This is a genomic window from Bifidobacterium longum subsp. longum JCM 1217 (assembly GCF_000196555.1).
Classification (GTDB): domain Bacteria; phylum Actinomycetota; class Actinomycetes; order Actinomycetales; family Bifidobacteriaceae; genus Bifidobacterium; species Bifidobacterium longum.
In genome coordinates, this window is sequence record NC_015067.1 from 1,723,999 (window position 1) to 1,781,669 (window position 57,671).

General features: G+C 59.1%; 44 protein-coding genes, 1 pseudogene and 1 riboswitch (2 of these 46 only partly in view). Of the genes and pseudogenes, 23 read left to right on the forward strand and 22 right to left on the reverse strand.

Features of this window, described 5'->3' with window-relative positions; genetic code table 11:
* The 9 genes from BLLJ_RS07495 to BLLJ_RS07540 all read left to right on the forward strand — a co-directional run.
* A protein-coding gene (locus BLLJ_RS07495; RefSeq protein ID WP_007053183.1) for an AAA family ATPase crosses the window boundary here: on the forward strand, positions 1–1,070 show its 3' portion. It extends 10 nt beyond the left edge of the window; 1,070 of the gene's 1,080 nt are visible here — the last part of the coding sequence; the start codon falls outside the window, past its left edge; its stop codon occupies positions 1,068–1,070.
* Positions 1,067–2,017: a DUF58 domain-containing protein gene (locus BLLJ_RS07500; protein WP_007053182.1), complete on the forward strand. Its 951-nt coding sequence runs from the start codon at positions 1,067–1,069 to the stop codon at positions 2,015–2,017. Before BLLJ_RS07495 ends, BLLJ_RS07500 begins: the two co-directional genes overlap by 4 nt.
* Positions 2,014–2,568 (forward strand): hypothetical protein, encoded by a 555-nt coding sequence (locus tag BLLJ_RS07505; protein WP_021975282.1) that lies wholly within the window; start codon positions 2,014–2,016, stop codon positions 2,566–2,568. The genes BLLJ_RS07500 and BLLJ_RS07505 overlap by 4 nt, the downstream gene beginning before the upstream one ends.
* Positions 2,565–3,623, forward strand: a complete 1,059-nt coding sequence (locus BLLJ_RS07510; RefSeq protein ID WP_007053180.1) for a vWA domain-containing protein — start codon at positions 2,565–2,567, stop codon at positions 3,621–3,623. Before BLLJ_RS07505 ends, BLLJ_RS07510 begins: the two co-directional genes overlap by 4 nt.
* Positions 3,620–4,651, forward strand: coding sequence for a vWA domain-containing protein (locus BLLJ_RS07515; RefSeq protein WP_013582861.1), 1,032 nt, complete (start codon positions 3,620–3,622; stop codon positions 4,649–4,651). Before BLLJ_RS07510 ends, BLLJ_RS07515 begins: the two co-directional genes overlap by 4 nt.
* Positions 4,652–4,752: 101 nt before the next feature.
* Positions 4,753–5,250, forward strand: a complete 498-nt coding sequence (locus BLLJ_RS07520) for a DUF6466 family protein (RefSeq protein ID WP_007055630.1) — start codon at positions 4,753–4,755, stop codon at positions 5,248–5,250.
* Positions 5,251–5,519: 269 nt separating this feature from the next.
* A complete protein-coding gene (locus BLLJ_RS07525; protein WP_007058571.1) occupies positions 5,520–5,840 on the forward strand; it encodes a hypothetical protein in 321 nt (106 codons plus the stop codon).
* Positions 5,837–7,441: an alpha/beta fold hydrolase gene (locus BLLJ_RS07530; RefSeq protein WP_008782718.1), complete on the forward strand. Its 1,605-nt coding sequence runs from the start codon at positions 5,837–5,839 to the stop codon at positions 7,439–7,441. The genes BLLJ_RS07525 and BLLJ_RS07530 overlap by 4 nt, the downstream gene beginning before the upstream one ends.
* Positions 7,442–7,707: 266 nt before the next feature.
* Entirely contained in the window at positions 7,708–8,073 is a 366-nt protein-coding gene (locus tag BLLJ_RS07540) for a hypothetical protein (RefSeq protein ID WP_007053174.1), read from the forward strand.
* A 135-nt stretch (positions 8,074–8,208) separates the two neighbouring features.
* Here the strand turns inward: BLLJ_RS07540 and BLLJ_RS07545 are convergent, their stop codons facing one another.
* On the reverse strand, positions 8,209–8,850 hold the full coding sequence (locus BLLJ_RS07545; protein ID WP_007053173.1) for an ECF transporter S component: 642 nt from the start codon (positions 8,848–8,850) through the stop codon (positions 8,209–8,211).
* 132 nt (positions 8,851–8,982) lie between these two features.
* Between BLLJ_RS07545 and purB the strand changes: the two genes are divergently transcribed.
* From purB to BLLJ_RS07560, 3 genes are all read left to right on the forward strand, one after another.
* Positions 8,983–10,419 carry an adenylosuccinate lyase gene (purB, locus tag BLLJ_RS07550; protein ID WP_007053172.1) on the forward strand — a complete coding sequence of 479 codons (1,437 nt, stop codon included), beginning with the start codon at positions 8,983–8,985 and terminating at the stop codon, positions 10,417–10,419.
* A 122-nt stretch (positions 10,420–10,541) separates the two neighbouring features.
* Positions 10,542–13,103, forward strand: a complete 2,562-nt coding sequence (locus BLLJ_RS07555; RefSeq protein ID WP_013582862.1) for a lysylphosphatidylglycerol synthase transmembrane domain-containing protein — start codon at positions 10,542–10,544, stop codon at positions 13,101–13,103.
* A gap of 145 nt (positions 13,104–13,248) precedes the next feature.
* On the forward strand, positions 13,249–13,530 hold the full coding sequence (locus BLLJ_RS07560; protein WP_007053170.1) for an HU family DNA-binding protein: 282 nt from the start codon (positions 13,249–13,251) through the stop codon (positions 13,528–13,530).
* A gap of 115 nt (positions 13,531–13,645) precedes the next feature.
* On the opposite strand, the gene pafA is transcribed toward BLLJ_RS07560, so the two are convergent.
* From pafA to BLLJ_RS07590, 6 genes and pseudogenes are all read right to left on the reverse strand, one after another.
* Complete coding sequence (gene pafA / locus BLLJ_RS07565) at positions 13,646–15,106, reverse strand: Pup--protein ligase (RefSeq protein WP_013582863.1); 1,461 nt, start codon at positions 15,104–15,106, stop codon at positions 13,646–13,648.
* Entirely contained in the window at positions 15,106–15,309 is a 204-nt protein-coding gene (locus BLLJ_RS07570; protein ID WP_007057184.1) for a ubiquitin-like protein Pup, read from the reverse strand. Before BLLJ_RS07570 ends, pafA begins: the two co-directional genes overlap by 1 nt.
* 98 nt (positions 15,310–15,407) lie before the next feature.
* Positions 15,408–16,304, reverse strand: a complete 897-nt coding sequence (locus tag BLLJ_RS07575) for an inositol monophosphatase family protein (protein WP_013582864.1) — start codon at positions 16,302–16,304, stop codon at positions 15,408–15,410.
* An 11-nt stretch (positions 16,305–16,315) separates the two neighbouring features.
* Positions 16,316–17,983: a depupylase/deamidase Dop gene (dop, locus tag BLLJ_RS07580; RefSeq protein ID WP_013582865.1), complete on the reverse strand. Its 1,668-nt coding sequence runs from the start codon at positions 17,981–17,983 to the stop codon at positions 16,316–16,318.
* A gap of 21 nt (positions 17,984–18,004) precedes the next feature.
* A pseudogene (gene arc / locus BLLJ_RS07585) lies at positions 18,005–19,569 on the reverse strand (proteasome ATPase).
* Positions 19,570–19,629: 60 nt separating this feature from the next.
* Positions 19,630–20,328, reverse strand: coding sequence for a DedA family protein (locus BLLJ_RS07590; RefSeq protein WP_013582868.1), 699 nt, complete (start codon positions 20,326–20,328; stop codon positions 19,630–19,632).
* A gap of 50 nt (positions 20,329–20,378) precedes the next feature.
* Here BLLJ_RS07590 and serB point away from each other — a divergent pair, with 50 nt between their 5' ends.
* The 4 genes from serB to fmt are packed head-to-tail and all read left to right on the forward strand — an operon-like array spanning position 20,379 to position 25,226.
* Positions 20,379–21,101: a phosphoserine phosphatase SerB gene (gene serB / locus BLLJ_RS07595; RefSeq protein WP_007057164.1), complete on the forward strand. Its 723-nt coding sequence runs from the start codon at positions 20,379–20,381 to the stop codon at positions 21,099–21,101.
* A gap of 39 nt (positions 21,102–21,140) precedes the next feature.
* Positions 21,141–23,453, forward strand: a complete 2,313-nt coding sequence (locus tag BLLJ_RS07600) for a primosomal protein N' (RefSeq protein WP_032740876.1) — start codon at positions 21,141–21,143, stop codon at positions 23,451–23,453.
* A 58-nt stretch (positions 23,454–23,511) separates the two neighbouring features.
* Positions 23,512–24,216, forward strand: a complete 705-nt coding sequence (locus BLLJ_RS07605; protein ID WP_007055594.1) for an HAD family hydrolase — start codon at positions 23,512–23,514, stop codon at positions 24,214–24,216.
* A gap of 23 nt (positions 24,217–24,239) precedes the next feature.
* Complete coding sequence (fmt, locus tag BLLJ_RS07610) at positions 24,240–25,226, forward strand: methionyl-tRNA formyltransferase (protein ID WP_013582870.1); 987 nt, start codon at positions 24,240–24,242, stop codon at positions 25,224–25,226.
* 90 nt (positions 25,227–25,316) lie between these two features.
* On the opposite strand, the gene ilvD is transcribed toward fmt, so the two are convergent.
* Complete coding sequence (gene ilvD / locus BLLJ_RS07615) at positions 25,317–27,179, reverse strand: dihydroxy-acid dehydratase (protein ID WP_023658517.1); 1,863 nt, start codon at positions 27,177–27,179, stop codon at positions 25,317–25,319.
* A 201-nt stretch (positions 27,180–27,380) separates the two neighbouring features.
* On the opposite strand from ilvD, the gene rpoZ reads away from it, so the two are divergent.
* From rpoZ to BLLJ_RS07635, 5 genes are all read left to right on the forward strand, one after another.
* Positions 27,381–27,665: a DNA-directed RNA polymerase subunit omega gene (gene rpoZ, locus BLLJ_RS07620; RefSeq protein WP_007053158.1), complete on the forward strand. Its 285-nt coding sequence runs from the start codon at positions 27,381–27,383 to the stop codon at positions 27,663–27,665.
* Between the two features lie 222 nt (positions 27,666–27,887).
* Positions 27,888–27,947: riboswitch (SAM riboswitch) on the forward strand.
* Entirely contained in the window at positions 27,943–29,163 is a 1,221-nt protein-coding gene (metK, locus tag BLLJ_RS07625; protein ID WP_013582871.1) for a methionine adenosyltransferase, read from the forward strand. (Overlaps the previous riboswitch by 5 nt.)
* 547 nt (positions 29,164–29,710) lie before the next feature.
* On the forward strand, positions 29,711–30,490 hold the full coding sequence (locus tag BLLJ_RS11460) for a restriction endonuclease subunit S (RefSeq protein ID WP_260457757.1): 780 nt from the start codon (positions 29,711–29,713) through the stop codon (positions 30,488–30,490).
* Positions 30,388–31,314, forward strand: a complete 927-nt coding sequence (gene xerA, locus BLLJ_RS07630; protein ID WP_242076213.1) for a site-specific tyrosine recombinase/integron integrase — start codon at positions 30,388–30,390, stop codon at positions 31,312–31,314. The genes BLLJ_RS11460 and xerA overlap by 103 nt, the downstream gene beginning before the upstream one ends.
* Positions 31,311–32,402 carry a restriction endonuclease subunit S gene (locus BLLJ_RS07635; protein ID WP_013582872.1) on the forward strand — a complete coding sequence of 364 codons (1,092 nt, stop codon included), beginning with the start codon at positions 31,311–31,313 and terminating at the stop codon, positions 32,400–32,402. Before xerA ends, BLLJ_RS07635 begins: the two co-directional genes overlap by 4 nt.
* Here the strand turns inward: BLLJ_RS07635 and BLLJ_RS10560 are convergent.
* The 4 genes from BLLJ_RS10560 to ileS form a co-directional block, all read right to left on the reverse strand.
* Positions 32,365–32,868 (reverse strand): restriction endonuclease subunit S, encoded by a 504-nt coding sequence (locus BLLJ_RS10560; protein ID WP_033501742.1) that lies wholly within the window; start codon positions 32,866–32,868, stop codon positions 32,365–32,367. The genes BLLJ_RS07635 and BLLJ_RS10560 overlap by 38 nt on opposite strands.
* A complete protein-coding gene (locus tag BLLJ_RS07640) occupies positions 32,858–34,366 on the reverse strand; it encodes a type I restriction-modification system subunit M (RefSeq protein ID WP_013582873.1) in 1,509 nt (502 codons plus the stop codon). The genes BLLJ_RS10560 and BLLJ_RS07640 overlap by 11 nt, the downstream gene beginning before the upstream one ends.
* 25 nt (positions 34,367–34,391) lie before the next feature.
* Positions 34,392–37,448 (reverse strand): type I restriction endonuclease subunit R, encoded by a 3,057-nt coding sequence (locus BLLJ_RS07645; RefSeq protein WP_023658523.1) that lies wholly within the window; start codon positions 37,446–37,448, stop codon positions 34,392–34,394.
* Between the two features lie 376 nt (positions 37,449–37,824).
* Positions 37,825–41,136 carry a mupirocin-resistant isoleucine--tRNA ligase gene (gene ileS / locus BLLJ_RS07650; protein ID WP_013582875.1) on the reverse strand — a complete coding sequence of 1,104 codons (3,312 nt, stop codon included), beginning with the start codon at positions 41,134–41,136 and terminating at the stop codon, positions 37,825–37,827.
* Between the two features lie 593 nt (positions 41,137–41,729).
* Here ileS and BLLJ_RS07655 point away from each other — a divergent pair.
* The gene (locus BLLJ_RS07655) at positions 41,730–42,941 is read left to right on the forward strand and encodes a MalY/PatB family protein (RefSeq protein WP_013410712.1); all 1,212 of its coding nucleotides are present in this window, start codon (positions 41,730–41,732) and stop codon (positions 42,939–42,941) included.
* Positions 42,942–43,051: 110 nt separating this feature from the next.
* Here the strand turns inward: BLLJ_RS07655 and BLLJ_RS07660 are convergent, their stop codons facing one another.
* Entirely contained in the window at positions 43,052–44,560 is a 1,509-nt protein-coding gene (locus BLLJ_RS07660) for a glycoside-pentoside-hexuronide (GPH):cation symporter (protein WP_013582876.1), read from the reverse strand.
* A 325-nt stretch (positions 44,561–44,885) separates the two neighbouring features.
* On the opposite strand from BLLJ_RS07660, the gene BLLJ_RS07665 reads away from it, so the two are divergent.
* Complete coding sequence (locus BLLJ_RS07665; RefSeq protein WP_013582877.1) at positions 44,886–48,077, forward strand: glycoside hydrolase family 2 TIM barrel-domain containing protein; 3,192 nt, start codon at positions 44,886–44,888, stop codon at positions 48,075–48,077.
* A 59-nt stretch (positions 48,078–48,136) separates the two neighbouring features.
* On the opposite strand, the gene BLLJ_RS07670 is transcribed toward BLLJ_RS07665, so the two are convergent.
* The 9 genes from BLLJ_RS07670 to BLLJ_RS07710 all read right to left on the reverse strand — a co-directional run.
* Positions 48,137–49,147 (reverse strand): LacI family DNA-binding transcriptional regulator, encoded by a 1,011-nt coding sequence (locus tag BLLJ_RS07670; RefSeq protein ID WP_013582878.1) that lies wholly within the window; start codon positions 49,145–49,147, stop codon positions 48,137–48,139.
* A gap of 162 nt (positions 49,148–49,309) precedes the next feature.
* Positions 49,310–49,561, reverse strand: a complete 252-nt coding sequence (locus tag BLLJ_RS07675; protein WP_013141153.1) for a hypothetical protein — start codon at positions 49,559–49,561, stop codon at positions 49,310–49,312.
* 115 nt (positions 49,562–49,676) lie between these two features.
* Positions 49,677–50,645 (reverse strand): ribokinase, encoded by a 969-nt coding sequence (locus BLLJ_RS07680; RefSeq protein ID WP_013582879.1) that lies wholly within the window; start codon positions 50,643–50,645, stop codon positions 49,677–49,679.
* A 224-nt stretch (positions 50,646–50,869) separates the two neighbouring features.
* Positions 50,870–52,300 (reverse strand): C4-dicarboxylate transporter DcuC, encoded by a 1,431-nt coding sequence (gene dcuC, locus BLLJ_RS07685; RefSeq protein ID WP_013582880.1) that lies wholly within the window; start codon positions 52,298–52,300, stop codon positions 50,870–50,872.
* 101 nt (positions 52,301–52,401) lie between these two features.
* Complete coding sequence (gene rihC / locus BLLJ_RS07690; protein ID WP_003830214.1) at positions 52,402–53,322, reverse strand: ribonucleoside hydrolase RihC; 921 nt, start codon at positions 53,320–53,322, stop codon at positions 52,402–52,404.
* A 64-nt stretch (positions 53,323–53,386) separates the two neighbouring features.
* Positions 53,387–53,848, reverse strand: a complete 462-nt coding sequence (locus tag BLLJ_RS07695; RefSeq protein WP_007052499.1) for a GNAT family N-acetyltransferase — start codon at positions 53,846–53,848, stop codon at positions 53,387–53,389.
* A 187-nt stretch (positions 53,849–54,035) separates the two neighbouring features.
* Positions 54,036–55,061, reverse strand: coding sequence for a LacI family DNA-binding transcriptional regulator (locus tag BLLJ_RS07700; protein ID WP_013582881.1), 1,026 nt, complete (start codon positions 55,059–55,061; stop codon positions 54,036–54,038).
* A 179-nt stretch (positions 55,062–55,240) separates the two neighbouring features.
* Positions 55,241–57,256, reverse strand: a complete 2,016-nt coding sequence (locus tag BLLJ_RS07705; protein ID WP_013582882.1) for an ABC transporter ATP-binding protein — start codon at positions 57,254–57,256, stop codon at positions 55,241–55,243.
* A protein-coding gene (locus tag BLLJ_RS07710; protein WP_013582883.1) for an ABC transporter ATP-binding protein crosses the window boundary here: on the reverse strand, positions 57,253–57,671 show its end. It continues 1,540 nt past the right edge of the window; the window shows 419 of its 1,959 coding nt (coding positions 1,541–1,959); the start codon falls outside the window, past its right edge — the gene reads right to left on this strand; the stop codon is at positions 57,253–57,255. The genes BLLJ_RS07705 and BLLJ_RS07710 overlap by 4 nt, the downstream gene beginning before the upstream one ends.

Here is a 57,671-nt window from a genome sequence, read left to right on the forward strand (position 1 = left end):
TCCCCACGCAACCGAACATACCTTCGCCGACCACCGCCGCACGACCGGTCGCCGTTCCCGCGCCCGGCGTGTCGGCTCCGCTGGGTGCCGATGACGCCAAACGCGCACGTATCCTGGCCGACGCCATTCGGGCGAGGTTCGCCCAGACACTGGTGGGTCAGGATAATCTACGCGAATCGCTTATCGTGACCTTGGTGGCCGGCGGGCATATTCTTATCGAATCCGTGCCGGGCTTGGCCAAGACCACGGCCGCCCAGACGCTCGCCACCTGCGTATCCGGCTCGTTCAAGCGCGTGCAGTGCACTCCTGATCTCATGCCATCTGATCTGGTGGGCACGCAGGTCTTCGATTTTGCGTCGCAGAAGTTCACCACGCAGATCGGTCCGATTCACGCCAATTTCGTACTGCTGGACGAGATCAACCGTTCGAATGCCAAAACCCAGTCCGCCATGCTTGAGGCCATGGCCGAGGGTGCCACGACCATCGGCGGGCAGCGTATCGCCTTGCCCAAGCCGTTCATGGTGATCGCCACCGAGAATCCGATCGAGGAGGAGGGCACGTTCAACCTGCCCGAAGCCCAGATGGATCGTTTCATGATGAAGGCCGTCATGACCTATCCTTCGCCCGACGAAGAGGCTCGGATGCTGGCCATGCTCACCCGCCGCGGCTCCGATATGATCGGTCCCGACACCATCACCGGCGAACGCATTTCCGTGTCCGACGTTGATTTTTTGCGCAAGGCGGCACGCCGCGTGCATGTTTCCGACGCGATCATGCGTTATGCGGTCGATATCACCGCCACGTCACGAGGTGCCGGCTCCCGCCCCATCAAGGGACTGTCGTCCTTGGTGCGTTTGGGCGCCTCGCCGCGCGCCACCATCGCCTTGACCCGTATCGGCCAGGCGAAGGCGTTGCTGTCCGGGCGCGACTATGTGGTACCCGAGGACCTCAAGGCGTTCGCTCATGAGGTGCTGCGCCACCGTATTATGCTGACGTTCGAGGCACTGGCCGATGGCGTGGTCAGCGATCAGATCGTCGACAAGATCGTCGAAACGGTTCCTGTTCCGTGAGTTCCGATTCCGTTCGCAAGAAGATCGAGGCCCTTGGCACTCAGCTGAGCCTGCCTACCGTAAGGAAGGCTTTGGGCGCGCTGGAGGGCGAACACGCATCCGGGCGTCGCGGCGGCAGCGGCGATGCGATGGATGTGCATGCCTATGAGCCAGGCGACGAATCCCGTCTTATCGATTGGAAGACCAGCGCCCGCCAAGGCCGCCCCATGGTGGTCGAGCGCGAGCGCCTGTCGACGTCACGGGTCTGGTTGCTGATGGACGTGGGCCTGGAGATGACTGGCGTATGCCCTTCCGGAGAACGCGCATGGCAGGTTGCCGCCAATGCGCTGCGTATGTTCGCCGCACTGTCGTTGCGCCGGTCGGACGATATTTCGCTGGTGTTCGGCGATGAGTCCAGTATCACCCGCGTGCCGTTCAACGGTGGGTTCGCGCAGTTCGAACGCACGCTGGACAAGGCGCTTGACCGTGATTGGGATCATCACCGTAATATCGACGCGCTGCTGGAATATGCGCGCCGTATCAAGGATCGCGAGGCATTGATCGTATTGGCCACCGATGAGCATGCGATGGAGGAGCGGCATATCACCACGATCCGTCGTATTACCCGCACCCATCCGATGGTGCTGATCGATGTGGCGACGATGAATCCGTTCAAGGCCGTCTCATCCCGCCACGCTCCCACCGACGGCTTGAGTGCACGGCGTGTGCCGGCATTCCTGCGCAACGCCAAGGCAGCGGCCGAGGTCGATACTCATCGCGCGTATATGGCCGCGGCTTTGGAACAGGAGCTCACCCGTGCCGGTTCCCATATCATTCGATCCGCATCCAGCGAATCCATGTTCGATCGTTTCGTCGCCCTGGTGTCCCGGGCATTGGCCCGCACCACACGCAATAGACTGGGTACTGCACCCGAACTGGTCGGACTGACTTTGGCTGGTGATCTATGATGCACAGCATGTTCCCCATCATCCCGCTCGCCACTGATCCCGGCGATCTCAGGCCCGTGGAGTCGTTGGCCTTGACCACTCCCCTGGTGGTGGCCATCATCGCATGCCTGTTGCTGGCGGTAGGTCTGATCGCGTTGATCATCATGCTGTCTCGCCCCGCACGCAAACCTCGGAACAGCGACCGCGCGCGTGGCGCTCATAGCAATGCCAGCTCCAAGGCCGAGTGGCGTGCCCGCATCGACGATGTGGTGGCCCGTCATGAATCCGGAGCACTGCCCCGGCATGAGGCTTTCGTCGAATTGTCCGTCATCGCCCGTGATTTCGCCGGTGCCGCATCAGGCAAGGAGCTTAGTTCCAGTACGCTGACCGATTTGGCGTACCTGAATCGCACGCCCGCGAATCGCCAAGGATTGGACGCATTGAAGCAGACCATTGGCGCGTTGTATCCACCGGAATTTGCCGATGATGCCCGCAACCGAATCGCCCAGACGACCAGCGTGCAGCAGGCCGCCGAGTGGGTGGCGAATCTGGTGGAAAGGTGGCGTTCATGATGCTGGCATGGCATTGGCCTTGGGCCGCTCTGGCCGGCGTCTTGGCGACGCTGGCGATTATCGTGCTGATTGTCGTGTTCGCCCGCCGTAACGCCGCCGACGACACCCCTGTATTCTCGATGGACGACGATCTCAATACCGAGCACGCTTCCCGCCTGTTCCGTCAATGGCGCGCTTTGGGCCGTCTCGCCATCAGCGTGCTGGTGCTTGCGCTGGCGCTGGCCATTGTGCTGGTGGCTCGCCCCAGCCAAGTGGATGCCGGTGACGAACGCGCTTCCAGCCGAGATATCGTCCTGTGTCTGGATGTGTCGGGGTCCACGCTCCCCTATGATCGCGAGGTCATCGACACCTATTTGGAACTGGTCAAGCATTTCGAGGGGGAACGTATCGGTTTGAGTATCTTCAACTCGACCTCACGCACGGTGTTCCCGCTGACCGACGACTACGAACTGGTCACCAAACAGTTGACCTCCGCCAGCAAGGCGCTGAAAGGCGTCGAGTCGCAGGATGACATCGATAAGATGTCCGATGCCGAATATCAGGACATCGCCAATTGGCTCGAAGGCACGCAGAACCGCAAGGACGCCACCTCCTTGATTGGCGACGGCGTGGTGTCTTGCGCGGCGATGCTCCCCGGTTTCGCTTATGGCGAAGCCAATCATGCGAATGCCGACCGTCAGCGTGCGGCATCCATCGTGCTGGCCACCGACAACGTCGTGTCGGGCAAGCCCACCTATTCGCTGACCGAAGCGTTGGATTTGACCCAGCAGACCAAAATCACCGTGGACGGCCTGTATTCCGGGCCGAAAGCCAGTGAATCGGACCAAACCACAACGGATATGAAGTCCGCGATCGAGTCGCATGGAGGCATCTTCCTCACCCAATCGAATGGCGCGTCGATAGATGAGCTGGTACGGGATATTCAGTCGCGTAGAGATACGGATGTGGAGAACAAGGCGAAATCCTCGATGGTGGACGCTCCCGGTCTGTGGACGCTTGCTCTGGCCGTGATACTCATTATCTGGATCGTATGTGCATGGAGGTTGAGGCGATGAACGGATTCACCTTCTCCCCCGCCTTGGGCTGGGTCGCCGGCGGACTGCTGGCGGCCGGGCTCGCCGTACTGGCCATTCTCGAAATCGCATTATTTGTTCGTCGCCGTGCTTCCAGTGACGAGACCGTGTGGGCTTGCATACGACGTACGCTTATGCTGCTCATCGTCGCGGTGATGGTACTGACTCCCAGCGTGGTATCGTCTACCACCTCACAGGCCATCAATGCCACCGACGTCATCGTGGCGGTGGATACCACCGGGTCGATGGCGGTGGCCGATGCCACATACGGGTCCGAGAAGACCATTACCCGCATCGATGCCGCACGTCAGGCCGTGCATGATGTGACCGCCGCTTATCCGGACGCCAGTTTCGCGGCGTTACGGTTCGGTGCTTCGGGAACGCTTGATGTGCCGCTGACCCCGGATGCGCCGGCCATCGATAATTGGGCCAACACGTTGGCGGTGGAAGCCACATCCGTGTCAGCGGGCTCCAGTCTGGATGCTCCGATCGATCAATTGCTGCTGACCGCGAAGTCGATTCGTGAAGCGCACCCGGATGATGCGATTGTGCTGTACCTCATCACTGACGGCGAACAGACCTCGAATGTGACGCGTCGTACGTTCTCGTCACTGCGCCAGTATCTCAATGATGGGTTTACCGTGGGCGTCGGCTCGACCGAGGGCGGCAAGATTCCCGTCATCGCCGATGGCGTCAGTGCCGGCGATTCCAACACCACGGACCACTGGGTGGTCGACCCGGATACCGGCGAACCCGGCATCTCCAAGATGGATGAGAAGAACCTTAAAGACATTGCCGACGAGATCAGTGGCACGTATGTGGCCGTGAACGCTTCACAGACTTTGGCGGATTCGGTTTCGGCCAAGTCATCGAAGCAGTGGCGCATGACCACCACGGTCAAGGAGCGCACACGCACCACGCCGGTGGTATGGCCGCTGGCCATTGCGTTGGCGATATTGCTTGCCATGGAAGTCGGTGCATGGATCGCAACCTCAAGGAGACTGCTGTGAGAAACAGTAACGAAATCCACGAGAACGATGGCTCGGCGAATACTCGGATGCGGGCGAAGTGCCCGCTTTGGACACGTATCGTCCTGGCTTGTGGCGCCGTATTGCTGTTGCTGGTTGCCGGCGTGGCGGCAGTAAACCTGTCCGCTTCGATTACGTTCAATCAGGCCACCGCATCATTGAACGCCAATATCAAAGCGGCTCAGGACGAGTCCACGGATATCACCACGCTCAAGGCGCAACAGCAGCAGACCGATGCGCAATTCGCCGAGGCCGGGCGAATGCGCACGCTTCTGTTGCCGCAAGTCAAGGACGCCATCGACGCCAATGCTTCGATTTCTTCCGAGCTGACAAAGATCACCCTGAAACAGGCCGAGGCGCAGAACAGCGGTTCCGATTCCGGGCAAGCCCAGTCGGCACAGCAATCCGAGAGTTCCTCATCCAATGCCAAAAAGGGCGGCGCGTTGACCGACGAACAGAAGAAGCAGGTCGAGGAGCTGATGAAGGCCAATCAGCAATCCACCGATACCCAGTCGAACACCACCCAATCCGAGCAGAAAGCGACGCAGAACAAGGGTACCGGGGCCACCAAGCCGTGGTAAGCAGTCGTTCACAGTTGTTCTTTTTCTCACACCCTCATGGGTCATGGCCTTATCGCGGCTGTTTCCCGGTTTCGGCTGTCGGCTTTGACGTTTGTCCAATTTTTCGATAGGCCATGGCTGATCCAAGGTATGTCCAAACAGGCTATTTGTGGATAATCGTTACGACTATGCACAACACTTGGGGATAACTTCGCCCAAAATCGGCAAGCTAGAACCACATTGGTCGTTCCGGCTGGACAAGCATGAGTCCTGTCCTTTTAGCTGGATATATGAATACCTACACCAGCAACCCAGCACCCATCGATCCCACCGGCGGCTTTGCCGACAATACGGTGACGCCGTTCGATTACGGCACTTGCCCTTGCCATGCGGCGGTACAGCGTAGTCGCGACCTCGTGTCCGTCCAGCGTGCGGCCACACTGGCGCAATCGGACCAGACGGCGGTGGCCGTGAACCGCTCCAGCAACATCGTGTGGACCGGTAAAGCCGCCGATCTATTCCGATCGCGGCTCAGTCGCACCGCACAGTATTCGGCCAGTCTCGCGCAAGACATGGAGACCACCCACCGATTGGCTTGGGGGTCATCATGAGCGAGCACGATTACTGGCAAGTGGAATCGTCCGTTTACGGCGGAGTGGGATATGCGCCAGCCACTCTTGAAGAATATGTCGTCATAGCCAAGGCTCTCGATGACGAGGCGGCAGGATTTGCGGCCATAGCCACGGCTTGGGAATCGGCCGCATTACAGTTGCAGTCACATCGGCATAGTGCGCCGATGTGCGTCACCTTGCAGTCGGGCGATCCGAGCGCCGTTGTTCCCGGCCATGTCACTGCACCATATGCCGCGCTGGGCAATCGGTGTTATGACCATGCAACGGCATGTCAGCGGTTGAGCGATGATCTGCGTGGCGCGGCCGATCTGCTGATTCGCGCACACTCTCTGTATTCTCAGGCGGAGATGACGGCTCGGCGCATGTTTACCGAATTATTGCAGGCCGGCACACAGGCCAAACCGGGATATGCCGCGGTGGGTGTTGCCGCTGTGGCGGCGGGCGGCTTTCTGGCCGGCTGGACTATTGACGGCAAACCGAATTCGGCATGGATGTCCACGTTCACCTATCCGTTCCAGGAAGGAGTGCTTAGCGGCGCGGGCGGAATCATTGGCGGCGTACCTATCGGCAAGAGCATTGCGCACACCGATGAGGTCAACAAGGCTGCGGGGAAAATCGCCAATTTCTCCGGCCCGGCGAAAGACGTCGTCCAAGGCAATCATCTGGACGTGCGCGAGGTGCAGGCGAATGCCGACGTCGTCCGCGCAAGCGGATCGGTGGCCGAGTCAATGGAGAATCTGCGCAGGCTCGCCGAAGAGCGGCTCGGCAAAATCGAGCTGAACAGCGGACTCGAATATGGGACCATCGCCATTCAACGCTATGAACGATCTGATGGAACCAACTCCTGGCTGGTCACCATCCCGGGTACCGATGGACAGCCTGACTCACCATTTGGCTGGGCGCAGAACGTGGAACTGATGAGCGCCGATCAGGAGCGCCGCAGGAAAGCGGACAGCGCTCGCATGGTTGCCGAGGCGATGCGTCAGGCAGGCATCGGCAAGGATGAGCCCGTGGCGCTGATCGGCCATTCCCAGGGTGGTATCGTTGCCGCCACGCTTGCCTCGGATTGGGCGGAGGAATATACCATCGAGCATGTGGTGACAGCCGGATCGCCGGTGGCCAATCATCCGATTCCGCAACGCACGTGGGTCACCAGCGTGGAAATCGATGATGAACTGGTCGCCGCACTGGATGGTGCCGCCAACCCGGTCACCGATAACTGGCTCACCGTACAAGGGCATGTATCGCCCGCGCCCGCGGCAACACCATCCACAGTGCATTCGGACGGCTCATGCACTCCCGGCGCAACGCCCATCACCGGCCTGACCCCATATGACGCCGCACCCGTGGCTGGTTCGACCAACGGCAGGGAGTTGTCGCACTGGATCAAATACCATCAGGCCGCCTATCAGAACGCCACCGACCTCGGCTCCCCCGCCGTGCAACGCCACGAAGCCCATTTCCAGGAAGTTATCAACGGAGAGCTCAAGGAAACCCGCTACTACCAAGGCCGCATGACCCAGTCCGCGACCATTGCCCCTAGCGAGCGAACCACCGAGTTCAGCACGTTCGGCGGTTAAAAGTAAATACCACACTTGACAGAGTTGTCAAGAAAGGAGTTAACAATATAATGACGAGTAGGAGATGGCTCATCAAACTGATGAAGCAAGCGGCAGAACGCAAGAATGTCACGTTTGAAAGTATCAGGCAAGGAGGGAGTCATGAGATATTCCAACTCGACGGACTTATGATTCCCCATCCCACGACATAACGAAATCGACAACAACCTCGCGGACATTATTTGCAAAGAAGCAGAAGCCAAACTCGGGAAAGGCTGGTATCAGCAGTGAAAACATATCAGGTCATCGTTCGCCCTGGCGAAAAATACTGGATTCTTGAGATTCCCGGTATCGGTTTCACGCAGGCAAGAACAACAGCAGAGATTGAAAGTATGGCACGCGACCTTATCACCGTCATGACACAAGATGCTGATTTCGCACTCACCGTAGAGACAAAGCTGCCGCAATCCGTGCAGGAGCATCTTGATGAAGCTCGGCGACTGCGCAAGGAAGAAGCGGAATGCAGATCGAACGCAGCGCGGGAAACTCGCGCCGCGGCACAAGAACTACATGGCATGGGTCTCGCCCTACAGCAAATAGGCGATATACTCGGGGTCTCACGGCAACGGGCACATCAACTTGTCAATGCTTAGCATCAATCGGCTACCCCACAATGCAATCACCGCAGAGACGCGGCTAGCGCCACTTTCCCGGGATTGTTGCGCCAGCATGCCCGAACCCCCCCTCTATCAGCGCAACATTCCCGGGAGAGTGGCGCGCAAAGAGTGTCAGGCGCGTCGCTCGATGAGTGCGCGGCCGGATGCGAGGCGGTCGAGCACACCGGTTTTGGCGATGGCCAGCATCAGATACCAGGCCATCACGCCGCTGATAAGCACGCCGCCGGTGACCTCGGAAATCATGTGCACAATGCCACGCGGGCTGACGAATGACACACCCACGTAGCGAAACAGCATCAGATATGTGCCGTATTCCAAGGCGACCAACGCACCGGATGCAATGGAAATCGGCAGATTGAACATGCGGTAACGGGTCAAGGCGAACGGAATCTCAGCGAAAACACCTTGCAACAGCGCCGAGATAATCACGAAGCCCAAATCGAACTGGCTACCAATCACCGTTTCGACCAGCGTGCCGATAAGGTTCACGTACAGCGCCGCTCCGGGTTTGCGCAGAATCAGCACCGCCAGCGTACCGGAGAAGTACCAGACGGCGTGCACGATGCTGGCGAAACCGGGCAGAATCGCGCCGAATACCGAAGAGATCGGCATGTACGCGAAGTTGAATCCCCAGAAGATCACGCCGCAGGCCGCACCCAGCGTGGCACCGACCGCGATATCCAACGGCTGCCATTTCAGTGACGATACGGCAATCGGACGTTTCGGAAGAGTATGAATGGTGGTTGCAGGCATGGTGATCTCCTAGCCTTAAAGGCCGCACACAGTAATCGAACCACGGGCGTTCCTTGACCTGTGCGGCTCGGGCGGGAACGCCGCACCACAGTATAGCCGCTCGGTTCACGGCTGGAAGTACCCTTGGAGGTTATGAAGCTTACCGATATTTCCCCCGCAATCGCATTGACCCCACTCGACGGCCGTTATCACAAGGCCACCGCCCCGCTCGTCGAATACATGAGCGAACCTGCCCTGAACCGCGAACGCATGCGTGTCGAAGTCGAATGGATGATTCTTCTGGCCAACGGCTTTGAGGGCAACGGCAACCAGCCGATCGTTGACGGCGTCAAGCCGTTCACTGCCGAAGAGCAGGCCTTCCTGCGCGCCATTCCCGAGGACTTCGGCGCCGAAGGCATCAAGCAGCACGCCGCTCATGAGGCCATCACCCACCACGATGTGAAGGCCGTGGAGTACTACATCGATGATCAGATCGACAAGGCTCCGGCCGAGCTGACCAACATCAACGACGAGCTGAAGACCCTCGTGCACTTCGCCTGCACGTCCGAAGACATCAACAACCTCTCCATCGCCCGTTGCGTCAAGAACGCGATGGAAAACGTGTGGACCCCGGAGTTCAAGCGCATCATCGACCACCTCGCCGGCAAGGCCGAGGAATTCAAGGATATGCCGCTGCTCTCTCTCACCCACGGCCAGCCGGCCACGCCGACCACACTCGGCAAGGAGCTCGCCGTCTACGTCTACCGTCTGAACCGTCAGCTCAAGCACATCGAAAACCAGGAGTACTTGGGCAAGATCAACGGCGCGACCGGCACGTTCGGCGCCCACCTGGCCGCATGCCCGGATGTCGACTGGGTCGCCGTCTCCCGCGAATTCGTCACCAACCGCATGGGCCTGACCTGGAACCCGCTGACCACGCAGATCGAAAGCCACGACTGGCAGGCCGAGCTGTACTCCACCGTCTCCCACGCCAACCGCATCATGCACAACCTGTGTGTGGACGTGTGGATGTACATCTCCCGTGGAGTGTTCGCCCAGGTGCCGGTCAAGGGTGCCACTGGTTCCTCCACCATGCCGCACAAGGTCAACCCGATTCGTTTCGAGAACGCCGAAGCCAACTTCGAAATCAGCTGCTCGCTGCTCGACACCCTCTCCGCCACGCTGGTGGAATCCCGTTGGCAGCGCGATCTGACCGATTCGACCACCCAGCGCAACATCGGTTCCGCGCTCGGCTACTCCTTGCTCGCCCTGACCAACCTCATGGGCGGCCTTGAGTCCATCCACCCGAACACCCACGTCATCGAGCGTGAGCTTGATGAGAACTGGGAGGTGCTTGGCGAGCCGATCCAAACCGCCATGCGCGCCTGCGAGCTCAAGGGCCTGCCGGGCATGGACAAGCCGTACGAGAAGGTCAAGGAGCTTATGCGCGGCCACACCATCAACAAGGAACAGGTCGAGCAGTTCATCGACCAGCAGTCCTTCGACCCGGAAACCGCCGCTCGCTTGAAGGCTCTGACCCCCGCCACCTACACCGGTGTGGCCAGCCAGCTCGTCGCTTTCGACCGCTGAAATAGGTGCGATGCGAGTCCCTCGAGCCCCTCGAATCCCTCGCATCCACCACACTACTGCGCTGAGTCACAAACCGAACCGCAAACTGAACCGAACAAGGACAGGCGTCAGGTAACCATTTCATGACTACTGAACAGGATCAGTCCACTACGGAAGATCGCCCGAACAAGGCGACCTCCTCCACTACCGACCGGCCGATCGCCTCTGGTGACGGCCGGTCGGCCAGTTTTGCTGTCAGCGGACCGGACAGCCCGGCAACCGACGACAGCAACGATTCCGGACCGTACATCGACGACATCGCTCCGCGCCGCACGCGCGACTTCGGCGATCTGACCCGGGCCGGTCTGTCGCTGTTGATGGCCGCCGTGGTCATGGTGTTCGCCGTGTATCTGGGCGGCATGACGCGCGGCGTCGAATCCGACGCACACACCGCAGCCCAGGTCATCAACTGGTTGGCTGACTTCCCCTCCACCGTGCTGACGCAGCTGGCCACCACGGTCATCGTAGTTATCGTGCTCGCTCAGTTGCTCTTGGCCCGCGAATGGCTGCAAGCTGCGGTGTCCGCGCTGGCCATGTTTGCCGGATACGGCATGGTGTGGGTCATATCGACGGCAATCAGCAGTCTGAACGATTTCACCCTGCCAATGGCACTGGTCTCAGCCGCCACCTCATACGGCTCCGGGCTGTTGCCCGACATCTACGCCGGCATGGCGTCCTTCCTGACCGCCGCCGGGCCACGCCGTACCCGCTCCACGGTCAAATGGAGTTGGAATATCCTGTATGCCATCGCCGCGGTGATGGTGGTGCTTTCGTGGCATTCGGTTACCGGCATGCTGGTTTCGATGGCCGCCGGTCGCACGGTGGGCATGCTTATCCGATTCGTGGTCGGCACGCAGAATAAAGGCGTGTGGGGCAAAGATCTCGTCGCAGTGCTCTCAAGCATCGGATTAGAGACCACCTCACTCATCCGGCATCAGGAGCCCGGAATCAGCCATGGCTCATTGTCTGCCACGTTGGATGACGATTTGACGGAAGGCTCGCGCATCTACGATGTGGAGACCGCGAATAACCGTCGTTTTATCGTTTCCGTCATCGACGCGCAAACCCATACCGTCGGCTATCTGAAGCAACTCTGGGATTGGGTGCGTTTTACCAGCGTGTCCATTCGACGCGATCGTTCCGTGCGCGACGCCGTTCAGCATCACTTTGCCATGCTGCTCGGCCTGCACAATATCAAACTGCCCGCGCCCTCCCCATACGGCATCGCCGATACGGACGAGTCCGCGATTCTGGTGCTGGATGCGCACACCATCGAGTTGCCCGCCAACCTGAACACGCTTACCAAGGCGGATGCCGTAGCGTATATGCGATATCTGTCCGTGGCAAATCGCCGTGGATATACGCACCGACGCATCACGCCTGATACGCTCGCCCGGCTCGAAGATGGCACTGCGGTTATCGCCGGCTGGCTGAATGGCGACAGCGCTTCCGGCCCGGCCAATACCGCACTTGACAAGGTTCAGCTACTCGCGTTGTTCGCCGCACTGATCGGCGTGAAACCGGCAGTCGCGGCCGCCCGCGAAGCTTGGGGAGACACGACGTTGACCACGTTGGCCCCGTTCATTCAGAAAGTCGCGGTCCCCTCCCCCACACGCGCATTGGGCACGTGGGACAAGCAGCTGCTCAAGGAACTGCGAGACCACATCAACACCATAATCGATGAGGAGACCGCCGAATCCGCCGAGCCGGTGACGCTGGCCCGCTTCTCTTGGCGTTCGATGATCACCATGCTGCTGGTCATCGTGGCCGTGGTCGTGGTCTTCACCCAACTGAAGCCCGAGGAGATCATCACCGCGCTGACCAACGCCAACCCGTTGATGGCGGTGGTGACGCTCGCGTTCGGTGTCTGCGGCTGGATCGGCTCGTCGATTTCGCTCGGTTCCCTGATGGCGCGGCACAAGCGTGACAATATGGGCGTCTTCATGAGCCAGGTGGCAGGCGGCTTCGCCACCGTATCCATGCCAGCCGGCGTGGGCCCCTCGTTCGTCAACCTGCAGTTCCTGCGCAAATCCGGCTATCGCAACACCCAGGCGACCGCAATTATGAGCGCCGCGCTCGTGGTGTATTACGCCGTGTACTTCTCCATGCTGGTCATCATCGGCCTGTTCACCGGCCGCAACATGTTCTCCGGCGCAATCCCGACAAACACGTTGGTTATCGTGCTGGGCGTTGTGGTCGTGGTGCTGTCCATTGCGATGATGATTCCGCCGTTGCGCCACTGGGTGACCCGTCGTCTTATGCCGCTGGCCAAGACGTATATCAACCAGCTGCTGGACGTGCTTTCCCAGCCCCGACAGCTCACAGTCAGCTGCCTAGGCGCGCTGTTCCAGAACGCGACCACTGGGCTCGCTTTCTGGGCGGCCCTGCAAGCGTTCGGCTATTCATCGAATCCGATTGAAACGACGTTCGTCTTCCTGCTGGCCTATGCATTGGGTTCCGCAGTGCCCACTCCAGGCGGTCTGGGCGGTGTGGAAGCGGCGCTGACATTCGCGTTCGTGGCGGTCGGAGTGCCGCAGGGCGTGGCGCTTTCCGCCACTTTGCTGCACCGCGTGGTGTTCTACTGGCTGCGCATTCCGCTGGGCGCGGCGGCCATGAAGTGGCTTGACAAGCATAATCTTGTCTGATTCGTCTATTTTCATACCCCCTTCGGGGAAATAGATGTGAAAACCCTTATAAAACGCGGGTTTTCGCAGAAACATGCGCTAGTATCATTGATGACAACATGGACTAAGCAAAAGTGCTTGTCCCCTGACCCAAGAAGGATGCTTTATGGCATACAACAAGTCTGACCTCGTTTCGAAGATCGCCCAGAAGTCCAACCTGACCAAGGCTCAGGCCGAGGCTGCTGTTAACGCCTTCCAGGATGTGTTCGTCGAGGCTATGAAGTCCGGCGAAGGCCTGAAGCTCACCGGCCTGTTCTCCGCTGAGCGCGTCAAGCGCGCCGCTCGCACCGGCCGCAACCCGCGCACTGGCGAGCAGATTGACATTCCGGCTTCCTACGGCGTTCGTATCTCCGCTGGCTCCCTGCTGAAGAAGGCCGTCACCGAGTGACCTTCTGCTCGTAGCGATTACTTCGAGCATTACTGACGACAAAGACCCCGACCGAGATGGTCGGGGTCTTTTTGTTGTGGTGCTGTGACGTGTTGTCCAACCGTATTATTCCGGACTAGTTCAGCGCTTCCATAAGCTGCTCGAATCCCAGGGTGGGCTCGGCCTCGAAGGGATCGAGGAGTATGGCTTCCCGGCGTTCGGGGGCGGTCAGGGTCAGGTGGGTCCAGTCGGCGGAGAACTGGGCTCCGACGTTCAGGGCCGCGTCCACGAACCGGCCACGCAGGGCGGCACGGGTGTCGGTCGGCGGATTGTGCACGGCGTATTCCACGTTGTCTCCTGTCAGCAGCTCACGCATCTGGTTGCGGGCTACGAGCGAACCGTACAGGCGACCGTTGGCGATGTCGTGGTAGTCGAGCTCAAGCTGTTCCATCTGAGCGAAGGTGACGTCCGGGCGACGGCGTTTGAGCGCGTCGAACAGACGCTTCTTGGCGGCCCAGTCCACGCGGTCGGCGAGCGCATCGTATGCACCACGCTCCAGCGCGTCCAGAACGCGGCTCCACTCCCCCATAATCGTGTCGATCGTGGTGGCCGGCAGCGAACTTGCCAGCGCATCGCCATGGGTTTCGATGAAGGCCTTGACCGCCGCATAATACCGGCGCTGCAGACCCAGTGCGGACACGGATTCGCCTGATTCGAGCGTCAGTTCGGCGCGCGGATTGTCAAGGAATCGACTGACCGTGCGATTGGCGGCAGCCGGATCAGCAAAGGCATACTGCTCGAATCCGGACGGAACGCCATGGCGGAAGGCGTCTTCGATCGCGCACAGCACAAGGTGCGTGACGGCAAGCTTCATCCATGTGGACCATTGCGAACGGTTCGAGTCGCCGATGATCACATGCAGCCGGCGGAAGGAGTCGGGGTCGGCGTGCGGTTCGTCGCGCGTGTTGACCATCGGGCGGGAGCGGGTGGTGGCCGAGGAGACGGCCTCGTCCAGGAAGTCCGCGCGCTGGGTGATCTGGAAGCCGTCCGGGGTCATGCGGCCGGCACCGGTGTACAGCTGGCGGGTGATGAGGAACGGCAGCAGCTGGTGTTCGATGGTCTCCAACGGCACGAAGCGGCGGACCAGGTAGTTTTCGTGGCAGCCGAAGGCGTGGCCGGCGGAGTCGACGTTGTTTTTGAACACATGGATCGTGGCGTGTGCGCCGTAGGATTCGCGCAGCTTGCGCTGGGCCTTCAGGGCTAGGTTGCGCATCACGTGTTCGCCGGCGAGGTCCTGGGCCAGGGCCTCGCGCGGATCGCGCGCTTCGGCGGTGGCGTATTCGGGGTGGGATCCGACGTCCAGATACAGACGTGAGCCATTGGCCAGATACGTGTTGGTGGAGCGGGAACGGGAGACGATGGGCTGGAACATGGTCATCGCCACCTGGCCGGCGTCCACGGGGCGTTCGGCACCGGTGACCGCCACGCCGTATTCGGTTTCGACGCCGAAAATACGGCAGAACCCGTCCATCTCGGCGGATGGTACGGGTTCCGTGGCGTGCAGGGAGCGGGTGCCGCTGTCACGCAGTTGGGGCATCACTCGCCGCCTTTTTGCACGAAGCTGTTGACGTATTCCTCGGCGTTGGTTTCCAAGGCGGATTCGATGTCGTCGAGGATGTCGTCCAACACGTCGGCTTGGTCGGTGGACTCGGTTTGGGCGGCGGCCTGCGTAGTGGCGAGGGCGTCGTCTTCCTGGGTCGCGGCCTGCTGTGCTTGAGGTTGTTCGAATTGTTGTGGCATGTTGTCTTCTTCTTGGGCTGTCAAACTCCCCTCAGTCAGCCTTCGGCCGACGGCTCCCCTCACCCGAGGGGGAGCCGGAGGAGACAGGAATTATCGAATTATCGCTGGTTGATGGAGTCGGGCCACGGATACTGGTGCAGGTAATGCTGTAGTTCGCGGATGATGAGTCCGTTGGAGGCCACTACATCGTTATCGTGACGCCAGTGGATGCGTTCGCCGTCCCAACGGCTCAGCGTGCCCTGCGCCTCCCAGACCACCACGGTGCCGGCGGCGATGGCGGGGATATCCCACACGTGCAGCATCGGCTCGAAGTAGGCGTCGTAGGTGCCGTCGGCCACTTTGCACAGGTCGAGCGAGGCAGGGCCCACACGCTTGATGTCGGCCGGGCGTCCGGCGAGCGAGGATGCCACGTCGAGCGCACGCTGCGATTCGCCGGGCAAGAAGGACATGCCGTAGCCCAGCACGGAACCATCCAGTGAGGAGGTCATCGACGGCACGACTTTGTCGCGCTTTTCGCCGACCGTGGTTTTGTGGATGCGCACGGCGCCCGCTCCCCTGGCGGCCAGGTAGGTCAGGCCGAGGGCCGGGGCGTGCACGATGCCGATGATCGGCTTGGGCTCATTGTCCGGGCCGAATTCGAACAGGGCGGCGGTCACTGTCCATTCGCTCATATGGCGTACGTAGTTGATTACACCGTCGATTTTGCCGATGTACCAGTAACGCTGGCCGGGGCGGCTTTCGGCGGGTCGGGTGGTCCAGAAGCCGTCGAAGTGGGCGATGTCGGCGATTCTGGAGCTCATAAAGCGCAAAATCTTGCTGTCGACTTCGAGCTTATAGCGGGGACCATGATCCGCGTTCTCGGCGCTCGGCTGGGCGAGGTTACGCGGATTGAGCTGGTCGTGGAGGGCATGCTGACCGGCTTCTTCGAGAAGGCCGGCGACTTTGAGCGCAAGGTTGCGCAGGTCCTGTGGGGTCTCTTCGCGTGTTTCTTCCATAGCTACCAAGTCTATCGTTCGGCGTTGATGGCCAGCGACTTCAGCAGATCGATGGCGTGTTCGGCCGAATTGAGTTCGGTTTCGCAGCGCGCCTTGGTGAAGGCGAGCGGATCGGAGATGTCGAGGGAGAACAGGTGATGGTCGGTAGCGGCCATATGGCCGGCATTGCCGTAGAATTCGACAGCCTCGCCCTCGTCTGCGGCGCGCGGGTCGCGAACAGTGAGTCGGGACCAGCTGGCGGCGGCCACCTCATCGCCGAATTGCGCCACGAGTTTTGCCCTGAGCCAGGCGCGGGTGTCTTCCGGCGGTTCGGTAGTGGCGCGTGCGATGTCGGCGGCGCTCACCACCCGTTCGGTGCGGGGTTCGAGTTTGGTGAAGATGCTGTCCGCGGGGTCGAGCGCCGCCCATTTCAGGTCGATGACCTTCAGTCGCGGGTCGTTCCAGCCATTGGCCACGCTGGGCGCAGCTGCCGCGGTGATTTTGCGGCGCAGTTTTTCGAGCAGCTGCCATTTGAGCAGCCATTCGATGCGGCTGGCCTCGCCGGTCATGGCCAGACGTTCGTCATCGCCGGCGGTGTGACGGATGGAGGCGCAGTCGATGAGCGCCTGCTGCCACATCGCCATGATGGATGTGGTGGATTTGTCCGGCCAGGCGGGCTCGCCGGCGGTGTCGGTGCCTTCGACCAGTGCGGCGACCTGGTAGACGGCTTGGCGCAGTTTGAGCTGGATAAGCCATGCGTTGGTTTCGCCGCCGTTGGCCAGCGGCAGGCTTGCGCCCAGCGTCAGGTCGTGGGAGACGGTGTGCATGGCTTCGACTGGGTCAGACAGTTCGAGTTCGTCGAGGAAGGCGTTCAGATCGAATCCGGCTTCGTCCGCGTGTTCGAGCAGCCACAGCAGCATGCTCGTGGTGCCGAGTTTCAGGGCCTGCGGTACCTCCATACGGTTGGCGTCGCCGACGATGACGTGCAGGCGGCGGTATTCGTCGGTGGAGTGGGATTCGTCGCGCGTGTTGATAATCGGGCGTTCGAAGGTGGTTTGCAGGCCGACTTTGACGTGGATGTAGTCGGCGCGCTGGCTGAGCTGATAGCCGGGGATTTCGCTGTTCTCGCCGATTCCTACGCGGCCGGAGCCGGCGTAGATCTGGCGGGTGACGAAGTGGAGGGTCATCAGGCGCGTGACTAGGTCAAATGGCACTGAGCGGGCCATCATATAGTTCTCGTGCGCGCCCCAGCAGGAGCCCTTGCCGTCCACATTGTTGCGATGCAGGGCGATGGGGGCGCCGGTCTGTGTGCGGGCGCGTTCGGTGGCGGCCTGCATGATGAGGTCTCCGGCACGGTCATAGCGGGCCGCTTCGAACGGGTCGGTGGTTTCCGGTGCCGAGTATTCGGGATGGGCGTGGTCCACGTAGACGCGGCCACCGTTGGGGGCGATCACGTTGGTGATGTTGAGTTGTGGGGCGTCGGTGAGCATGTCCGGTCGGGCGGCGGCACGTTCGAGTCGGGTGCCGCGCGCGTCGTTGACCGGGTCCTCCTGCCGGTAGTCCCAGCGGATGGATTTGCTGTGGCTGTCCGCGGCGCCGTTCACCACGTCGAAGGACAGTTGCACCGGGTTGTAGCGGTCCGGGGTGTTCAGGGATACCGCGTATTCGGTTTCGGTGCCCATCACTCGTTTGACGGTCATGTAGTGCTCCTTGAGCTTGAGCTATTCGGCGGTGCGGATGCGGCGGATCGGGTCCATGCCGTTGATGCGCGACCATTGTTCGGGGTCCACGTCGGCCATGGAATCGCGGGTCTCGCGGTATTCGTCTTCCACGGCGGCGGCGAGCAACGGCACGGTGAGTGCCACGTCCGAGCCGGTTTCGATGGATTCCTTGACCGCTCGGGTCTTGGCCCGGTCCACGATGTTCTTGAGCATCGCGCCGGAGACCACATCGGCCAGGAACAACGCATGCCACTGGCCGTTCTCCTCCTGCACGTCGCACAGATGGCGGCGTTCGGAGGCTCCGTAAATGTCATGCACCAGCACGGCGGACAAGGCGTGCGCGTCGACGCCATCTTCCAGAGGCAGGTCGTCGGTCAAGTAATGGTCCACGATGGCGATGGCCTGATTGGCTTTGGGCCGACCAACGCGAATCTTGACGTCGAGACGCCCCGGTCGTAGCACGGCCGGATCGATCATGTCCACGCGGTTGGATGCGCCGATCACCATCACATTGTCGAGTGATTCCACGCCGTCGAGTTCGGAGAGGAACTGGGGCACGATCGTGGTCTCCACGTCGGAGGAGACGCCGGAGCCGCGGGTGCGCAGCAGCGAATCCATTTCGTCGATGAAAACGACCACCGGATTGCCGTCCGCGGCGCGTTCGCGGGCGCGCTGGAAGATCAGGCGAATCAGCCGTTCGGATTCGCCGACGTATTTGTTGAGCAGTTCCGGGCCCTTGACGGACAGGAACACGCCTTTAACGCGGGTTTCGGCCGGGCTGATCGAGCCGTCGCCGTTCGTATCGTCCCCCCCTCGCACAGGGCGTTCGCCACGGCCTTGGCAATCATCGTCTTGCCGTTGCCGGGCGGGCCGTACAGCAGCACGCCCTTCGGCGGCTTCAAATCGTAACGCTCAAACAGCGCACGATGCTGGAACGGCAGTTGGACGGCGTCCCTGATACGACCAATCTCACTATCCAAGCCGCCGATGTCGGCGAACGTGACATCCGGGGTCTCCTCCAGCACCAGATCCTTGTCGCCCTCGGCGGGCAGCGCTTCGATGGCGAGGCGGACGGACGGATCGACGATAATACGGTCGCCCTGATTGATGCCCGCATACGCGAGCGCGCCGGAACGGCGGATGAGCACGGGATTGCCGGAGGCGTCGGTAACGATCAGTCGACCGTCGTCAAGTACCTGCTTGACACTGCGAATCTGGCCCACGGTGTCAGCATCGCGCTGCTCGACCAGCACGAGCTTCTCGTTGAGCATCACGGTGGCCCCGGCGGTCAGGCGGGCGGCGTTGACGTTGGAGGCCACAGGCACCACCATGCGGCGGGTGCCGGAAATGACTTCGGCCGACGCGTGCTGGATGCCGTCTTCATCGGTGCGGGTGGAATCGACCTTGACCATGGTGGCGAAGGTGAGCGGCGGCTGAGCGAGCTGGGCGAGCTGTGACTTCGCCTTGGTCAGTTCCTTGCCGGCGCGGCTCAGCGCTTCGGCGAGCGCATGGTTCTTGGCCATCAGGCGATCGTTCAGCGCGGCGAGATCTTCGGTGTCGCTCATGCGGGTTCTTCGCTTCCCTTCTATCCGGGATTTTCGGCAACTTATGGCAGTCGGCAGACCCTATTCGTTGCCGTCGGAGGATTTCCTGTTACGTATTACAGTACGCACTTTTCGCACCACGAACCATACGATGATCACAATCACGGCCGCGATGACCACGTCCTCGAACACGCCGAGCGCGCCTTGAATCGAGCACCACTGGTCGCCGAGCAGGTAACCGGCGGAAACGAGGATGGTGTTCCACACGGCCGAGCCGAGCAGGGTCCAGCCGGTGAAGTGCAGGAAGTTCATGCGGTTGAATCCGGCGGGAATCGAAATCAGCGAGCGTACCACGGGAATCACGCGGCCGATGAGCACCGACCATGTGCCGTATTTGGTGAACCAGTCGTTGGCTTTGCTCACGTCTTTGCGGCTGACGCCGGGGATTTTGTCTGCCGCGAGATTGATGCGATGCAGGCCCACCCAGCGGGAGATGCCGTACAAGGTCCAGGCACCCAGTACGGAGCCGATGGTGGCCCAGATGATTGCGCCCGGCAGACTCAGGGTGCCGCGTGCGGCGGTGAAGCCGGAGAGCGGAAGGATGACTTCGGACGGGATGGGCGGGAAGATGGATTCGAGGGCGATGGCCAAGGCCACGCCGATACCGCCGATGGTTTCCATCAGCATGATCAGCCAGTCGGTGATGGTGCCGATCAGGCCGGGTTCGGTGGTGGTGCAGATGGGTGTGGGGTCGGTTGCAAGAATAGTGGCGGCTGCCATGGAAAAACTCATAGAGGGCATTGTCCCAAGGTTTTCCCAGAATCAGAAGCATGACGCAAGAAGATGTGCATTTTGTTGACAAGTCCGCCGAGAGCGAAGTTGGGAGCCCGGCTGATTCTGCGGTTTCTGTGCCGACGCTGAGCAAGCCCGGCCTGCTGGTTATGGATGTGGACTCCACGCTCATTGACGAAGAGGTTATCGACGAGTTGGGCGTGGTGGCTGGCTGCGGTGAGGAGATTGCCGGAGTGACCGCACGCGCCATGCGCGGCGAACTGGAGTTCTGCGATGCGCTGCGCGCACGAGTGGCCCTGTTGGAGGGCCTGCCGATCTCCGTGTTCGACACGGTGCATGACAAGCTGCATTTCACCAAGGGTGCACTGGAGCTTATCGACACGCTGCATGAACACGGTTGGAAGATCGGCGTGGTGTCCGGAGGCTTCCATGAAGTGGTTGACATGTTGGCGGCCGAGGGCCATATCGACTATTGGATTGCCAACCGGCTTGAGGTTGCCGATGGGTGCTTGACCGGCAAGGTGCTCGGCGAAATCGTGAGCAAGACTGTGAAGTTACACGCCTTGCAGACATGGGCGGACCGTTTGGGTATTCCGATGAGCCAGACCGTGGCTGTGGGCGATGGCGCCAACGATATTCCGATGATTCAGGCCGCCGGTTTGGGTCTCGCGTTCTGTGCCAAGCCAAAGACCCAGCTCGCCGCCGACAAAGCCATCAACGACCGCGACCTAACCCACGTACTCGATTACCTGCGCCGGTAAAATTTTACCGACCTCGGCTCCGGCACTTATAGTTGAGCCATGACTACTTCAGGCGCAGAACAGTTGACGCTTGCGGGGCTGGCTCCCCGCAAGCGTCGTAAACGTGCGCCTGCGGAGCATACGCCGGCCGAGCAGCATCCCATAGCGCAAGTCGTGCTGGATGTGCAGGCGCTCCACCTCGGTCAGACATTCGATTACTTCATTGATGAAAAAGACAGCGAGGCCGCACAACCGGGTGTGCTGGTGCGCGTGCGGTTTGGCGGTCAGAGGGTCAGCGGTGTGATTTGGGCACGCACCGATACCAGTGATACGCCGCGCTCTTCGATTCGCTATATCGAGCGAGTGCTAAGCCCCGATGTACTGGTTCCCGCTTCGATGCGCGAGGATATCGGTCTGGTTGCCAAAGCCTATGGCGGCACACGGGCCAATATTCTGCGTTTCGCCGTGCCACCGCGCGTGGCCAAGGTGGAGACCGAGCAGCGGTTGGCCGCGTCGTTCCGTCGGCCGGTCGGCGGCTCATTGCCGGATAATACGCAAGGCGGTTTTGCCGGGCGTGGCACCAATCCCGATGGGACCAAACTTGCTGGCTCTACCTTTGCCGTTGCTAGCACCGTTTCGGAGGGAGCTGCGCAGGGGTATCGTCGTCTGACCGCCAATTACGCCGATGTCAATGTGCTTCATGACGCGCTTACCGGTCAACGTTTCCAATCTTTTGTGTTTGATTCGTTGCCCGGTGCACAGGAGTGGCAACGAAACATGGCATGGATGGTGGCCACTGCGTTGAGTGCCGGTAAGGCTGCCGTAGTTGAATTGCCCACCATGCGCGAGGTCGAAGACCTGATGCATATGCTACGCAATTATGGACTCAAACCATTTGCCCCTGCTCCGGCCGGCGGCTGGGTGGGCGACGTCGCCGTGCTTAACGCGGAGACCATGCCCGCGGCCGACCGGTATCGCACCTATCTGGCTGTGGCGTTGGGACAGGTGAAGGTGGTGATCGGCACCCGTGCGGTGATGTATGCGCCGGTTGAAGGCCCGGCGCTGTTCGCCATTCTGGAGGATGCCGCCTATCAGAACATGGACGGTATGATGCCATATCCACAGGCCCGTGGCGTGATGCGGCTGCGCGCCAAGTCCCATGGCGGCGTGTTCGTGGCCATGGCCAATGCGCGCACCCCGCAAAGCCAGTGGGAAAACACCGGTCCAGGTACAGTGGAGACCCCAGTGAGCGGCTATTCCACCACAATTCATCCGCTCGCCTCGCCGCTGAAGGACGCCACTCCTTGGGTGCGTTGGCTCAATCGCGATGAACTTGCGCGTCTTGCCGACCCGTCCATCGGGGCGCGCGTGCCGCATACGGCCGTCCACGTGCTATCTAAGGCTTTGGAGAGCGGCCCCGTGCTGCTGTCCATTCCGCAAGACAGCGTCAGTGAGACTCTGAGTTGTGCGAAATGCCATCGTCAGGCGCGTTGTGCCAAGTGTTCCGGACCGTTGCAACTACCGGCCGACCGCCGGGATTCCACACCGCGATGCCGCTGGTGTGGGGCTGCTGCCATCAATTGGAAGTGCCCGGGCTGTGGGCATGAACGTATGCGTGTGGTGCGCGTGGGTGCTGCAGGCACTGCGGCTGAACTGGCCGGGTTGTTCCGCGGCGTGCCAGTAGTTTTGTCCAGCAAGACGCAGGGCCTGGTGCGCGATGTGGCTTGCCAGCCGATGATCGTCATCGCCACTCCCGGTTTCGAACCGCGCGTGCGTCCGGTCAGTGCCGAGCAGGGATCGGCTGGCCATGAGTATCGTGCCGTGGCCGTGCTCGACGCTTGGACCAGCTTGTATGCGTTGGGCGTGGATGCTCGCTTGGATACGTTGACCGCGTGGATGCGTGCGGTGTCGTTGTGCGCGCCGCGTTCCCGTGGCGGCCAGGCGTTGATTCTCGGCGAAACCGACCCGGCCCTCGCCCAATCGCTGATGCTCTGGGATTCGAGGATTCTTGCAGCCAAGGATCTTGAGGAGCGTGTGGAGACCGGTATGCCGCCGGCCGTGGCCGCCGCCTGCGTATGGGGACGCCGTGATGCGGTGATGACGCTGATGCAGCGTATCGGCGCGCTGGGCGGCGATTGGACGGCCTGCGGCGAGCTGCCCGGCATGTTGGGCCCGGTGCCGATCGCGCAACCGGACACGGTCGACGCCCGGGAGCTCGAAGCCACGGCCGACCGGGTGAAGGCAGTAATCCGTGTGCCGCAGAGTCGGCGAGCCGAGCTGGCGGCCCGACTGCACCGGGAAACCGCTCGTCATGTGGCGTCCCGCGAACCCGGCGAGCTTCGCTTCCGAGTAGATCCCAAGGACCTGATCTAATCGTCTTCAACACGTGAAACGATAATTACAGAATGAACATCGCTAGAAGGAGGACACCATGAAGGGCTGGCCTGGAGAGCCGGATATGGATTACGACGTGCTGGTCGCGGACGGCGAGGCCGCTGCGAACGCCGGCAAGCCGATCACCGACGTGATCTTCGATTTCGGCAACGTGCTGATTTACTGGGATCCGGCCGCCGTACTCATCCCCCGCTACAGCCAGAAGACCATCGACGAATTCCTCGACAACGACATCTCCGGCTTCTACGATGTCAACGACCTGATGGACGGCGGCACCAGCACCGACGAGGCCATCGCCATCATGCGCCGTGACAAGGGCGATAAGTGGGCGGACATCCTCGACTACTACATCAAGAACTTCCGCGACTCCCTGACCGGCATCGTGCCGGGCGCGCGCGTGCTGGTCAATGACCTGAAGGCTGCCGGCATCGGCGTGTGGGGCCTGAGCAACTGGGAATCCAGTCTGTTCCACGTGGCCGAGGAACAGTGCGATATTTTGCAGCAGCTTGATGGCAAACTCGTCTCCGGTTTTGTCAAGCTGCGCAAGCCACACAAGGAAATCTACGAGGCCGCGTTGAACCAGTTCGGCATCAAGGCCGATGGCGCGTTGTTCATCGACGACAAGGCCATGAACATCGTCGGCTCGAATGCGGCCGGCATCCGTGGCGTACGTTTCCAGGATCCGGTCAAGCTGCGTGAACTGCTCATCGCCAATGGCGTGAACATTCCGGCCGTGCAGTGAGCATCGACGTTTTAAGGAGGACCATGCTCAAACTCGTGTTCGCCGGCACCCCCGATGTAGCGGTGCCCTCGCTCAAGGCCTTTGCCACCGATCCACGTTTTGATGTGGTCGGCGTCATTACCCGCCCCGATGCGCCTACCGGTCGCGGCCGCAAGCTCACGCCCAGCCCGGTCAAGGCGACGGCTCTGGAGCTCGGGTTGCCCGTCATCGATCTCAAACCCCGCTCCCCCGAATTCATGGAGGCGTTGAACGACCTGCATGCGGATATCGCCGCTGTCATCGCCTATGGCAATATCCTGCCCAAGAACGTACTCGACGCAGTGCCCCTGGGCTGGTACAACCTGCATTTCTCCAACCTGCCGAAGTGGCGTGGCGCCGCTCCCGCCCAGCGTGCGATTTGGGCGGGCGACCCGACCACCGGCGCCGACGTGTTCAAGGTGGGCGAGGGTTTGGACGATGGCCCGATCGTCGCTTCCCTGACCATCGAGCTGACCGGCCGTGAGACCTCCGGCGAACTCCTCGACCGTCTGGCCGAGGAAGGCGCACCCATGTATGTGGATGCCTTGGCCGCCGTGGGTGAAGGCACTGCCACATTCACCGCGCAACCGGCCGAAGGCCTGGAATACGCGCACAAAATCACGGTGGAAGATGCTCGTATCAGCTGGACGGACGAGGCCGAGGCCATCGACCGTCAGGTTCGCGCCTGCACGCCACATCCTGGGGCATGGACCGAACTGTTTGCGGAGGGGCCAATCGCCGATAATGACGAGCCGGCCGCCAAACCCCTCACCCTGCATATTCTCGCCGCGCAACCGGCCGACCAGTCCAATCCCAACACTCCGGCCGAGCTTCAGCCCGGCGAGCTGAAGGTGGGCAAGAAGAACGTGTGGGTTGGTACCGGCAGCACGCCGCTGGAACTCACCCAAGTCAAGGCGCAGGGCAAGAAGGCCATGCGCGCCGCCGACTGGGCCCGAGGCGCGCGCCTCTCCCCCGCCGCCTGCGTGCGATAACAAGCAATATCGCTCCCGCCCGGAAGCACAGCAAAAAGCCCGGCATCTTCGCGAGGAAGATACCGGGCTTTTCAGCTATGCAATCGGCGATCAGTCGAGACCGGAGAGCTTGTTGATCAGCTCCGGGTCACGCGTCGCACCCTTGTCGGCCGAGCGGGCGAAGGCGGCGTACGCCTTCAGCGCCTGGGAGACGTGGCGGTTGCGGTGAGCCACGTAGCCGTCGCCAGCCTCAAGCTCGCGACGACGCTCGTCCAGCTGCTCGTCAGTCAGTTCGACGTTCACGGAACGGGCTTCGATATCGATATCGATGATGTCGCCGTTCTTGATAAGCGCCACCGGTCCCTTATTGGCAGCCTCAGGCGCCATGTGGCCGATGGCCAGACCGGAGGAACCGCCGGAGTAGCGACCGTCGGTGAGCATGGCGACCTGCTTGCCGATGCCCTTGCCCTTGACGAAGGAGGTCGGGTACAGCATTTCCTGCATGCCCGGGCCACCCTTCGGGCCTTCGTAACGAATCACAAGCGCCATGCCGGGCTTCAGGGTGTCGTTCAGAATGACCTCGATGGCCTGCTCCTGGGAGTCGACCACCAGAGCCGGTCCACGGAACTTCCAGATCTCCGGCGGAACACCGGCGGTCTTGACCACGCAGCCGTCGGGGGCCAGGTTGCCGCGCAGCACGGCGAGGCCGCCTTCGTGAATCTCCGGGTGGTTGATGTCGTGGATGGCGCCGTTGGCGCGGTCACGGTCGAGCGAATCGAACAGGGTGGTGTGGGTCCACGGCTCCGGGGAGATGATGTGGCCAGGAGCGGCCTTGTACATCTGCTGGGCTTCCTCGGTGCAGGTCGGGCGCATGATGTCCCAATCGGCCAGCTTGGCTTCCAGCGTCGGATAGTCGATGGAGTGCACGTTGGTGTGCAGCTTGCCGGCGCGGTCGAGCTCGCCGAGGATGCCGGTGATGCCGCCGGCGCGGTGCACGTCGGAAATCTCCCACTTGCCGGACGGCGAGGCCTTGCAGATGCACGGCACGGTGTGGGAAATACGCTCGATGTCGTCCAGGGTGAAGTCCACGTCGGCGGACTGGGCCATGGCGAGGATGTGCAGCACGGTGTTGGTGGAACCGCCCATGGCCACATCCATGGTCATGGCGTTCTCGAAGGCTTCCTTGGTGGCGATGGAGCGCGGCAGCACGGAATCGTCGGAATCGTCGTAGTACTGGTGGGCGATCTTGACGACCTGCTTGGCGGCACGCTCGAACAGGTCCTTGCGGTAGGAGTGGGAGGCGAGGATGGTGCCGTTGCCGGGCAGGGCCAGGCCGATGGCCTCGGTCAGGCAGTTCATCGAGTTGGCGGTGAACATGCCGGCGCAGGAGCCGCAGGTCGGGCAGACGGTCTTCTCATAGTTGAGCAGTTCCTCATCGGAGACGCTGTCGTCGGCGGTGGCGTACATCACGTCGATAAGGTCGGTGCTCTTGACGGTGCCGTCGGCGAGCACCGTGGTGCCGGCCTCCATCGGGCCACCGGAGACGAACACGGTCGGGATGTTGAGGCGCAGGGCGGCCATCAGCATGCCCGGCACGACCTTGTCGCAGTTCGGGATGCAGATGAGTGCGTCGGCACAGTGCGCGTTGCACTGGTATTCGACGGTGTCGGCGATGATGTCGCGGGAGGGCAGGGAGTAGAGCATGCCGGTGTGACCCATGGCGATGCCGTCGTCCACGGCCATCGTGTTGAACTCGCGCGGGATGCCGCCAGCTTCCTTGATAGCCTCGGAAACGATGCGGCCGACCTTGTTGAGGTGGACGTGGCCGGGCAGGAACTCATCGAACGAGTTGGCGATGGCGATGATGGGCTTCTTGCCCATGTCGTCTCCGTTGACGCCCGCAGCACGGTAGAGGGCTCGGGCGCCTGCAAAGACGCGCCCTGACATAATTTTTGCAGATCGCATTTCAGTCATGGTTCTATTCAAGCCCTTGTGAGGGACACGCCACTTGTCAAGAGTCGAATAATGGAATTTGCAAAAGCGTAACGTTTCTCACACATATTTTTGGAATACATTCCTCCACTGGAAGTCTGGCGGAGGTCCGGCAGAAGTCCCCCCAAACGGCTACACTTGCTTCGGTTGAGATAGATTTTCCAATGTCTGGAGATAAGAACAATGGCTTTTGGTACTGACCCGACACCCGACGGTCTTGCGAACCCGCCGATCGACGACCTGATGAAGCACGCCGATTCCAAGTACGCGCTGGCCATTTTCGCCGCCAAGCGCGCACGCCAGATCAACTCCTACTTCACGCAGCTCAACGAGGGCCTGCTGCAGAACATCGGCCCGCTGGTCGAATACCAGAACAATGAGAAGCCCCTGTCCATCGCCTTCCGCGAAATCGACGAGGGCCTGCTTGAGGAGACCTTGGGCGAGGACGACGCCAACGAGGGCAACTGATCGATTCCGACAATTCGTTTGGATTGTTTGGACAGTTCGTCGCCGAATGATGGTGTGAGAGTTCTCTCACAACTGATTTTGAGCGACACGCTTGCCTGAGTTATCGCAATCGGCTATAACTCAACATCGGGAGCGAATAAGACGCAAGGCTCGCGCCACCGCGCTGGTTGGCACGAGCCTTTATTTATGCCCGCTTCCACAGTGACAAGTAAAAATTGACACCGTATCATTGTGCCTCGCATCCCGCGGGGCGATAAGTCCTGAAGAAAGGGATGATATGACAGAAGAACATCGGCTTATTTCCGCCGAATCCGTGACCGAAGGCCACCCTGACAAGGTCTGCGATCAAATCTCCGACGCCATTCTTGATGATTTGCTGGCCCAGGATTCGTCCAGCCATGTGGCCGTGGAGACCTCCGCCGCCACTGGCGTGTTCCTGATCTTCGGCGAAGTCACGTCCAAGGGGTACTGCGACGTGCAGTCCAAGGTCCGCGAAACCCTGCGCAACATCGGCTACACCTCCTCCGAAGTCGGCCTTGACGCCGATTCCTGCGGCGTGGTCGTGGCCATCACCGAGCAGAGCGCCGAAATCAACCAGGGCGTTGCCCGTCTGACTGGCGATCAGGAGACCGCCGCCAGCCGCGAAGAGCGTTACGAAGCACAGGGTGCCGGCGATCAGGGCGTGATGTTTGGCTACGCCACCGACGAGACCCCGACGCTGATGCCGCTTCCGATCTACTTGGCACATCGCCTCGCCTTCCGTCTGACCGAGGTCCGCAAGTCCGGTGAAGTGCCGCACCTGCGCCCGGACGGCAAGACCCAGGTAACCATTGAGTATGACGATAACGATAAGCCCGTTCGTCTGGACACCGTGCTGATCTCCACTCAGCACGATCCTGAGGTTACGCAGGATTGGCTTGCTGTTGAGCTGAAGAAGCACGTGATTGACCCGGTGCTTGATGAGGTGCTGGGTTCCAAGGTGCCGCATGACAACTACCGCCAGCTGGTCAACCCGACCGGTTCGTTCATCCTGGGCGGCCCGGCGGCCGACGCCGGTCTGACCGGCCGCAAGATCATCGTCGACACCTACGGTGGCGCCGCCCACCACGGCGGTGGCGCGTTCTCCGGCAAGGACCCGTCCAAGGTCGACCGTTCTGCCGCATACGCGACTCGCTGGGTTGCCAAGAACATCGTGGCCGCCGGTCTGGCCCACAAGGTTGAGATCCAGATCGCCTACGCTATTGGTGTTGCCGACCCGGTATCCGTCAACGTGGAGACCTTCGGCACCGAGCAAGGCGTGACGCGCGGCCAGATCGCCGCCGCCGTACGCAAGGTCTTCGATCTGCGCCCCGCTGCGATCATCGACGAGCTGGATCTGAAACGTCCGATTTATCTGAAGACCGCCGCGTATGGTCACTTCGGCCGCACGGACGTTGAGTTCCCGTGGGAGAAGACCGACAAGGTCGAGGAGCTCAAGGCCGCGATTGGCGCGCAGTAGACGTTGGCGCATTCTTGCGTCGCACCCCGTGCGGGGTGCGACGCAAGAATGGACTCCATGTCCCAAAATACGAATACTCCGCCCGTCCCACGGCATCGATTGCACGGTACAATCCATCCGTATCTTCCCCGATACGCAACCGCTGAAGCGACATGCCAGCAGATCACTCACTCTTGAGTTATCAAACAACAAGAAGAACACACACCGTCCCCAAAAACCATAATCTGCGGCGCAAACGACCCAGTGCTTCATGAGAGCTCAGAGCTCACACCGCACAAGACAACTTGACAGAATACAACGAGCATCGCGAACGACTGTGCCGTGAACTGACTCACCGCCAGCCAGCTCAACAGCGGCGCGATTCCGCCGAGCGTCAAGGCGGTGCGACATGGAGAATGGGACACTTTAGGCACAGATTCGTAAGCAGGAATCTGGCTTTGCTGACTGTGCACAGCGTGAATAGCTCTTACTCTGATCACATTGCTCCAATGCATCCGTCCGGCTAAATGATTATTTAGAGCAGCTTGTAGACGGTAAGTTTCAAGAGTTGTTTGGTGGTCTTAATTTCAACGCTACGCTCTCTGATGTTGCCGAAATAACGATGGGGCAATCACCAGCAGGAAGTTCGTATAACGAAGAAGGTGCTGGCATAATCTTCTATCAAGGAAGGGGTGAATTTGGATGGCGTTTCCCAAAGCGTCGTCTCTATACCACTGAGCCAAAACGTTTAGCCTGCGAGGGTGACGTCCTAATGAGCGTTCGTGCGCCTGTCGGGGACCTCAACGTTGCCTTTGAAAATTGCTGTATCGGACGTGGTCTGGCAGCTATCCATAGCGAAACCCCGTCATTTGCTCTGTACTTAATGCGATTCCTTAAGCCTCAACTTGAGGCTTACAACGGAGAGGGTACTGTATTCGGCTCAATCAACGGTAAGGCTCTCAAAAGCTTAGAAGTTGCGCTTCCATCTCATAACGAAGTGATGCAATTCGAGTCATTTGCGGCACCGATAGATGCACTAATTAGGAGTAATGAAAACGAAACACGGAAATTAAATAACCTAAGGAATTATCTTCTTCCCAAACTCATGTCCGGCGAAATCGACGTTTCGAAGGTTGACCTCACGCAGCTAACAAATAATCATTTGCCAGCGCGTGGGCACAATGTTCCTAACTGTTATTGGAAGGAACCCCTATGGAAACCATCATTAATAGTGTTCTGTCGCAGATGCAGAACATGCTTGATCCGTCACAGCTCAAACATCTGGCCGAAGTACTCAGAGTCACGCTGCTGCCAACTCAGGAAACATCAGCGCCGCAGAATCTGCTGACGCTATTCCTCACGGCAAAAGAGGTCGAAGGCTGCTCGCCGAAAACCATCGCTTACTATGAGAGCACACTCCAGCACATGACCCAGGCCCTCGCCAAGCCTTGTACGCGGATAAACAGCGATGACTTGCGCGAGTACCTCAACAGATACGAGAACGAACGTCATGCGGGCAAGGTCACCATCGACAACATTCGGCGTATCATGTCAAGCTTCTTCGCGTGGCTTGAGGACGAGGATTATATCGTCAAAAGCCCTGTAAGGCGCATCCACCGTGTGAAGACCGCTGTAATGGCTAAGGAAGTCCTGAGCGACGAAAATCTGGAAACTCTGCGGGACCGATGCGGCACCTTGCGGGATCTTGCCATCGTGGACATTCTCGCATCCACGGGTATGCGAGTGGGTGAACTGGTCGGCTTGAACATAGCCGACGTGAATCTTCAGGAGCGGGAATGCTTGGTCACAGGCAAGGGAAACAAGCAGCGTCCCGTTTATTTCGACGCCAGAACGAAGCTTCATCTCACCGCATACCTGCAATCACGTAACGACAGCAATCCAGCGCTATTCGTTGCTTTGAATGGCGATGGTGACCGTATCAGCATCGGCGGCATCGAAAGCCGCCTCAGACAGCTCGGCAAAGATGCCGGCATTCATCGAGTTCATCCGCATAAGTTCCGTCGTACTCTGGCCACGCACGCCATCGACAAAGGCATGCCGATCGAACAGGTGCAAAAACTGCTCGGGCATGCGAGAATAGACACGACCATGCACTACGTCATGGTCAACCAGAACAACGTGAAAGCTTCACACAGAAGGTATTTGGAATGAGCTGGCGAGAGACGACCCTTGGTGAGATTACCGACTTAAAAAGAGGATTTGATTTGCCGAAAAGCCAGCGTTTGCAAGGGGATGTGCCGGTTTATTCATCATCGGGAATTACCGGATCTAATAGTACTGCAGCAGTAGAGGGGCCCTGTGTAATCACAGGGCGATACGGCACTATCGGAGAAGTTTTCTTTTCGGGTGGTCCATGTTGGCCTCTCAACACAGCTTTGTATTCTACCGAATTCAACGGCAACAATCCTCGATTTATTTATTATCTTTTGCAGACAATTCCTTGGCAGGGATACACAACAGCTAGTGCTGTGCCAGGCGTCAATCGAAATCACGTGAATCTCTGCCCTGTCAAGATACCTGACAGGGCAACGCAAGATGCAATCGTAGAAGTGCTTGATTCCATTGTCGACAAAATTGCCCTTAATAATCGGCTAAATGATTATTTAGCCAACTTGTGTGAAACGATTGCCAGTAGATACTGTAATGACAGAAATTCACGTCTTCGAGATATCTGCTATCAGGTTGCTGACCACGTCGATTATGACAACGCGAATCAGGAGACTTACGTTTCGACTGAGTCACTAATGCAGAACAAGGGCGGACGGCAACTGGCGTCTTCGCTCCCAGCAACGGGCAAGATTACACGGTATAAAGCCGGCGACACTCTGATTTCTAATATTCGGCCCTATTTTAAGAAGATATGGTACGCCCCGTTTGAAGGTACATGTTCGGGTGATGTCATCGTTTTTAGAGCGAATGATCCCAGCAACGCGCCATATCTGCATGCATGCCTACGGCAAGACTCATTCTTTGACTACGTCATGCAAGGTGCGAAGGGAACAAAGATGCCCCGTGGGGATAAAAAACAAATGATGGAGTTCAAGGTTGCCAGTTCATGCAGTACGAAAGATTTGATCCTATTAGATTCCGCAATAAAGCAAAGATCTGATAACGATTCAGAGACAGTAAAGCTCCAAGCACTGCGCGATACGCTCCTTCCCAAGCTCATGTCCGGCGAAATCGACGTTTCGAAGGTTGACCTCACGCAGCTAACAAATAATCATTTAGCTGGTTGTTAAGCTCGATTTTCCTATCAAACAAACTAAGAACATTTGCAATAGCATTTTGTTCCGCCATCGAAGGAAGAGGCAATTTCATGGCACAAAGATTACTCTGGCTCAGCTTTGGCTGCGTAGATCCTGTTACGTAGGCAGAAATATCAGTCATATTAAGAAGATGTCTCAGAAAAACGAGATTACACTTTTCGGACTCAGCAATAACATGCGCATGATTATTCACTCTGAATTTTCCAGAAGCCGCATTCGCAATAGGATTCTTGCGACTCCTAAGATTTTCCCCATCTTCAGCAACCAGTAGGTAATCTCCCTCATAGGTGTAATCATCTAGATAATCGACAATACCTTGAGCTCCGTAATAAGGATAGGAACCTTTTCTGTCCTTTCTGTCCCTAGAAGATATCGGCTCTCTCTTGACATCTTCAAGCTCGATAACATCACCTAGACGCGTCAGCTGCTCACATGCCATAGCCGATGGCCTCCAGATTCTTCTTGATCTGCTCTTGCAGACGGTTGGATTCCTCGAAGCATTTGGCGATCTCGCCGGTCAGACGGGTCATCTTCTCCTCGAATGGCTCATCGTCTTCTTCCACTTCGGCGACACCGACGTAACGGCCTGGAGTCAGGATGTAATCCTGCGCCTTGATATCTTCCGTCGTGGCGATGGCGGAGAAGCCCTTCTCCGTTTCCAGAGTGCCGTCACGGAACGCGTCGAACGCAGTCGATACCTTGGCGATGTCCTCATCGGTAAACTCGCGGAGCCTGCGGGACACCATGGTTCCCATATCGCGCGCGTCGATGAACAACGTCTTGCCGGACTGCTTCTTGTTCTTGGTGATGATCCACAAGCTCACAGGTATACCGGTGCTGTAGAAAAGCTTGTCCGGCATTGCGATGATGCCCTCGACCAGATCGGCATCCACGATCTTGGCGCGGATCTCGCCCTCGTTGTTCGTCTGGCTGGACAACGCGCCGTTCGCCAGAACCATGCCCATGCGGCCGGAACGGTTGAGATGGTGGATCATGTGCTGGACCCATGCGAAGTTGGCGTTGCCCTCCGGTGGGGTGCCGTACTGCCAGCGTACGTCGTTCTCGAGTTTCTTTCCTCCCCAGTCCTTCAGGTTGAAGGGCGGGTTAGCGAGGATGAAATCGAATTTCTCGGTCTTGTGCAGGTCCTCGAAGAACGTGTCGGCATTATGATCGCCCAGATCCGCGTCGATGCCACGGATCGCGAGGTTCATGGTCGCCATTTTCCACGTGGTCGGATTGGACTCCTGGCCGTACACGGAGATGTCGTTAATGTTGCCCTGATGGCGTTTGACGAAGTCCGCGGACTGTACGAACATGCCGCCGCTGCCACAGCACGGATCGTACACTCGCCCGTGGTAGGGTTCGATGACTTCGACCAGCGTCTTCACGACGCACGCGGGTGTGTAGAACTCGCCGGCGTTCTTGCCCTCCGCTTCGGCGAATTTGGCCAGGCAATATTCGTAGGTGCGTCCGAGGATGTCGCGGCTATCGCCCTTTTCGGCCATCTTCACGTTGGCGAACAGGTCCACGACTTCGCCCAGACGTCGCTTGTCGAGCTCCTGGCGTGCGAAGTTCTTCGGCAGGATGCCCTTGAGCTTGTTGTTCTCGGCCTCGATCTGGCGCATGGCCTCGTCGATGGCCTTGCCGATCTCGGGCGTGTGCGCGGCCGCTGCGATGGTCTTCCAGCGGGCGCTCTCGGGAACGAAGAAGATGTTCTCACTCGCGTATTCGTCGCGGTCCTCCTCGAAGCCCTCTCCCTCCTCAACGAGTTCCTGGTATTTCTGGTCGAACTTGTCGGAGATGTACTTCAGGAAGATGAGGCCGAGCACGACGTTCTTGTATTCGGAAGCGTCGATGTTGCCGCGCAGCTTGTCGGCAGCGCTCCAGATCTGTTCCTCGAAGCCGATCTCGGCGGTATTGTCCTTCTTCTTTGCCATGTCTTGTATTATCCTCCTGCTCGTCCTATTCGCTGATCTTGGTGTCGGCCCACAGCTCGCACTGTTCCATGACGGTCTTCATGGCGTCCTCGACGCCTTCGGGCGGATACTTGTATTTGCGCAGCAAACGTTTGATGGCACGCCGCATGCCGGCCCTGGCGCTTTCCTTCTTCTGCCAGTCGATCGTGGCGTTGCTCCGCATCGCATCGGTCAACTCGCGGGCTATCGAGACGAGCTGGTCGTTGTCGTAGAAGTCCTTGACCGCCTGCGGCTGGGTGATCGCGTCGTAGAACGCCATCTCCTCGTCGCTCAAGCCGAGCTTCTGCGCGTCGTCGCGGTCCTTCATGATCTCCTTGGCCATGTTGACGAGCTCTTCGATGACCTGCGCGTTCGTGAGCATGCCGTTGAGATACGCGTTCAACGTGTTCTGGAGCATCTCGCTGAACTTCTGGGATTTGACCACGCTGGTGCGCCCGTACGCCCGCACTTTCTCCTTGATGAGGCGTTTCAGGCTCTCGATCGCGATGTTCTTCTCCTTCATGCCGGCGACCTCCTGGAGGAACGCCTCATCGAACAGGGAGATCTCCACGCTGTCCTTCTCGAACAGGTTGAGCACGCCGTCCGCATGCACGCTCTGCTGGAGGATCTCGCTCACCTGCTTGTTGAACTCCGTGTACGTCATGCCGCTGCCCCCGCCGGAGCCACGTCCGGTCAGGCGAAGGACCTGCACGCGCAATACGGATAGGTAAGCCGCCTCATGCGCGTCCTCTTCGCTTACCATGCTTTTGCACAGGCTCAGCGCCTGGTTCATGAGCTGGCATTGCTTGAGGAACGATTCCGTGTCTTCGTGCCGTTCCAGATCGAGCAGCCAGTCGGTTCCCTCCGCGATGGCGTCGGCAAGCGCCTCCCTGCTGTTCTGGAAGATGAGTTTGCGGTAGTTGAAGCCGTACATGAGATCACGGCACACGTCGAGCTTTTCGAGGAATTTCGGATAGGCGGTCTCGGCGATGTTCATGTCGCCGTAATTGTGCTGGTCACGGCTGGTATAGTCCTTCATCGCCCGCTTGAGCGCGCCTGCGATGCCGATGTAATCCACGACCAGACCGCCCTCCTTGCCCTTGCACACGCGGTTGACGCGGGCGATGGCCTGCATGAGGTTATGGCCCTTCATCGGCTTGAACACGTACATGGTGGACAGGCTGGGCACGTCGAAGCCGGTGAGCCACATGTCCACGACGATGGCGATCTTGAGGGAATCGGAATCGTCCTTGAACCTGCGTTCCATCTCCTTCTTGTGCGTGGTGCCGCCGCACACGTCGAACCATTCCTCCGGATCCTGGTTCGACATGGTCATCACCACGCCGACCTTGTCTTTCCATTCGGGGCGCAGCTCCATGATCCTGTAGTAGATCTTCATCGCAATCGGCCGGCTGTACGCCACGATCAGGGCCTTGCCGGCCAGGACGTCGGCGCGGTTGTTCTCGTAATGGTCCACGATGTCGCGGCACAATGCGTCGATGGTTTCAGGAGTGTCGAAGATGGCATCGAGGCCGCCGAGGTCATGCTTGGACTTCTCCACGCTCGCCTCGTCGGCCTGGTCCGCGAACTCCTTGTAGACCGCGTCGATGCGGCCCAGCGCGTTCTCGTCAAGATGGAGCGAGACCACACGGCTTTCGTAGTAGACCGGCTTGGTGGACTCGTCCTCGACGGACTGGGTCATGTCGTACACGTCAATGTAGTCGCCGAAGATCTCGCGGGTGTTGCGGTCATCCGTGGAGATCGGCGTTCCGGTGAAACCGATATAGGACGCGTTCGGCAGTGCCTTGCGCACGACACGGGCCGCGCCGACCGACACATGACCGTCCGCGTTGATCCGTTCGGTCAGGCCGTACTGGCCGCGGTGAGCCTCGTCCACCATCACCACAACGTTGCTCCGGTCGCACAACGGCTCGTCGCCGTCCGAGAACTTCTGCATGGTCGTGAAGATGATGCCGTTCGCCTCACGACCCTCAAGCAGTTCCTGAAGATTCCTGCGGCTCTCGGCCTGGACCGCCTTCTGGCGCAGGAACCTGGCGCAGCGGCTGAATTGTCCGAAAAGCTGGTCGTCGAGATCGTTGCGGTCGGTGATGACCACGATGGTCGGGCTTTCAAGATAACGCTGCAGCAGATGTGCGAAGAACACCATCGAAAGCGATTTTCCGCTTCCCTGGGTGTGCCAGAACACGCCGATCCTGCCATCCCCATTGACGGCCTCTTCCGCTCTGACGATGGCTTTCCGCACCGCGAAATACTGGTGGTATGCGGCGATGATCTTCACGACCTTCTCGGAGGAATCGTTGAAGCATACGAAGTTTTGGATGATGTCGAGCAGCCGTTCCTTCGGGAGCATGCCGTCAATCATGGTGCTCCATGCCGCGGCTTTCGTTCCGGAATAGTCGCCGTCCGCCGACTTCCAAGCCACGTAACGGTCCTCGTCGGATGTGATCGTGCCGACCCTGGTCTGGGTCATATCGCTCATCACGCAGAACACGTTGGGCACGAACATGCTCGGTATCTGCTTCATGTACTGGCGCAATTGCAGGTACGCGTGTGAAGCGTCCGTCTCCTCTCTCGACGGGGACTTCAGCTCGAACAACACCAACGGCATGCCGTTCACGAAAATGATGACATCGGGACGTTTCTCGGAATACTCCACGAACGTCCACTGGTTCACGACATGGAAATCGTTGTTCTCGGGATCGTCGAAATCAAGCAGCCGGACGATGTCATCACGCTCTTCCTTGCCGTCAAAGAAGTGCACTTCGACTCCTGATTGCAGGTAGTCATTGAATATCTCGTTGCGCTGCTCCAAGCTGCCGATCTCGACATTCTGAATCTTCCGGATGGCCTCCTCGACGGCTGCTTCCGGCAGATTTCTGTTGATTCGTCGCAACGCATCCGGGAGAATATCAGGAAGGAATACGTCGCGATACGAGTCGTCGGTGCGGCGAACATCGGGCCCGTACAGGTGCTCATATCCGAGTTTCTCCGTTAGATGTTCGACGATCAGATTTTCGTACCATTCCTCGTTCAGTGGATCCATGGACGTGATGTTGTTCAGAGAACACTCCGAGACCGTACGAGATTCGACTTTGGAAACAGCCATTGCTTACCCCACAAACATATGGATTCTCAAGCAAACCACTTTTCGGTTAGTCTATCAACCAGCCTATCGTTCGGGTGTAATCAACATGGTTGTCCATGGCTATTTTCCGGCTTCCATTTAATCATGTGAGAGCGAAGAAACGCCATATTCAAAATCTGCATGCCGACCGCATTGAACAGTTGAACAAATACCTGACGTAAACTTTATGGCATACCACGGAAAAAAAGTGGTCCCGCCGCTAAACGGCAGGACCACTTCGTGCATTTCACGCGCCCGTGCACCACGCATCAGGCGCGGTCAGTCCGCCACGGCATCACGCCTTGGCGACCTCAACGGCCAGCTCGGCACCTTCCTTCACTTCGAAGGAGGTAGCCAGCGTCTCATGGGCGATCAGATCCTTGAACTGCTCGACCTTGGCCACATCGGCGGCCGGAACGGTCAGCACCAGGGAGATGCGATCGGCGATGTCCAGACCGGTGTCCTTGCGGGCGTCCTGGATGGCGCGGATGGCGTCGCGGGCATAGCCTTCGGCGAGCAGATCGGCGTCAAGCGCCGTGTCGAGAATCGCAAAGCCGCCGGTCGGCAGGGCGGTGGACACCGAGGAGGCGGCCTCCGTGGCGTTCTCCTCCTCCACACGGTTGATCAGCTCATACTCGCCTTCGACCAGCGCAAGGTCGCCGGACGGCGTGGAGACCACCGGCGCACCGGACGCAGCATCGACATGCCAGTCGCCGGACTTGGACGCCTTGATGGCGAACTGCACCTGCTTGCCGAGGCGCGGACCCGCCGCACGGGCATTCACACGCAGCTCGTGAACAATCTTCAGACCGTGGGCGGAGGCGTCCTCCAGAGTCGAGAACTCAATATTCTTGATATTAAGTTCGGCCTTCAGCAGCTCGTCGTAGGCTTTGACGGCGTCCACGTTCTCGACCACCACGGTGAGCTTGGAAAGCGGCTGGCGCACGCGGATCTTGGCGGCCTTGCGCAGGGACAGGGTGCCGGAGACGACCTCACGCACCTTCTCCATCGCGTCCACCAAGGCCGGATCGTCGACCAGCACACGGCCGAGTTCGGTGTCTTCACCGGTCTTCTCGTCCACCACGAACGGCCAATCGGCCAGGTGCACGGACTCGCCACCGGTCAGACCACGCCACACGGACTCGGCTTCCATCGGGGCCAGCGGCGCAAGCACGCGCATGAACGCCTCAAGCACGGTGTACAGCGTGTTGAACGCGGAAGCGTCCTCATTCCAGAAACGGTCACGGGTGTTGCGGATATACCAGTTGGTGAGCACGTCGATGAAGTCGGAGACCGCATCGCAGGCGTCGGAGATTGCGAACTCGTTCAGCGACTTCTCGGCGGCCAGCACCAGACGACGGGTACGGGCCAGCAGGTAGCGGTCCATCTCCGGCAGACCGGCGACCTCGTCCGCGCGCAGCTGGCGGGCGTCGAATCCGGCCCCGCCGTTGGCCGCGTTGGCGTACAAGGTGAAGAAGTAGTAGGAGCTCCACACCGGCAACATGACCTGGCGCACGGTGTCGCGGATGCCATCGGCGGTGACGATCAGGTTGCCGCCGCGCAGAATCGGCGAAGACATAAGGAACCAGCGCATGGCGTCGGAACCGTACTTGTCAAACACGCCGTTCACGTCCGGGTAGTTGCGCAAGTGCTTAGACATCTTCTGGCCGTCGGAGCCGAGCACGATGCCGTGGCAGATCACGTTCTTGAACGCCGGGCGGTCGAACAGGGCGGTCGCCATGACGTGCAGCAGGTAGAACCAGCCGCGGGTCTGGCCGATGTATTCCACGATGTAGTCGGCCGGGAAGTGCTGCTCGAACTTCTCCTTGTTCTCGAACGGGTAGTGGAACTGCGCGAACGACATGGAACCGGACTCGAACCAGCAGTCGAGTACATCGGAAATACGGTGCATGTGCGACTTGCCGGTCGGGTCGTCCGGGTTGACGCGGACCAGGTTGTCGATCCACGGACGGTGCATGTTGATGTTGCCGTCCTTGTCGCGCGGGTAGTCACCGAAGTCGGCCTTGAGCTCTTCGAGAGAACCGTAAACGTCCACACGCGGGTACTTCGGATCGTCACTCACCCACACCGGAATCGGGGAACCCCAGAAGCGGTTGCGGGAGATGGACCAGTCGCGCGCGTTGGCGAGCCACTTGCCGAACTGGCCGTCCTTGACGTTGCCCGGGATCCAGTTGATCTGCTGGTTCAATTCCAGCAGATGCGGCTTGATCTTGGTCACGGACACGAACCAGGAGGAGACCGGCTTGTAGATCAGCGGGGTGGCGCAGCGCCAGCAGTGCGGGTAGGAGTGCACGTAGCTCTTCTCCTGGAAGAGGATCGCGCGGCGCTCTTCCGGGATGGAAGCGAGCGGGCCGTCGCCGGCGCGCAGGTTGCGCAGGATCGGCAGGTTGGCGTCGAACACGAAATCGCCCTCGTAGTCGGGGCACTGCGCGGTGAAGCGGCAGCCATCGTCGAGCACGTCGGTGCTCTTGATGCCCTTGGCATTCAGCGTGTTCATATCGTCTTCACCGTAGGGGGCCTGGTGAACCAGACCGGTACCTTCGACGGTGTCGACGTAGTCGGCAGTGAAGATCGTGTAGCCGTTCGGGCCGGGCACATGGCCTTCGGATTCGGCCGTCTCGCCCGCGAAGTACGGGAAGACCGGGTAGTAGCGGCGGCCTTCCAGCTCGGAGCCCTTGAGTTCGCGCACGACCTCGTAGTTCTCGCCGAGTTCCTTCTCGTAGTGCGGCAGCAGGTCCTTGCCGAGGTAGAACTTCTTGCCAGCGAACTTGCCTTCGGTCGGGCGGACCTCGACGTAGTCGATGTCGGCGCCGACCACGATGGCGAAGTTGGTGGGCACGGTCCACGGGGTGGTGGTCCAGAAGACGGCGTAGGCGTCGTCTTCATCGCGCATCTTCACGGCCACGGACACGGTGGTGTCCTGGCGGTCCTGGTACACGTCGGCGTCCATGCGCAGCTCGTGCGCGCTCAGCGGCGTGCGGTCCTTCGGGCAGTACGGCAGCACGCGGTAGCCCTGGTAGGCCAGGCCCTTGTCGTAGAGCTGCTTGAAGGCCCACATCACGGATTCCATGTACGGGATGTTCAGGGTCTTGTAGCCGTGCTCGAAGTCCACCCAACGGGCCTGACGATGCACGTAGTTCTGCCATTCGTTGGTGTACTTCAGCACGGAAGCGCGGCAGGCGTCGTTGAACTTGTCGATGCCCATCTTCTCGATCTGGTCGACCGAGTCGATGCCGAGTTCCTTCTGCGCCTCAAGCTCGGCGGGCAGGCCGTGGGTGTCCCAGCCGAACACGCGGTTGACCTTGCGGCCCTTCATGGTCTGGTAGCGCGGGATCACGTCCTTGGCGTAGCCGGTCAGCAGGTGGCCGTAGTGCGGCAGACCGTTCGCAAAAGGCGGGCCATCGAAGAACACGAATTCGTTCTGGCTGTGGTCGCCGGAAGGGTTGCGTTCAACGGACTTCTGGAAGGTGTCGTCCTTGTCCCAGTAGTCGAGAACGGTCTCCTCCATGTCGGGGAAGCTGGGGTTCGGCGCGACGTGCGCGGTCTCGCCGCCCTCGTTCGCCTTGGGATATACGTTTTCGCTCACCGTAAATCTCCTGTTAGTACTGTGCACTGGTCCTACAGGAGCGTCATTGATGGCGATTGCCGGGCGCCGACGTGTGCCGGCTGGGTTCACGAATGTCACGTACCGAACCGTGGGGCCGATCGCGTCAATCGCCTCGCAGCCGGAACTGACTGTGTTCCGCCCGGAACAGCCCTGTCTGCCGTTCCTGCCTACGAGGACGATGACGGGCGCTGGTATGCGCTCCGCACCGCGGTACCACCTCGCTTATCGCACCGGTTGCGCCGCTCCGAACTGTTGCACTCGGAGCCGCGAGCCTGCGCGACCGCTTGTGTTCGGCTGTCTCGGGCCGATCCCGTCGGTTCTACTGGGCGATTGCCGCCGTTCTTCCGAAGACTCCCCGCTGATAACGGATCACTGCCTCACAACGGTGCATATCGTAACACGCCACGCGGTCAAATCGATGGGAATGTTCATCAGGAATGTTCATTCTTTCTCATTTTTGTATTCATCGCGTGCACCATTGTCAGCAAACACGCTAGGCTCCTTTACCGGCGATATTGCACATCTGGCTCAGGGGCGGCTCCCGTATGGGCCGGAGAAAGGATTATTGAGGAATGACGTACGATTTCACGTCGATTATGGACAGGCATGGCAAGGATGCGATTGCGGTCGATGGGTTGGGAACCGACCTAGGTTTCGCTCCCGACCCACCGAGGGACGGATTTGACGTGATTCCGATGTGGGTGGCGGACATGAATTTCCCGACCGTGCCCACGGTTCCGCAGGCCATTATCGAACGCGCGCAACACCCCGTCTACGGGTACTTCTCCCCCACCGACGACTATTACAACTCCATTATCGACTGGCAATCCACGCGCAATGGGGTTACCGGATTGACCAGCGAGGCGATCGGCTATGAGAACGGGGTCTTGGGCGGCGTGATCAGTACGCTGACCGCGTTCGCCGCTCCTGGCGACAGCGTGCTCCTGCACAGCCCGACCTACATCGGGTTCACCATGTGCATCGAGAACAACGGCTATCGCATCGTCCACAGCCCGCTCAAGTTGGACGAGCACGGCGTATGGCGCATGGATTACGAGGATATGGATAAGAAGCTCAAGGAGCATCACATCCATGTGGCCGTGTTCTGCAGCCCTCACAATCCTTGCGGGCGCGTGTGGGAGCGTTGGGAAATCGAGAAGGCCATGGAAGTGTACAAGGCCAACGATTGCGTGGTCATTTCCGACGAGATTTGGTCCGATTTGACTCTGGGGAATCACCAGCACATCCCCACCCAGTCGGTCAGCGAGGACGCACGCAATAGAACCGCGGCGTTCTACGCGCCCAGCAAGACCTTCAACCTCGCCGGGCTCGTGGGCAGCTACCACATTATCTATAACCCCATGCTGCGCGACCGGATCGTGGCCAAGGGCTCGAAGTCCCACTATAACGAGATGAACGTGCTTTCCATGCATGCGCTTATCGGTGCCTACAAGCCTGAGGGGCATGAGTGGCTCGACGAACTCAAAGAGGTGCTCACCGGCAATGTCGACTACGCCTATGACTACATCACCAAGCATTTCCAAGGGGTGAGTTTGGCCAAGCCGGAGGGCACCTACATGCTGCTGCTCGACTGCGAGCAGTGGTGTAAGGCTCATGGTTTGACTTTGGCGGAATTGGAGAAGCGCGGCTGGGATGTGGGCGTCGATTGGCAGGACGGCAGCATGTTCCAGGCTCCCTACAGCATCCGTGTCAACCTTGCGTTGCCCTTAAGCCGCATCAAGGAGGCCATGCGCCGCCTTGACCAATACGTATTCAACGCGTAAACGGCATGCATCCGCGATTGCGGTGTCCTGGAAAGACGAATGCCGCCAACGAGGTTTGTGCCCGTTGGCGGCATTCGTCATAGAGAAGCCGAGCCAATCTACCTTCACAACTAATCGTCGAGGCTGTCCACACCGAGCTTCTCTTCCAGCTCGATGACAATGCGCTCGTGCATCTTTTCGTCGATCTTCACCGTGAACATGAAGACGAGAAGACTCAGCACGATGAAGGCAAGCGGGATGTAGAACGCGAAGGTCTCGAAGGTGCGCACGTTGGCGGCGGTCATGTCGGCGGCGGTGGCGGAGCCGACCATACCGGCGGCCACGGCCACGAAGCCGACGATGCCGTTGGACAGCGCGCCCGCGATCTTGTCGAGCATCGGACGCACGGAGAGGGTTACGGCCTCGTTGCGCTTGCCGGTCTTGAGCTGGCCGTATTCGATGGAATCGGTCAGGGAGAGGATCGCGGTCATCTGGATGAACGTGCCAGGCAGGTAGAACAGAATCAACGCCACGATCACCACGGGCAGGCTGGCCGAATCGAGAATGAACAGCACATAGCCGATTGCCATAAGTACCATGCCGCCGCAGAACAGGTATCGGCGCGGTATGCGGCGGTTCAGGGCCGGGTAGAGCGGCGCCATGACCAAGCCCGCGATCACGGGGATCACGCCGGTGATGGCGAAGGCATCCGGCAGGTTAAGCACGAACTTGAACAGATAGAACATCACGCCGTTGGTGGCCACATTCGCCACTGCATACAGCAGGTAGCTCAACGCCACCCACAGCAGCTGGTCATTTTTTACGATAGCGGCGAACGCCTGCAGCGGGTTGCCGCTCTGATCTGCCCTGGAACGTAGGACGCTTTCGTTTTCCTTGGTGCCGAACGCCACGGTCCATGCGGTCAGGATGCCGAGCAATGCGGTGATGATGCCGAATGCCGTCCAGCCCGACTGACTTTCGGCGCGAGAACCAGTGAACATGAAACTGAAAGTGGTCACGATCGGTACCACGACAATGGTGCTGCCGTTATAGCCAATCGAACCGGTGAACGTACCGAGCGCAGTATATACGCTGCGTTCGTGCGAGTCGGAGGAGATGGCGGGAATCATGCCCCAGTAGGAGATGTCACGCATCGAATAGAACACGTCGAGGACGATGAACACCACGACGAACAGCACGATGAACCAAGTCTGGTTCACGTTGACCAGCCCGAACAGACCGGTGTAGACCATGACGAGCAGCACGGCGGAGACCAAGCCGCCGATGAACTGCCACGGGCGGAACCGGCCGAAGCGGGTGTTGGTGTTGTCCACCAAGTTACCCAGTAACGGGTCAAGGAAGATCTCTGCGATACGGATTATCACGATAAGGCTTGTGATCAGTGCGATGAGTTTGGTGGCCAAGGCTTTCTCGACATTGACGAACAGCACGCTGGTCACGTAAACGACGAAATAGGTGCTCAGCGCGTTATAGAACGCCGACTGGCCTAGATTACCGAAAGCATAGGCGGCACGGCGCCTCAGAGTCTCTGCTTTGGTAGGACGATTTATCTGGCCGGATTCATCTCCGGCCGGATTCGGTGATTGGGATTCGCTCTCCGGTGACTGCGAAACGGACATTGACATTTTCTCCTTAGAGTCATTCTCGGTGAGGTCTTCTCCGACCTCGTTGGAGAGTGTACATCATTACCAAGATTTAATAAATCTTTTCACTAATTATTGTCAATAGAACCAATCTCAAAACCAACGTCGCAGCACTCGCAAAAATCGCATAATTCCAACGAATACACACCTCTATCACCATATGAATTATCGACAGCGCGACACACCGCCACAGAAAATACCTCCAGCAACTTGCAATCTGCACCATCAGGTTTTACCATAATCAGTAAAGAGTTTTACCCTCTGAATCGACAACGTGGTTATCAACTCAAGGAAAGCGGTTATGCAGCATCCCATCCCCACCACCATCGCATCATCTGATTGGCTCACCGATCCGACCGTATTCGCCGTCAACCGCGAACCAGCCCATTCCGACCATCGCTTCTACGATCACGTACCGCAGCCGAACGAAACGATGAGCCTCAAGCAAAACCTTGACGGCTTGTGGAATGTCGCCGTGACGACCGCCCCGGTTTTCGGCTTCCCCATGAACGATTCCGGCAACGCTGAATCTCCGGATTTCACCGCAACCGATTATGACGACACCGGTTTCAGCCGCATCGCCGTTCCCTCAACACTGGAAACCAAGGGCTTGCTGAACCATAAGTACGTCAACGTGCAGTACCCCTGGGATGGCCACAGCGACCCCAAGGCTCCCAACATCCCCACTGATAGTCACGTAGCCATTTACCGCCGCACTTTCGAGACAAGCACCCCCGTCTCCGCCGCCATCGAAAACAAGCGCCGCATCACGCTGACCTTCCACGGCGCCTCCACCGCCATCTACGTCTGGCTCAACGGCTCCTTCGTCGGCTACGCCGAGGACTCCTACACACCCAGCGAATTCGACGTCACCGAGGCACTGATTTCCGGAACCAATACACTGGCCGTGGCCTGCTATGAATACGCCACCGCAAGTTGGCTGGAAGATCAGGACTTTTGGCGCATGCACGGTCTGTTCCGCTCCGTTGAACTCACCGCGCAACCCACTGTGCACATCGAAGACCTGCACATCACCGCCGATTTCGAGGCGACCACCCATGCCGGCACCATCGACGCCCATGCCGTGATCCGCAACATCGCCGGCGCCAAGCAGCTCAGCGCCGCACTCATGGATGCCAACGGCACGCCGGTCTGGCAGGATTCCTATGCCATGTCCGACATCGTCGACACCTCCGGCGTACCCTGCTGCGGCACCGCAGACACCGCGATCGACAGCACCGCCGTGCAATTCCGCGCGAATCTGTCCAACATTCGTCCATGGAGCGCCGAAAAGCCCCACTTGTACACGCTGACGCTTACCGTGCGCGCAGCAGACAACAGCATCATCGAAGTGGTGCCGCAACGTCTCGGCTTCCGCCATTTCGAAATCGTTGACGGCATTATGCGGCTCAACGGCAAGCGCATCATCTTCCGCGGCGCCAACCGCCACGAGTTCGACGCGCGTTTGGGCCGTGCCATCACCGAGCAGGAGATGCTCACCGACATCATCACCTGCAAGCGCAACAATATCAACGCTATTCGCACCTCCCACTACCCGAATCAGACGAGATTCTACGAACTGTGCGATGAATACGGCCTGTACCTGATCGACGAGACGAACCTTGAGACCCACGGCAGCTGGACCATTCCCGGTGATGTGGAGACCCCTGAAACCGCCATTCCGGGCAGCAATCCCATCTGGGAAGGCCCTTGCGTGGACCGTATCGCCAGCATGATCGGGCGCGACCGCAATCATCCGAGCGTACTGATCTGGTCTCTGGGTAACGAATCGTACGCAGGCGAGGTGTTCCGCGCGATGTACCGCTTCGCTCACGCGGCCGACTCCACGCGACCCGTGCATTACGAAGGCGTGGTGCATGACCGCCCCTTTGACGACGTGACCGACATCGAGACCCGCATGTATGCCAAGCCCGCGGAAATCGAGGAATATCTGACCAATGATCCGAAGAAGCCCTATATCTCCTGCGAATATATGCACGCCATGGGCAATTCGGTCGGCGGCATGCATCTGTACACCGAGCTGGAGCGTTATCCGCATTATCAGGGCGGCTTTATCTGGGACTTCATCGATCAGGCCCTGTGGCAGCAGCTGGACGACGGCACCGAACGCCTGACCTACGGTGGCGACTGGGACGATCGTCCCTGCGACTATGAGTTCGCCGGCGACGGCCTAGTCTTCGCCGACCACTCTCCCTCACCGAAGCTGCAAGAGGTCAAGCGTCTGTACGCTCCCGTGGTACTGACCGTAAGCGACCACGATGTGACCATCGAAAACCGCAATCTGTTCGTCTCCACCATTGATTTCGCGTTCACGGCGAAACTGCTGGCGGACGGCAATGCCATCTGGCAGGCCGACTACCGCTTTGATGTGCCCGCCGGCGAGACCCGCACCTTCCCGATTGACTTCCCGTCGGTGGACGCCGCTGGCGAAATCACCTATGAGGTCGATCAGTCGCTGGCAACGGCAACACCGTGGGCACCAGCCGGCTATGAACTGGCGTTCGGCCAACACACCGTTCAGTCAGTCGTGCCGGCTTCCGCCGGAACCGATTCGACCGCGTGCGGCGCGGTTCCCTCCACGGCTGATTCCGATACTTCCGATACCGGTACAGTAACGGTTGGCCGCTGGAACATCGGCGTGGTCAGCGGTGACGGACGTACCGAAGCGTTGCTTTCACGCACGCAGGGCGGCATGGTGTCATTCAAGCGTGACGGTCGCGAAATGGTGTTGCGCCGTCCGGCGATCACCTGCTTCCGCCCGCTGACCGACAATGATCGCGGCAATGGCAGCGGCTTCGACCGCGTGCGCTGGTTCGGTGCCGGCCGTTATGCACGTATAGCGAATCAGCAGTTCTCGCAAACCGAGACTGGTGTCATCGCCGAATACACATATACGTTGGCCGAGCCGGGCGAAACCCAAGTTGCCGTGCGCTATGAGGTGGATGCCGCCAGCGGACGTGTACATCTGGCCGCCCGATATGCCGGTGCCACCGATGCGCCGACGCTGCCGGCATTCGGATTGGAATGGACACTTCCCAAGCAGTACGAGAACCTGCGCTTCTACGGCCTTGGCCCCGAGGAGACCTATCGCGACCGTCTGCACGGTGGCAAGCTCGGCATTTTCGAGCGCACCGCGGCCGAAGACAATGCACCGTATCTGGTGCCGCAGGAGACCGGCAACCATGAAGACTTGCGTTGGGCCGAAGTGCTTGACGCCCAAGGACACGGCATGCGTATCAGCCAGGCCGGCAGCGAACATTTCGCGGCGAGCCTGTTGCCGTACAGCTCGCTCATGCTGGAAGAGGCGACCCACCAGAACGAGTTGCCGCCGGTCCGTCACACGTTCCTGCGCCTGTTGGCCGCGCAAATGGGCGTGGGCGGAGACGATTCATGGGGCGCGCCCGTCCATGAGCAGTACCAGCTGCCCGCCGATCGCGCCTACACGCTCGACGTGAATCTGGAACTGTTCTAACAGCGATAAAGAAGCTCCCTCCACAGAGGGAGCTTCTTTATCGCACAGAGGGAGCTTCTTTATCGTGCTGGTACGAAACTGTCACGCACTACTAGGGTGGTGGAGATGAAGGTGTGGTGGTGCAGCGTGCGCCGACTGGAGATGGCCTCGGCAAGCATCGTAATCGCAGTATCGGCCATCTCATTCTGATCGATATCGTAACTGGTCAATGTCGGCGAAGTGTACTGGGCGATGGCCTGGTTATTGATACTGATCACACTGGTATCGCGAGGCACCAGCACTCCCGCAGCGGTAAACGCCTGCAGTACGCCGACTGCAATCGTGTCCGCAGCCACGATGAACGCATCCGGCATGTCATCTCGATGATCGTTAGCCGCTTTCTCCCCTAGAGTGCGCCCGGTGTCCACAGTGAACGCGCCTTGCGCGTAAATCAGGCCTTCCGCATCCAGCCCCAAACGCTCGGTCCAATTGCGGAATGCGGTTAATCGGCTGTCTTCCGGGTATTCGTGCAAACCCATCGTGAAGCCAGTACCGCCGATATAGCCGATGCGTCGTTTGCCCGAGGACACCAACACATCCAATGCGTCCAAAATGGTTTGGCTTAAATCCGGTTGCACCGAATCGAACAGGCCGGGCGCAGGATTGATGTCGATGAATACGCCATAAGGCAATACCAGATGGAGTTTCAACAGTTCATCCGAAGAAGGTACGGACGGTCCGATGGAAATGAAGCCGTCGAAATCACCGGCGTTGGCAATCAGATCGTCGATATGGGAAAACGACGTGAGTTCCATGTGCTGGGCTCTGGCATTGTCGCCGAGCACGGACCGCAGTTCATCGAAATAGGCGTCCGCCAGTTCTTCCTCGCGGGTGGCGTTGTCGAGTACGGCCACACGGCGTGGCAATACGATACGGCGTGATCCGGTAGCGTAGCCAAGCTGCTCGCTGACCTCGATGATGCGACGTCGCGTCTCCTCTTTGACAGACAATGTCGGGTCCCCATTGAGCAGCCGGGATACCGTGGCCTGCGAGAAACCTGATTCCTGCGCGATTTCCTTCATCGTGACCATAGTTGAGCCTTCCACGCCTCAGTACGTAACAATACGCAGTATTTCAGTAAATAACTTTACTACATAGTGTAACTCACGTCATGCGGGTATGACGCCGTATGGTTGCAGCATCGTCGATCCGCAGCGCTGATGAGAACGTGCATGTTTCAGGCCCTCCGATAATTATCGGGCAGGCGGGAATCCCCAGACCGTGGAGTCAATGCGCTGGATTTTCCCGGACTTGTCAAAGACAACGGTGATGTCCGGCGCAGTAAAACTGCCGGTCGAATCCCCGAATCGGTACGGATCACTCCAGTCGATAACGGCATGCATCGTCACGGTCCGAGTTTTCGCGTCATAGGACTCATTCGAGTACTCGATACTGTTATGCGTGGCCGTAGTCCCGCCCAGACCGCCGCCATTGCCTTGATGCATTTGCTGACAATACTTCGTAAAATCCGCGCCGAGAACATTCGACACTGCATAGCGCCTAAATGAACGTGTTAGGTCTGCATCCAATTCACGGCCTGCAAGACTCTGCACTCAGCAATTACTTCGCACCAAACCGCTCACGAATCTGAGCGGCAGTACCATAAGAGGCTTGCGCACCGACCCCAGTCGCGGCGTACGCGGAAACGTACGAGGCCAACTGCGCGCTGTCCGCCAACGCATGACCCGAGGCAAGTCCGGCCAGAACCGTGCCCATAAAGGCATCTCCGCACCCGGTAGTGTCGATGGCCGCAACCGCAACTGGCGCAATACGATAGATATCATCACCATCGATGACCACCGACCCATCCCCGCCAAGCGTAATTACCGCCTGATTAAAGCCGAAGTCATGCATCTGCCGCGCCACATCAGACCAGTCCAGTCCATCCCAATCGTCATCGTCAGGCTCGGCGATGTCCAGCAGCTGTGCCATTTCATGTTCATTGACCAGCAGAATGTCCGAAGCCTCGATAAGTTCAGCGGGTAGTTCAGCAACGAATGGCGAATCGTTGAGCAATACCTTGAGCCCGGCATCATGGCAGAGGCGAGCGCATGCCGTGACCGTTTCCATCGGACTCTCCAAACACAGTCCCAGCACATCGGCGGCAACCAATGCGTCAGATGACTGGCGCACATAGTCGACAGACACCTCACCATTGGAACCAGCCGAATATACGATGGTGTTCTCACCATTCGCGTCCACGGTAATTACCGTAGTGCCACTGGGACCTGCAACGGCAGCGATATGCGAAGTATCCACACCAGCATCGCGCAAATGCTCCAGCAGAAAATCCGCATTGGCATCTTCCCCGACTGCACCAAACATCCGCACCTGCGCTCCAATTCGCGCAGCCGCCGACGCCTGATTCGCTGATTTGCCTCCCGGCAATAAGGTCAGCGGGCCACCGTTGACGGTCTCTCCCGGTTTCGGCAACCGCTCAGTAACGACCGTGTAATCAACATTCATTGATCCGACCACGGACACACTGCCGTGCAGGTGGTCGAGCAAGTCAAGACATGATGCTGACATGATGCATTTCCTTTCGGCCTTCTTGTTTGGCCTGTCTTCTATGTTCTGCGCTTGTTCTACGTTTCAGCAAAATCACGATGGAAACACAATCGTGCGGGTATGCAAATGCCCGGAGTCTGAAGTCAAATCCCGGGCATTGCACGTATTCGGGGCCAAATCGTCTGCGCGATTGATATGTTCTGCTGACGACTGACGCCTAGCGGATTGTGATGGTTATATCAGCATCACGCACCCATCGGCAGGAAGATTGCCATGGACAGGATGAACATGACGATTACGCCAGCGATCATCGGCACACTGGTACGGCGCACAATGTCGATTGGGCTCTTCTTGATGGAGCCGGCGACGATCATCACCACAGCGGAGACCGGCGAGACAGCGCGCAGCAGATTGCCAGCGAGACCCATCGGGATGGACACAGCGAGCACATTGATACCAGCAGCAGCGGCCAGCGGAACCATGAGCGGAACCATCGCGAAGAACAGTGCGGTACCGGAACCGGAGAGTAGCACGATGAGCGCAGTGAGGCCGACAAGGATAAGCGGCAGCACGAAGCCCATACCAGAGCCGGACAGGCCGGTCATTGCGTTCTGCAGTTCGGTGATCAGACCAATGGACTTAAGACCAATGACGAACACAGAAGCAGCGACCAACAGTGCCACAATCGGCATTGCGCCACCCATGCCCTTGAAGAAGGACTCGGTGCCAGCGAGGGTTTCCTTGCCCTTGCGAGTGCGGATGAGCTCGCAGATAATGGCGATCACGAAGGAGAGAATGGAAGCGAGTTCAACACTCAGGTCGATCTTTGCGCCGGTGGTGGAAGTGATGGCGAACACGATGAGAAGCATGATGATCGGCAGCAGCGGCAAAATCGCATACACAGTGCGGTAGAGAGCGCTACCTTCGACAGCCTTAACCTCAGCCAGGTCAACATCACCGTCGGTCAAATCCGAGCCAGCGCGCTTGTCCATGAACTTCTGCCAGAAGTAGTGTGCCAGTGCCATGACGAGCAAGGTCGGGATGGAAACGAGCACGTGATAACGGAAGACGTAATCGCTGGCGGTCAGGCCGGAGAACATGTCGGTCTTAGCGAGTTCAGCGGCGATGGCAACATTGTCGGAGCCAAGCGGGGTCGGCATAATCGTTGCAGTAGTGGCAATGACTGCAGCTGCGCTCAGCAGGCTCATACCAGCTTGGCGAAGCACCGGGTACAGCGTTGCCATAAGGATGATAGCCAGGTTGGAAGCACTCGGAATGACCAGAGACAACAGGTTGCCCAACAAGAAGGTAATCGGCACGAGTATATACGGGGACTTGATGTGCGCAATCGGCTTGGCGAGCACACTTACCGTGACTTCATTGGCTCCGATATGGGACATGTAGCCGGTGTAGCCACCAAGGATGAGGATGATGAAGCCAGCAGAAGTGAGCGTGCTCACGAACTGATCGCCTACAACCTTGAACGGATCAAGCCAAGTGACACCACTGGAAACGAAGTCGGTGAATGAGATGTCCTTGCCCATCAGCAATGCGATGTACATCAGCACAATGCCGATGAGGAACAGGGAAATCTTGATGTCCATTTTCTTCACGAGCATAAAGCCCACAATGCCAACCGCGGCAATTGCCACGAGGTACATAATCACCAGTTCCATCGGTCTGGTCCTTTCTTTGTTCTCTTATTCTCTGTTGTTGAATTCACGAATACTGATGCGCTCAGGGGCGCCGGTGTTAGCGGCGTCGAAGAGACAAGGGACTATGCACAATGGGCGATGCCGTCCATGAACCAGTCGCAGAATCGATCTGCGTGAACGCCGGTGGTGACGGTGGCATTCGGTTCGCGCTTAAGGTAGCCCTTAAGATCAACGACCGTACACCCTGCAGTGAGTTCGCCAGCGATTTCTACGTCCACAAATGCCTTAGTCATGTCGAATAGGTCAGGCTCCAGCAAGCATGCGACTGCGCAAGCGTCATACATTTTGAGACCGGTGCCGAAGCTGCGCTTGCGGTAGCGCTGGAACAGGTCATGAGCCATCAGACCGACCTTGCCCATATCCTTAAGCTGAGCGGTTTTCTCCGGCGGAATCACAGTTCCCAAGCCGGCGTCCAGTGTGGCCATAGTAATGTCAAGACCAGAAGTGAGCACAATCTTGGCGGCTTCAGGGTCAACGAAAATATTGAATTCGGCCATAACACCCTTGTTGCCGCGAGTGACCGAACCACCCATGAGCACAATGCGCTCAATACGCGACTTGACTTCCGGAAAAGTTTTTAGCAACAGTGCGATGTTGGTCAGCGGACCGATTGGCATGACGGTGACGGGTTCAGCAGAAGCCATGATCTCGTCGCGCATTGCTTCGACAGCATGCTTATCCAGCAGAAGTTCAGTTTTGGGCTCAGGGAAATCGAATCCCTCCATACCGGTTTTACCGTGGATATCGCTTGCATCATCAAGCTGACGGATCAGCGGTTCAGCAGCGCCACGAGCGACCGGTACATCCTTACCGTAGTAGGCCATCAGCTTGAGCGCGTTCGTCGTTGTCGCTTCAATGCTGACATTGCCAGCAACCGTAGTAATCAGCCGCACGTCGAAGCGCGGGTTGAACACTGCCAGTGCGATGGCGACGGCGTCATCGATGCCGGGGTCAGTGTCGATAATCAGAGGGATCTGCTTCATTGCTTGTTCGGTTCCTTTCGTGGTGTGTTGATATACGTGTTATGCGTAGTGCTCGGCGAGCCGATTACTTGATTCCGCTTGTGGCGGTGGATTCAGCTGCGCTGAGCGGAACGGGATCAACGAATTGGACTAATCCGCTGCCATAACCCGGTGCCGGCCGGCGCAGGAACCCATGCTCTTCGTAGAACGATTCCTTGCCAGGTGTTGCCATCAGGCCAATGTACGCATGGTTGCAGCAGTGTTCTCGAATGCGTGTGATAAGTGCGCGCAGCACCGCCGTACCGACTCCACCCCCTTGGTATTGCGGTAATACCACGAGATCTTTGATGAAGAATGCGATACGTCCATCGCCGACCACACGACCAATTCCGGCCACCTGACCATCAACGTAGGCAACCACGGAATACAGCCCACCATCCAGCGCCATACGCGCGTCTTCGCGGTCGTAATGGTAGAAACCCACAGCGTCGCGAACGCTGACGTACAGTTCGGCTGTCAGCGCGTCTTGCTGAATCGATATGCACATTGCCCGCTCACCTCCTCTGTGAGTTTCCTCCAAACCGATCATCGTTGATCATCGCCATTGATAAAACGTTTAATCAACTAATGAAAATTATGATATAACCTTTTACCAATGCTGTCAACGATGTCGGCACGTCAGCACTGTTCAGCGCATAAACCCAGCCTTCATGCACCTGATAAACGCTGCAATATCAGGGCACACGCCACATAGGAGCCCCAACCGAATCACGCAGTACAAACGATGACGGGACATAGCGCGATTCACCACGACTGCAATCATTATTTATAATCATGTCGAGCAACATATCCACGCCCTGGCGACCCATATCCTCAGCTTGCTGCGAAATAATCGCGACTTGCGGAGTCAGCAGACGGAATACGGCAATGTCATCGAATGAAATCACTGACATTTCACTACCAATATCAATGCCGCGGTCATGCAGCAAACCAATCATCGTGATCATGTCAGGCGAGTAAGCGCAAATAATCGCCGTAACATCTGCTCTTACAAGTTCATTTAGTCCTGCTTCGCGCGAAACATATGTAGAATCACAGTCGACAACCGCCGCAGTTCCCTCCCCCAACTGCGTCACCTGTGCCACAGCAGAACGGAATGCCGCTTCACGCTCATTTATATTGGACGAGCCCAGTGACGAGTGTGACACAAATCCAATGTGACGATGCCCTAAGCGCACAAGTTCGGCAACCGCCTCGCAAACACCTGGGTATGGGTCGGACACTACGAATGGCACCGAATTTACTCCCGATACCAAACGATCCACGAACACCAGTGGTAGCTCGCGCGCGATAAGCGACTGCATACCAGGCGAATTGACACCTTGCGGCACCACGATTGCCCCGTCAATACGTTGCCCAAGCAGATTGTCAATAAACGCATCCTGGCGTTCCACTGTTTCTGCTGAAGTACCAATCAGCGTGGAATAGCCCTGGGCATACAACTCGTCTTCCATTGACGAGACTAAATCAGCGAAATACGGATTGCGCAAATCAGGAACCAGCAGGCCAACAGTCTTAGTATCCGACGAGCGCATGGAACGAGCACGTTGATCGGGCACATACCCCATTTCCTCAACAGTTTTCAGCACCAACTGTCGCGTATCACTAGAAAAGCGGCCTTTATTGTGAAGTATCTGGGAAACAGTAGCAGCCGATACACCGGCACGTTGAGCAACATCCTTCAACGTCACGAACGCCATAGTCCCCTCCTTGCGGCCGATACATCGTCAAAGCAACAATTCAAATGTACCCTTTTCACCGCCAATATTCGCAATCCTGCGCCAACACACGGCTCTCAACATAGAAAACCGCACCCCAACCACCGGATGAGAATTGCTTCAACCCGATAATCGAGGTGCGGTTTTTGCAGGCGTACCGGCTACTCCAGCTCCACCGCGCCGGTGTACAGCTGGTAGTACTCGCCCTTTTGCGCGATCAGCTCGTCATGCGAACCACGCTCGATGATGTTGCCGTGGTCGAGCACCATGATCACATCGGAATTGCGCACGGTGGACAGGCGGTGGGCGATGACGAAGACCGTACGGCCCTTCATCAGGTTATCCATACCAGCTTGCACAACCTCTTCAGTACGCGTATCAATCGAGGACGTGGCCTCGTCAAGGATCAGCGCAGGCGGATCGGCCACCGCCGCGCGAGCGATGGAGATCAGCTGGCGCTGGCCCTGGGACAGGCCGGAACCGTCGCCTTCGAGCACCGTGTTGTATCCCCCGGGCAGCATGCGGATGAAGCTGTCCGCATTGACCAGACGCGCGGCCTCGATGCATTCCTCATCGGTGGCGTTCAGGCGGCCGTAACGGATGTTGTCCATCACGGTGCCGGTGAACAGGTTCACGTCCTGCAGCACGATGCCCAAAGACCTGCGCAGGTCAGGCTTCTTGATGCCGGCCACGGAGATACCATCATACAGAATCTGGCCTTCCTGAATGTCGTAGAACCGGTTGATGAGGTTGGTCACGGTGGTCTTGCCGGCACCGGTGGCGCCGACGAGCGCGATCTTCTGGCCGGGCTTGGCGAACCAGGTGATGCCGTGCAGCACCGGCTTGTCCGGGTTGTAGCCGAAGGTCACGTTGGTGAAGCGCACGTCGCCGCGCAGCAGGGTCAGTCGGCCGTCGGGCGAGGTGATCGCCTGCTCCTTGGCCTTCATCGCCACCTCGCGGGCCGAGCCCTTGAGCTTTTCTGCGGCCTTCAGAGACCTCGTACCGTCGTCGCCGACCTCGCGCTTCCATGCCCAGTGGCCGGTCTCGTGGTCGACTTCGGTCATGGTGCGGCCATCCTCGCCAAGTTCCACGTTCACGAGCGTCACGGTGCCCTTGTCTTCCTCGATGGGCTCATCCATCAGCTTGAAGATACGGGAGGCACCGGCGAGCGCCATCATCACCATGGTCAGCTGCTGAGAGACCTGACCGATCGGGTTGATGAACGAGCGGGACAGGGTCAGCAGGGAGACGAGCGTGCCGAGGGTGAGCGGCTTGACGCCGGTCAGACCGATGTCGTTGACGCCGGCCAGCGAGACGGCGGCGCCGACGATGGCAAGCAGGATGTAGAGCAGGTAGCCCATGTTGCCGACGACCGGCATGGTGACGTTGCCCCAGGTGTTCGCTTCGGCGGACGCCTCGAAGAGTTCCTCGTTCTTCTCGTCGAAGGTCTTCTGGGTGGCGTCTTCATGGTTGAAGACCTTGATGACCTTCTGGCCGTTGACGGATTCCTCCACGAAGGCGTTCACGTCGCCGATCCACTGCTGCTGCTTGACAAAGTAGCGGCCGGAGCGGCTCACGATCTTGCGCACGATGAAGTAGAGCAGAACGGTGAACACGATTACGAACGCGGTGAATGGAATGGACAGCCACAGCATGGACAGCAGCGCCGCGACCGCGGAGATAATCGAGGAGAACATCTGCGGGAACGACTGCGAGATGGCCTGGCGCAGCGTATCGGTGTCGTTGGTGTAGTGGCTCATGATGTCGCCGTGCTCGTGGCTGTCGAAGTAGCGGATCGGCAGCTTCTGCTGGTGGGCGAACATGTCGTCACGAATCTTCTTGAGCGTGCCCTGCTCGACGGTGACGATCAGCCACTGCCACAGCCAGGACGCCACGATGCCGGCCACATACAGGCCCGCCATCAGGCTGATGGCCCGCAGCAGCGGGGCCCAGTCGGAGTTCGACTCCCCCACCATCGGCAGGATGTACGTGTCGATGAGCGACTGGAGGAACAGCGCGGAACCGGCCTGCGCGGCGGCACCGACCAAGATGCACACCACGATGGCGATGACACGCCACTTGTACTGGAAGATGTAGCTGAAGATGCGCTTGATGGTGCCAGGCTCGGCTTTGCCCATGGCGGGCTTGCGGTTCTTGAAACTCTGGTCGCTGCTCATCGTGCTTCTCCTTCCTTGGTATCGGCTGCATTGGCATCAGCTGCGCTGGTATCGGCCGTGGGCATGGTCACTGTCACCGTCACGGTTTCGGACGGCTCAGCGGTAGATGACTCAGCAGCCTGTTCGGCAGCGGCCAGTTCTTCGGGCTGGGCCTGGTTCTTGGTCTGGGATTCGTAGATGGAACGGTATTCATCGCAGGTGGCGAGCAGTTCGTCGTGTGTGCCGGACGCCATGATGCGGCCGGAATCCATCACCAGAATCATGTCGGATTCCTGCACGGAGGCCACGCGCTGGGCGATGATGATCTTCGTGGTGTCCAGAATCTCGTTGTGGAACGCGGAACGGATCAGCTTGTCCGTCTTGGTATCGACGGCGCTGGTCGAATCGTCGAGAATCAGAATCTTCGGCTTCTTCA

What these genes read in the sequence shown, in the direction of transcription:
- BLLJ_RS07505 (WP_021975282.1), top strand. Translation starts at nt 2,014, where the DNA reads ATGATGCACAGCATGTTCCCCATCATCCCGCTCGCCACTGATCCCGGC.
- BLLJ_RS07510 (WP_007053180.1), top strand. Translation starts at nt 2,565, where the DNA reads ATGATGCTGGCATGGCATTGGCCTTGGGCCGCTCTGGCCGGCGTCTTG.
- BLLJ_RS07515 (WP_013582861.1), top strand. Translation starts at nt 3,620, where the DNA reads ATGAACGGATTCACCTTCTCCCCCGCCTTGGGCTGGGTCGCCGGCGGA.
- BLLJ_RS07525 (WP_007058571.1), top strand. Translation starts at nt 5,520, where the DNA reads ATGAATACCTACACCAGCAACCCAGCACCCATCGATCCCACCGGCGGC.
- BLLJ_RS07530 (WP_008782718.1), top strand. Translation starts at nt 5,837, where the DNA reads ATGAGCGAGCACGATTACTGGCAAGTGGAATCGTCCGTTTACGGCGGA.
- BLLJ_RS07545 (WP_007053173.1), bottom strand. Translation starts at nt 8,850, where the DNA reads ATGCCTGCAACCACCATTCATACTCTTCCGAAACGTCCGATTGCCGTA.
- purB (WP_007053172.1), top strand. Translation starts at nt 8,983, where the DNA reads ATGAAGCTTACCGATATTTCCCCCGCAATCGCATTGACCCCACTCGAC.
- BLLJ_RS07555 (WP_013582862.1), top strand. Translation starts at nt 10,542, where the DNA reads ATGACTACTGAACAGGATCAGTCCACTACGGAAGATCGCCCGAACAAG.
- BLLJ_RS07560 (WP_007053170.1), top strand. Translation starts at nt 13,249, where the DNA reads ATGGCATACAACAAGTCTGACCTCGTTTCGAAGATCGCCCAGAAGTCC.
- pafA (WP_013582863.1), bottom strand. Translation starts at nt 15,106, where the DNA reads ATGCCCCAACTGCGTGACAGCGGCACCCGCTCCCTGCACGCCACGGAA.
- BLLJ_RS07570 (WP_007057184.1), bottom strand. Translation starts at nt 15,309, where the DNA reads ATGCCACAACAATTCGAACAACCTCAAGCACAGCAGGCCGCGACCCAG.
- BLLJ_RS07575 (WP_013582864.1), bottom strand. Translation starts at nt 16,304, where the DNA reads ATGGAAGAAACACGCGAAGAGACCCCACAGGACCTGCGCAACCTTGCG.
- dop (WP_013582865.1), bottom strand. Translation starts at nt 17,983, where the DNA reads ATGACCGTCAAACGAGTGATGGGCACCGAAACCGAATACGCGGTATCC.
- BLLJ_RS07590 (WP_013582868.1), bottom strand. Translation starts at nt 20,328, where the DNA reads ATGGCAGCCGCCACTATTCTTGCAACCGACCCCACACCCATCTGCACC.
- serB (WP_007057164.1), top strand. Translation starts at nt 20,379, where the DNA reads ATGACGCAAGAAGATGTGCATTTTGTTGACAAGTCCGCCGAGAGCGAA.
- BLLJ_RS07600 (WP_032740876.1), top strand. Translation starts at nt 21,141, where the DNA reads ATGACTACTTCAGGCGCAGAACAGTTGACGCTTGCGGGGCTGGCTCCC.
- BLLJ_RS07605 (WP_007055594.1), top strand. Translation starts at nt 23,512, where the DNA reads ATGAAGGGCTGGCCTGGAGAGCCGGATATGGATTACGACGTGCTGGTC.
- fmt (WP_013582870.1), top strand. Translation starts at nt 24,240, where the DNA reads ATGCTCAAACTCGTGTTCGCCGGCACCCCCGATGTAGCGGTGCCCTCG.
- ilvD (WP_023658517.1), bottom strand. Translation starts at nt 27,179, where the DNA reads ATGACTGAAATGCGATCTGCAAAAATTATGTCAGGGCGCGTCTTTGCA.
- rpoZ (WP_007053158.1), top strand. Translation starts at nt 27,381, where the DNA reads ATGGCTTTTGGTACTGACCCGACACCCGACGGTCTTGCGAACCCGCCG.
- metK (WP_013582871.1), top strand. Translation starts at nt 27,943, where the DNA reads ATGACAGAAGAACATCGGCTTATTTCCGCCGAATCCGTGACCGAAGGC.
- xerA (WP_242076213.1), top strand. Translation starts at nt 30,388, where the DNA reads ATGCAGAACATGCTTGATCCGTCACAGCTCAAACATCTGGCCGAAGTA.
- BLLJ_RS07635 (WP_013582872.1), top strand. Translation starts at nt 31,311, where the DNA reads ATGAGCTGGCGAGAGACGACCCTTGGTGAGATTACCGACTTAAAAAGA.
- BLLJ_RS10560 (WP_033501742.1), bottom strand. Translation starts at nt 32,868, where the DNA reads ATGGCATGTGAGCAGCTGACGCGTCTAGGTGATGTTATCGAGCTTGAA.
- BLLJ_RS07640 (WP_013582873.1), bottom strand. Translation starts at nt 34,366, where the DNA reads ATGGCAAAGAAGAAGGACAATACCGCCGAGATCGGCTTCGAGGAACAG.
- BLLJ_RS07645 (WP_023658523.1), bottom strand. Translation starts at nt 37,448, where the DNA reads ATGGATCCACTGAACGAGGAATGGTACGAAAATCTGATCGTCGAACAT.
- BLLJ_RS07655 (WP_013410712.1), top strand. Translation starts at nt 41,730, where the DNA reads ATGACGTACGATTTCACGTCGATTATGGACAGGCATGGCAAGGATGCG.
- BLLJ_RS07660 (WP_013582876.1), bottom strand. Translation starts at nt 44,560, where the DNA reads ATGTCCGTTTCGCAGTCACCGGAGAGCGAATCCCAATCACCGAATCCG.
- BLLJ_RS07665 (WP_013582877.1), top strand. Translation starts at nt 44,886, where the DNA reads ATGCAGCATCCCATCCCCACCACCATCGCATCATCTGATTGGCTCACC.
- BLLJ_RS07670 (WP_013582878.1), bottom strand. Translation starts at nt 49,147, where the DNA reads ATGGTCACGATGAAGGAAATCGCGCAGGAATCAGGTTTCTCGCAGGCC.
- BLLJ_RS07675 (WP_013141153.1), bottom strand. Translation starts at nt 49,561, where the DNA reads ATGCATCAAGGCAATGGCGGCGGTCTGGGCGGGACTACGGCCACGCAT.
- BLLJ_RS07680 (WP_013582879.1), bottom strand. Translation starts at nt 50,645, where the DNA reads ATGTCAGCATCATGTCTTGACTTGCTCGACCACCTGCACGGCAGTGTG.
- dcuC (WP_013582880.1), bottom strand. Translation starts at nt 52,300, where the DNA reads ATGGAACTGGTGATTATGTACCTCGTGGCAATTGCCGCGGTTGGCATT.
- rihC (WP_003830214.1), bottom strand. Translation starts at nt 53,322, where the DNA reads ATGAAGCAGATCCCTCTGATTATCGACACTGACCCCGGCATCGATGAC.
- BLLJ_RS07695 (WP_007052499.1), bottom strand. Translation starts at nt 53,848, where the DNA reads ATGTGCATATCGATTCAGCAAGACGCGCTGACAGCCGAACTGTACGTC.
- BLLJ_RS07700 (WP_013582881.1), bottom strand. Translation starts at nt 55,061, where the DNA reads ATGGCGTTCGTGACGTTGAAGGATGTTGCTCAACGTGCCGGTGTATCG.
- BLLJ_RS07705 (WP_013582882.1), bottom strand. Translation starts at nt 57,256, where the DNA reads ATGAGCAGCGACCAGAGTTTCAAGAACCGCAAGCCCGCCATGGGCAAA.